At 73.3% G+C, this 56286-nt stretch carries 49 protein-coding genes and 1 pseudogene; 19 read left to right on the top strand and 31 right to left on the bottom strand.

The genetic code is table 11. The annotated features are described in order from the left end of the window. The first annotated feature begins 95 nt into the window (after positions 1-95). Positions 96-1766, top strand: coding sequence for a glycoside hydrolase family 13 protein (locus tag ACFV9M_RS09055; protein ID WP_385074019.1), 1671 nt, complete (start codon positions 96-98; stop codon positions 1764-1766). Positions 1767-1788: 22 nt separating this feature from the next. Here the strand turns inward: ACFV9M_RS09055 and ACFV9M_RS09060 are convergent, their stop codons facing one another. Continuing rightward, positions 1789-2568, bottom strand: a complete 780-nt coding sequence (locus tag ACFV9M_RS09060; RefSeq protein WP_385074017.1) for a DUF4142 domain-containing protein — start codon at positions 2566-2568, stop codon at positions 1789-1791. 144 nt (positions 2569-2712) lie between these two features. Between ACFV9M_RS09060 and ACFV9M_RS09065 the strand changes: the two genes are divergently transcribed. Further along, positions 2713-3450 (top strand): MOSC domain-containing protein, encoded by a 738-nt coding sequence (locus ACFV9M_RS09065; RefSeq protein ID WP_385074014.1) that lies wholly within the window; start codon positions 2713-2715, stop codon positions 3448-3450. 59 nt (positions 3451-3509) lie between these two features. On the opposite strand, the gene ACFV9M_RS09070 is transcribed toward ACFV9M_RS09065, so the two are convergent. The 3 genes and pseudogenes from ACFV9M_RS09070 to ACFV9M_RS09080 form a co-directional block, all read right to left on the bottom strand. Beyond that, complete coding sequence (locus ACFV9M_RS09070; protein ID WP_385074012.1) at positions 3510-3824, bottom strand: hypothetical protein; 315 nt, start codon at positions 3822-3824, stop codon at positions 3510-3512. An 8-nt stretch (positions 3825-3832) separates the two neighbouring features. Further along, positions 3833-4171, bottom strand: a pseudogene (locus tag ACFV9M_RS09075) (GNAT family N-acetyltransferase); the annotation flags it as partial. A 58-nt stretch (positions 4172-4229) separates the two neighbouring features. Continuing rightward, a complete protein-coding gene (locus tag ACFV9M_RS09080) occupies positions 4230-5453 on the bottom strand; it encodes an RNA-guided endonuclease InsQ/TnpB family protein (protein ID WP_385074009.1) in 1224 nt (407 codons plus the stop codon). Between the two features lie 25 nt (positions 5454-5478). Between ACFV9M_RS09080 and tnpA the strand changes: the two genes are divergently transcribed. Beyond that, positions 5479-5895, top strand: a complete 417-nt coding sequence (gene tnpA, locus ACFV9M_RS09085; RefSeq protein WP_385074045.1) for an IS200/IS605 family transposase — start codon at positions 5479-5481, stop codon at positions 5893-5895. 123 nt (positions 5896-6018) lie between these two features. Here tnpA and ACFV9M_RS09090 read toward each other — a convergent pair whose 3' ends face one another. From ACFV9M_RS09090 to ACFV9M_RS09105, 4 genes are read right to left on the bottom strand one after another with little or no spacing between them, the layout of a single operon-like run. Beyond that, positions 6019-6192 (bottom strand): hypothetical protein, encoded by a 174-nt coding sequence (locus tag ACFV9M_RS09090; protein WP_385074008.1) that lies wholly within the window; start codon positions 6190-6192, stop codon positions 6019-6021. Between the two features lie 29 nt (positions 6193-6221). Continuing rightward, entirely contained in the window at positions 6222-6422 is a 201-nt protein-coding gene (locus ACFV9M_RS09095; RefSeq protein ID WP_385074006.1) for a DUF397 domain-containing protein, read from the bottom strand. Further along, positions 6419-6619, bottom strand: a complete 201-nt coding sequence (locus ACFV9M_RS09100) for a DUF397 domain-containing protein (protein ID WP_385074003.1) — start codon at positions 6617-6619, stop codon at positions 6419-6421. The genes ACFV9M_RS09095 and ACFV9M_RS09100 overlap by 4 nt, the downstream gene beginning before the upstream one ends. An 8-nt stretch (positions 6620-6627) precedes the next feature. Continuing rightward, positions 6628-7479: a helix-turn-helix domain-containing protein gene (locus ACFV9M_RS09105; protein WP_385074001.1), complete on the bottom strand. Its 852-nt coding sequence runs from the start codon at positions 7477-7479 to the stop codon at positions 6628-6630. 204 nt (positions 7480-7683) lie between these two features. Between ACFV9M_RS09105 and ACFV9M_RS09110 the strand changes: the two genes are divergently transcribed. From ACFV9M_RS09110 to ACFV9M_RS09120, 3 genes are read left to right on the top strand one after another with little or no spacing between them, the layout of a single operon-like run. Then, on the top strand, positions 7684-8112 hold the full coding sequence (locus tag ACFV9M_RS09110; RefSeq protein WP_385073998.1) for an ATP-binding protein: 429 nt from the start codon (positions 7684-7686) through the stop codon (positions 8110-8112). A gap of 33 nt (positions 8113-8145) precedes the next feature. Further along, complete coding sequence (locus tag ACFV9M_RS09115) at positions 8146-9036, top strand: hypothetical protein (protein WP_385073995.1); 891 nt, start codon at positions 8146-8148, stop codon at positions 9034-9036. Further along, a complete protein-coding gene (locus ACFV9M_RS09120) occupies positions 9036-9341 on the top strand; it encodes a hypothetical protein (protein ID WP_385073993.1) in 306 nt (101 codons plus the stop codon). The genes ACFV9M_RS09115 and ACFV9M_RS09120 overlap by 1 nt, the downstream gene beginning before the upstream one ends. Here the strand turns inward: ACFV9M_RS09120 and ACFV9M_RS09125 are convergent. Continuing rightward, entirely contained in the window at positions 9335-9835 is a 501-nt protein-coding gene (locus ACFV9M_RS09125; RefSeq protein WP_385073992.1) for a hypothetical protein, read from the bottom strand. The genes ACFV9M_RS09120 and ACFV9M_RS09125 overlap by 7 nt on opposite strands. 207 nt (positions 9836-10042) lie before the next feature. On the opposite strand from ACFV9M_RS09125, the gene ACFV9M_RS09130 reads away from it, so the two are divergent. After that, on the top strand, positions 10043-10588 hold the full coding sequence (locus ACFV9M_RS09130) for a hypothetical protein (protein WP_385073990.1): 546 nt from the start codon (positions 10043-10045) through the stop codon (positions 10586-10588). Positions 10589-10604: 16 nt separating this feature from the next. Here ACFV9M_RS09130 and ACFV9M_RS09135 read toward each other — a convergent pair whose 3' ends face one another. The 3 genes from ACFV9M_RS09135 to ACFV9M_RS09145 form a co-directional block, all read right to left on the bottom strand. Further along, positions 10605-11486 (bottom strand): sulfotransferase family protein, encoded by an 882-nt coding sequence (locus ACFV9M_RS09135; protein WP_385073987.1) that lies wholly within the window; start codon positions 11484-11486, stop codon positions 10605-10607. 190 nt (positions 11487-11676) lie between these two features. Further along, positions 11677-12690, bottom strand: coding sequence for a M23 family metallopeptidase (locus tag ACFV9M_RS09140; RefSeq protein ID WP_385073984.1), 1014 nt, complete (start codon positions 12688-12690; stop codon positions 11677-11679). Positions 12691-12743: 53 nt separating this feature from the next. After that, a complete protein-coding gene (locus tag ACFV9M_RS09145) occupies positions 12744-13694 on the bottom strand; it encodes a glycoside hydrolase family 26 protein (RefSeq protein ID WP_385073981.1) in 951 nt (316 codons plus the stop codon). Positions 13695-13948: 254 nt separating this feature from the next. On the opposite strand from ACFV9M_RS09145, the gene ACFV9M_RS09150 reads away from it, so the two are divergent. From ACFV9M_RS09150 to ACFV9M_RS09160, 3 genes are all read left to right on the top strand, one after another. Beyond that, positions 13949-14626, top strand: a complete 678-nt coding sequence (locus tag ACFV9M_RS09150) for a flavin reductase family protein (RefSeq protein WP_385073980.1) — start codon at positions 13949-13951, stop codon at positions 14624-14626. Between the two features lie 95 nt (positions 14627-14721). After that, entirely contained in the window at positions 14722-15852 is a 1131-nt protein-coding gene (locus tag ACFV9M_RS09155) for a hypothetical protein (RefSeq protein ID WP_385073977.1), read from the top strand. Positions 15853-16243: 391 nt separating this feature from the next. After that, positions 16244-17542, top strand: a complete 1299-nt coding sequence (locus ACFV9M_RS09160) for an LCP family protein (RefSeq protein ID WP_385073974.1) — start codon at positions 16244-16246, stop codon at positions 17540-17542. A gap of 336 nt (positions 17543-17878) precedes the next feature. On the opposite strand, the gene ACFV9M_RS09165 is transcribed toward ACFV9M_RS09160, so the two are convergent. The 8 genes from ACFV9M_RS09165 to ACFV9M_RS09200 form a co-directional block, all read right to left on the bottom strand. Further along, positions 17879-19255, bottom strand: coding sequence for an NADase-type glycan-binding domain-containing protein (locus tag ACFV9M_RS09165; RefSeq protein ID WP_385073971.1), 1377 nt, complete (start codon positions 19253-19255; stop codon positions 17879-17881). Next, positions 19252-19821 (bottom strand): phage tail protein, encoded by a 570-nt coding sequence (locus tag ACFV9M_RS09170; RefSeq protein WP_385073968.1) that lies wholly within the window; start codon positions 19819-19821, stop codon positions 19252-19254. The genes ACFV9M_RS09165 and ACFV9M_RS09170 overlap by 4 nt, the downstream gene beginning before the upstream one ends. Next, positions 19818-21776 carry a putative baseplate assembly protein gene (locus ACFV9M_RS09175; RefSeq protein ID WP_385073965.1) on the bottom strand — a complete coding sequence of 653 codons (1959 nt, stop codon included), beginning with the start codon at positions 21774-21776 and terminating at the stop codon, positions 19818-19820. Before ACFV9M_RS09175 ends, ACFV9M_RS09170 begins: the two co-directional genes overlap by 4 nt. Then, positions 21776-22219 carry a GPW/gp25 family protein gene (locus ACFV9M_RS09180; RefSeq protein WP_385073963.1) on the bottom strand — a complete coding sequence of 148 codons (444 nt, stop codon included), beginning with the start codon at positions 22217-22219 and terminating at the stop codon, positions 21776-21778. Before ACFV9M_RS09180 ends, ACFV9M_RS09175 begins: the two co-directional genes overlap by 1 nt. A 40-nt stretch (positions 22220-22259) precedes the next feature. Then, complete coding sequence (locus ACFV9M_RS09185; RefSeq protein WP_385073961.1) at positions 22260-24167, bottom strand: VgrG-related protein; 1908 nt, start codon at positions 24165-24167, stop codon at positions 22260-22262. Next, a complete protein-coding gene (locus tag ACFV9M_RS09190; RefSeq protein ID WP_385073958.1) occupies positions 24167-24892 on the bottom strand; it encodes a LysM peptidoglycan-binding domain-containing protein in 726 nt (241 codons plus the stop codon). The genes ACFV9M_RS09185 and ACFV9M_RS09190 overlap by 1 nt, the downstream gene beginning before the upstream one ends. Positions 24893-24929: 37 nt before the next feature. Then, positions 24930-25352, bottom strand: coding sequence for a phage tail protein (locus ACFV9M_RS09195; RefSeq protein ID WP_385073955.1), 423 nt, complete (start codon positions 25350-25352; stop codon positions 24930-24932). Positions 25353-25424: 72 nt separating this feature from the next. Then, positions 25425-26816 (bottom strand): hypothetical protein, encoded by a 1392-nt coding sequence (locus ACFV9M_RS09200; protein ID WP_385073952.1) that lies wholly within the window; start codon positions 26814-26816, stop codon positions 25425-25427. A gap of 124 nt (positions 26817-26940) precedes the next feature. Between ACFV9M_RS09200 and ACFV9M_RS09205 the strand changes: the two genes are divergently transcribed. After that, positions 26941-27180 (top strand): hypothetical protein, encoded by a 240-nt coding sequence (locus ACFV9M_RS09205; protein WP_385073949.1) that lies wholly within the window; start codon positions 26941-26943, stop codon positions 27178-27180. Positions 27181-29228: 2048 nt separating this feature from the next. Here the strand turns inward: ACFV9M_RS09205 and ACFV9M_RS09210 are convergent. The 5 genes from ACFV9M_RS09210 to ACFV9M_RS09230 form a co-directional block, all read right to left on the bottom strand. Then, the gene (locus ACFV9M_RS09210; protein WP_385073947.1) at positions 29229-29387 is read right to left on the bottom strand and encodes a DUF6760 family protein; all 159 of its coding nucleotides are present in this window, start codon (positions 29385-29387) and stop codon (positions 29229-29231) included. Beyond that, positions 29384-29866 (bottom strand): hypothetical protein, encoded by a 483-nt coding sequence (locus ACFV9M_RS09215; protein ID WP_385073944.1) that lies wholly within the window; start codon positions 29864-29866, stop codon positions 29384-29386. The genes ACFV9M_RS09210 and ACFV9M_RS09215 overlap by 4 nt, the downstream gene beginning before the upstream one ends. Continuing rightward, positions 29866-30309, bottom strand: coding sequence for a phage tail protein (locus ACFV9M_RS09220; protein ID WP_385073941.1), 444 nt, complete (start codon positions 30307-30309; stop codon positions 29866-29868). The genes ACFV9M_RS09215 and ACFV9M_RS09220 overlap by 1 nt, the downstream gene beginning before the upstream one ends. 62 nt (positions 30310-30371) lie before the next feature. Continuing rightward, entirely contained in the window at positions 30372-31967 is a 1596-nt protein-coding gene (locus tag ACFV9M_RS09225) for a phage tail sheath subtilisin-like domain-containing protein (RefSeq protein ID WP_385073938.1), read from the bottom strand. Positions 31968-32108: 141 nt separating this feature from the next. Beyond that, the gene (locus tag ACFV9M_RS09230; protein WP_385073935.1) at positions 32109-33473 is read right to left on the bottom strand and encodes a DUF4157 domain-containing protein; all 1365 of its coding nucleotides are present in this window, start codon (positions 33471-33473) and stop codon (positions 32109-32111) included. Between the two features lie 245 nt (positions 33474-33718). Between ACFV9M_RS09230 and ACFV9M_RS09235 the strand changes: the two genes are divergently transcribed. The 4 genes from ACFV9M_RS09235 (at position 33719) to ACFV9M_RS09250 (ending at position 40010) form a co-directional block, all read left to right on the top strand. Beyond that, entirely contained in the window at positions 33719-35284 is a 1566-nt protein-coding gene (locus ACFV9M_RS09235; protein ID WP_385073933.1) for a peptidoglycan-binding protein, read from the top strand. A gap of 137 nt (positions 35285-35421) precedes the next feature. Beyond that, a complete protein-coding gene (locus tag ACFV9M_RS09240; RefSeq protein WP_385102362.1) occupies positions 35422-36834 on the top strand; it encodes a hydrolase in 1413 nt (470 codons plus the stop codon). Positions 36835-37052: 218 nt separating this feature from the next. Next, complete coding sequence (locus ACFV9M_RS09245) at positions 37053-38489, top strand: RICIN domain-containing protein (protein ID WP_385076772.1); 1437 nt, start codon at positions 37053-37055, stop codon at positions 38487-38489. Positions 38490-38624: 135 nt separating this feature from the next. Next, positions 38625-40010, top strand: a complete 1386-nt coding sequence (locus ACFV9M_RS09250) for a ricin-type beta-trefoil lectin domain protein (RefSeq protein WP_385076769.1) — start codon at positions 38625-38627, stop codon at positions 40008-40010. A 15-nt stretch (positions 40011-40025) separates the two neighbouring features. On the opposite strand, the gene ACFV9M_RS09255 is transcribed toward ACFV9M_RS09250, so the two are convergent. The 3 genes from ACFV9M_RS09255 to ACFV9M_RS09265 all read right to left on the bottom strand — a co-directional run bounded on the left by ACFV9M_RS09255 (position 40026) and on the right by ACFV9M_RS09265 (position 43486). Beyond that, positions 40026-42023, bottom strand: a complete 1998-nt coding sequence (locus ACFV9M_RS09255) for an ATP-binding protein (protein ID WP_385076767.1) — start codon at positions 42021-42023, stop codon at positions 40026-40028. Then, the gene (locus tag ACFV9M_RS09260) at positions 42020-42673 is read right to left on the bottom strand and encodes a DUF4255 domain-containing protein (RefSeq protein WP_385076764.1); all 654 of its coding nucleotides are present in this window, start codon (positions 42671-42673) and stop codon (positions 42020-42022) included. Before ACFV9M_RS09260 ends, ACFV9M_RS09255 begins: the two co-directional genes overlap by 4 nt. Before the next feature lie 150 nt (positions 42674-42823). After that, positions 42824-43486 carry a response regulator transcription factor gene (locus tag ACFV9M_RS09265; protein ID WP_385076781.1) on the bottom strand — a complete coding sequence of 221 codons (663 nt, stop codon included), beginning with the start codon at positions 43484-43486 and terminating at the stop codon, positions 42824-42826. Positions 43487-43873: 387 nt separating this feature from the next. Between ACFV9M_RS09265 and ACFV9M_RS09270 the strand changes: the two genes are divergently transcribed. From ACFV9M_RS09270 to ACFV9M_RS09285, 4 genes are all read left to right on the top strand, one after another. Beyond that, complete coding sequence (locus tag ACFV9M_RS09270) at positions 43874-47092, top strand: AAA family ATPase (protein ID WP_385076762.1); 3219 nt, start codon at positions 43874-43876, stop codon at positions 47090-47092. A 526-nt stretch (positions 47093-47618) separates the two neighbouring features. Further along, the gene (locus ACFV9M_RS09275) at positions 47619-47882 is read left to right on the top strand and encodes a hypothetical protein (RefSeq protein WP_385076760.1); all 264 of its coding nucleotides are present in this window, start codon (positions 47619-47621) and stop codon (positions 47880-47882) included. A gap of 2 nt (positions 47883-47884) precedes the next feature. Then, positions 47885-48226: a hypothetical protein gene (locus ACFV9M_RS09280; protein WP_385076757.1), complete on the top strand. Its 342-nt coding sequence runs from the start codon at positions 47885-47887 to the stop codon at positions 48224-48226. Positions 48227-48389: 163 nt separating this feature from the next. Next, positions 48390-49313 carry a M12 family metallopeptidase gene (locus tag ACFV9M_RS09285; protein ID WP_385076754.1) on the top strand — a complete coding sequence of 308 codons (924 nt, stop codon included), beginning with the start codon at positions 48390-48392 and terminating at the stop codon, positions 49311-49313. Positions 49314-49388: 75 nt separating this feature from the next. Here ACFV9M_RS09285 and ACFV9M_RS09290 read toward each other — a convergent pair whose 3' ends face one another. The 3 genes from ACFV9M_RS09290 to ACFV9M_RS09300 form a co-directional block, all read right to left on the bottom strand. Further along, positions 49389-54602: a hypothetical protein gene (locus ACFV9M_RS09290; RefSeq protein WP_385076751.1), complete on the bottom strand. Its 5214-nt coding sequence runs from the start codon at positions 54600-54602 to the stop codon at positions 49389-49391. A 102-nt stretch (positions 54603-54704) separates the two neighbouring features. Further along, positions 54705-55304 carry a Uma2 family endonuclease gene (locus ACFV9M_RS09295; protein ID WP_385076749.1) on the bottom strand — a complete coding sequence of 200 codons (600 nt, stop codon included), beginning with the start codon at positions 55302-55304 and terminating at the stop codon, positions 54705-54707. 47 nt (positions 55305-55351) lie between these two features. Further along, positions 55352-56227: a helix-turn-helix domain-containing protein gene (locus ACFV9M_RS09300; RefSeq protein WP_385076746.1), complete on the bottom strand. Its 876-nt coding sequence runs from the start codon at positions 56225-56227 to the stop codon at positions 55352-55354. Positions 56228-56286 lie beyond the last annotated feature (59 nt).

Here is a 56286-nt window from a genome sequence, read left to right on the forward strand (position 1 = left end):
CCCCCCGCGCAGGAGGGTGCGCACGGCAGCGCCGGGAGGGCGCGCACGGCGGCGCGGACGTTGTCTTCCCCCGCACAGTGGACAGGCTTCTGTGCGTGACCGACTACGACACCGCTCCCGTGGCCGACCTGTCCTCCCGCAACCCCGACTGGTGGCGCCAGTCCGTCGTCTACCAGGTGTACCCGCGCAGCTTCGCCGACGCCGACGGCGACGGGCTCGGGGACCTCAGGGGCGTCACCGAACGCCTCGCGCACCTGGGGGCGCTCGGCGTCGACGCGCTCTGGCTGAGCCCCTTCTACCCCTCCGAACTGGCCGACGGCGGCTACGACGTCATCGACTACCGGGACGTCGACCCGCGCCTGGGCACGCTCGACGACTTCGACGCGCTGGTCGCCGAGGCGCACCGGCTCGGCCTGAAGGTGATCGTCGACATCGTCCCCAACCACACCTCCCACCGGCACGTCTGGTTCCAGGAGGCGCTGGCGGCCGGCCCCGGCTCACCCGCCCGCGCCCGCTACGTCTTCCGCGACGGGCGGGGCGAGCACGGCGAACTCCCGCCCACCGACTGGCAGTCCGTCTTCGGCGGCAGCGCCTGGCAGCGCGTCCCCGACGGCCAGTGGTACCTGCACCTCTTCGCGCGCGAGCAGCCCGACCTCGACTGGAGCCACGAGGAGGTCCGCGAGGACTTCCGCACCACCCTGCGCTTCTGGTCCGACCGGGGCGTCGACGGCTTCCGCGTCGACGTGGCGCACGCCCTCGTCAAGGACCTGCGCGAGCCGCTGCGCGACCTGGGGGCGCCCGCGCTGAGCGCCGAGGACGCGCTGGAGGGGATGGAGCCGGGCACCCACCCCTTCTACGACCGCGACGAGGTCCACGACGTCTACCGGGACTGGCGGCGCCTCCTCGACGCCTACTCGCCGCCCCGCACGGCGGTCGCCGAGGCCTGGGTCCCGGGCGCCCGCCGCGCCCGGTACGCCCGCCCCGACGAACTGAACCAGGCCTTCAACTTCGAGTACCTGCAAGCGTCGTGGGACGCGGCGGCGGTCCGCGAGGTCATCACGTCCTCCCTCGCCACCGCCCGGGCCGTCGGTGCCTCCGCGACCTGGGTGCTCTCCAACCACGACGTCGTCCGCCACGCCTCCCGTCTGGCGCTCCCGCCGGGCACGGACACCAACGCCTGGCTGCTGTCCGCCGGCCACGCCCCGCCCGTCGACGAGGAGGCCGGCCTGCGCCGCGCCCGCGCGGCCACCCTGCTGATGCTGGCGCTGCCGGGATCGTCGTACCTCTACCAGGGCGAGGAACTCGGGCTGCCGGAGGTCGCCGGCCTGCCCGTGGAGGTCCTCCAGGACCCCCTGTGGGAGCAGTCGGGCCGGGTCCGCAAGGGCCGTGACGGCTGCCGGGTGCCGCTGCCGTGGACGACGTCCGGTCCGTCGTACGGCTTCGGCGCGGGCGGGGCGTGGCTGCCGCAGCCGCCGTCGTTCGCGCGGTACGCCGTCGCGGCGCAGGACGGCGCGGAGGGCTCCACCCTGGAGTTCTACCGCACGGCCCTGCGGCTGCGCCGCAAGCTGCTGGAGGGCGAGGAACTGGTCTGGGCGGACGGCACCCCGCCCGGTGTGCTCGCCTTCACCCGCTCCGACGGCTGGCGGTGCGTCGCCAACCTGTCGGACGCGCCGGTGCCGTTGCCGCCCGGGGAGGTGCTGCTGAGCAGCGTGCCCCTGGACGGCGACGGGCGGCTCGGCCCCGACACCACGGTCTGGCTGGCCTAGTGCGCTTCTGATGGAGGACCGGCTACCCCGCCGTCGGCGTCGGCGTCGGCGCCGGGGTGACTCCGCCCACCACGGACGCGGCGTCGATGTCCACGGGGGTGGACGTGGCGGTCGGCGGCGGCGTGAGGACGATGGTCGGCTGGCCGGCGGCCGGGGGCGGCGGGGTCAGGTCCGACGCGGGCAGCTTCGGCGGGCTGGTCTGCTGGAACAGCGACTGGTCGAAGTCGACCATGCCGGTCTTCTCCATCACCGTGATGTGGTCGAGGACGGTGTCGTTGGCCTGGTCGGCCAGCGCCCGCACCAGCGAGTTCTTGGTGGTGGAGCGGATCTTCGCGACGGTGTTGAAGATGGAGCCGTGCGTCTGGCGCAGGATGTTGGCGAACTCGTAGTCGAAGTCCTGGCCCGTCTTCGCGTTGATCTGGTTGACGAAGCCCACCTGCTGCGGGCTGGCCACGTTGGGCAGGGTGATGTTCAGCATGGGCGCGATCTTGCGGCAGGTCGTGTCGAGCGCCGCGTGCCCGTCGACCAGGTGCTCGCTGGCGGTCCTGACCGCCTCGCTCTGCCCCTTCTGTAACCCGATCACTCCGAGCGGGTACTCCCACAGCCCGGCCGCCCGCACCTTGACCACGAAGTCCCGGTCGCCCTCCGTCAGCGGACCCCACTGGGTGTTGGCGATGATCCGGTCGTTCGAGGTGGACACCGTCTCCAGCCCCAGCATCGACGGATAGGCGAGGGCCACGAGGGTCAGGCTCAGAGCGCCGCCCACGAAGGCGGTTCCCACCGTGTTCCGCGAAAAGCGCACCGTTCCTCCTGCCCGTTCGGGGATGCCCGCCGCGCGAACGCCGTGCTCGGCGGGGCCGTACACACAGGAGTACGGACGCGGAGCCCCGGGAATTCACCGGTCCGCGCGGGAATTTCGGCCGACGGGACCGAGGGGGCGTCGCCCATGACGACGGCGAGGGTCACGGAACTCACCTACTACCCGGTGAAGGGCTGCGCCGGCATACCGGTCCCCCGGGCCCGGCTCACCTCCGCCGGCCTCGCCCACGACCGCGCGTACGTGATCGTCGACGAGACCGGCCAGCCGCGCTGGCAGTGGGGCGACCCGGCGCTGGCCCTGATCACCCCCGGGCACGACCCGGCGACCGGGGCCCTGACCCTCCGGGCCCCCGGCCACGAGCCACTGCGGGTGCACGACTCGGAGGAGGCGGTCGGACAGGAGGCGGCGGCGCGCTGGCTGACCCAGCTCCTGGGCCGCCCCACCCGGCTCCGGCGCGACCGCCCCGACGCCGACGGCGCGACCGGCACCATGAACCGCCTGCACATCGTCTCCCGCGCCAGCCTCAACCACCTGAACCGGAAACTGGACGAGCGCGGCGCCCCGCCCCTCCCCATGAACCGCTTCCGCCCCAACCTCGTGATCGACGGCTGGACCGTCCCCCACACCGAGGACACCACCGCCCACCTGTCCATCGCGGGCACGGAACTGACCTTCACCGAACGCACGATCCGCTGCGCCGTCACCATGGTCGACCAGGAGACGGGCCGCCGGGCGGGCCCGGAACCCCTCCGCACCCTGTCCACCTACCGGCGCGAGCCGGAGGGCGTGGCGTTCGGGGCGTACTTCACGGTGGCGCGGGAGGGGGAGGTGGCGGTGGGGGACGTGGTGACGGAGCGGCGCTGACGGAGATGTGTTGACGGCCACCTCGTCGGCGTCACCCGATCGGTGGCCCCGCAGAAGGCTCAGTAATCGGTGAGATCCACGACCACGTCACAGTGCGGATCGTCGGAAGGCCGGTGCAGATGCTCGTTCGCCAGGAAGGCCGGGGACACCAGAGCGCCGAGCAGGCCGGGTCCGGTATTGCTGATTTTCACGTCCACACCGTACGTACGGTCCCGCTCGGGCGAACGGAAATAGAGGCGAATGCGCTCGCCGTCCGTGATGACCGCACCGATGAACAGCGGTTTCCACGACACGTGCGTGGTGACGAGTGAACGGACGAGACCGAGCAGACAGGCCGTGCCCGCCTCCTCGGCCTCAGCGTCAGGAGAGTTCACAGCCTGTCTCAGTTCAGGAGGAGGACGACCTCGTCGATCTCGCCGCCGCGAGCCTGGGCGAAGCCCCTGCCCCGCCCGGTGACGACGAAGCCGCACTTCTCCAGCACCCGGATCGAACCGGCGTTGTCGGCCGCCGCGCGGGCGTGCAGCGGCCGGGTGCCGACCAGACCGACCAGCGCGCTGAGCGCCGCCGTGGCGATGCCGCGTCCCCAGTGGGACCGGTCGATCCAGTACGTGACCGAGCGCTCGTCCGGCGGCCCGTACACCGAGGCGTGGCCGACCACTTCCCCGTCGGCGAGCACCGTGCGGATCACGATGTCAGGGTTGGCGCGGATCCTCGCCCATTGACTTGCTCCTCGGGCTGAAGCCCGAGGATTCTGGCCTTCTCGACTTGTTGCTGTGCCGCTACGCGGCACAGGGTTCGGTCGGGAATCCGTGGCTTCCTGTTTCTTCGCGCTGTGCCGGGATCGCTCCTGGTCTTACCGGCGCTCCGCAGGCCGATACCGCCAGTCCGGCGGCCGTCTTCACGTTGATCGCGGCATTGTGGTCCCGGTCGTGGACGCTGCCGCAGGCGGTACAGGTCCATTCCCGGACGTTGAGGGGTTTGGGTCCGTCCACGGCGCCGCAGGTGGAGCAGGTCTGGGAGGTCGGGGTGAACCGGCCGATCTTGACCAGGGTGCGGCCGTACCGAGCGGCTTTGTATTCCAGCATGCCGATGAACGATGACCATCCGGCGTCGTGCACGGACTTGGCCAGTCTGGTGCGGGCCAGTCCCGCCACCGACAGGTCCTCCACGGCGATCCCTTGGTTCTCGGAGATCAGTTTCGTGGAGAGCTGGTGGTGGAACTCGCGGCGTGCGTCGGTGACTTCGGCGTGGGCGCGGGCGACCTTGAGGCGGGCCTTGGCGCGGTTCTTCGATCCCTTCTGCTTGCGGGACAGTTCCTTCTGGGCCTTCTTCAGCTTCTTCTCCGCGCGCCGCAGGAAGCGCGGTGAGTCGATCTTCGTGCCGTCGGAGAGGACCGCGAAGTGGGTGAGGCCGAGGTCGATGCCGATGGTGCGGTCGGTTTCGGGCATCCGTGCCGCGTCAGCGGCGGGGTCGGTGTCGATGACGAAGGAGGCGAAAAATCTTCCGGCCGCATCCTTGATGACGGTGACGGAGGAGGGCGTGGTGGGCAGCGTGCGGGACCACTTCACTTTCACCGCGCCGATCTTCGGCAGGTTCAGGCGCCCCTTGTCGGTGATGGACCAGCGGGCGTTGGCGGTGAACCGGATCGACTGCCGCTTGTCCTTGCGGGACTTGAAATGGGGGGCACCCATCTTGGGCCCCTTGCGATCGCCCTTGAGGGAGGCGAAGAAGTTGCGGTACGCAGTCTCGACGTCCCGCAGGGACTGCTGGAGCACCACCGCGGAGACCTCGCCCAGCCAGGACCGCTCCACCGTCTGCTTCGCCTCGGTGATCAGCCTCTTCGACAGCTCTGCGGCCTTGGGGAACGGCTGCTTGGCCGCTCTGGCGTCCTCACGGGCGCGGACCGCGTCGTTGAACACGACACGGGCGCACCCGAACGCCCTTGCCAACGCCCGCTGTTGGCCGGTGTCCGGGTACAGCCTGAAGGAGTACCGGAGCTGCATGACCATCACGATACATACTTGGGTTATGGGCGACATGCAGAAGATCAGAACTGGTAGGCACTGCGCTTTCGTGATGCACGTCCACTTGGTCTTCGTGACCAAGTTCTGCCACAAGGTGTTCACCGATGCCCACTTGGGGCGTATGGAGGAGATCATGCGTTCGGTGTGTACGGACTTCGAGTGCGACCTGGTGGAGTTCAACGGTGAGGACAACCACGTCCACCTGCTGGTGAACTTCCCGCCCAAGGTCGCCGTGACCAAGCTGGTCAACTCCCTCAAGGGTGTCTCCTCCCGAAGGCTCCGCCAGGAGTTCCCCGACCTGGTGCGCCACTACTGGAGGGCCAACAAGCTGTGGTCCGGGTCTTACTTCGCCGGAACCGTCGGCGGCGCCCCGCTCAGCGTGGTCAGGCAGTACATCGAACAGCAGAACCGGCCGGTGTGAGCACCGCCCGGCTCCGCCGGGAGAAGCCCACGCGACGCTCCGCGCCAAAGGCGAGGAACTGCGGTGTCCGGCTCCGCCGGACCTGAATCCGCGACGCTCCGCGTCGCCACCATCAGATTCGCTTCACCACCGGCCTGAAGGCCGATGCACTGCGAATGAATTCCGGTAGCCGTCGAACTGCTCCCGGTCGTAGTGGTACTTCCTGGTCACGGCGGCCACGTGCTGCGCCGCGGGGTCGGACAGGTGCTCCCAGAAGACGGGCAGGTCACTGTCACGCACTTCGCGCAGGGAGATCATGTCGGCGGTCGCTCCTGGCGTACTGGTCCTCAAATGGCCCTGGAGCGTACCGCGTTGAGCAGGTGATCGAGCGGAGTGCGGGTGGTGGTGAGGACGGTGGCGGGGTCGTCGGACTCGCGGAGGTGGAGGGTGGTGGGGGTGGAGGCGAGTTCGAGGCAGTTGTTGCCGTCGTCCGGGCCGGAGTAGGACGACTTCTGCCAGTCGTCGGGCTCGGTCAGGGGGCGCCTCATGGCTTGGCACTCAGACGATTGGCGTGCAAGGAGCGGAGGAGGTGGGTGAAAGGCGTGGCGGTGGTGGTGAGGACGGTGGCGGGGTCGTCGCTCTCGCGGAGGTGGAGGGTGGTGGGGGTGGAGGCGAGTTCCAGGCAGTTGTTGCCGTCGCCACTTCCCGAAAATGACGACTTCTGCCAGTTGTCGGCAGTGATCACAGTGCGCCTCACAGTTCCTTCGCCAACCGGTGGATGAAGTCACGCGACCGTTCGGGGTCGAGTGATGCCGACTCCACCTTACGAAACAGTGTGCGAAACGCGGCCAGTTGAGCCTCGGAATCAATGCATGCCGCCCCCTGAGGCCCGTCACGCATTGCCGAGTCCAGCTTCGGTATGACGCCACCCACGTACATCATGGCGTTCGTGGCTCCGGCGAAGCCGTCGAGATCGAAAGGGATCGCCCGTACGGTGATGTGCTCCGCGTCGGACACTTCCAGGATGCGCAGCAGTTGGGCTCGCGTCGCGGCTCGGTCGCCGACTCTGATGCGCAGGGCGGCCTCATGGACCACCGCCTCGTACGGAATCGGAACCGGGCCTTCGATCACTGCCTTGCGCTGCATCCGGTGACCTACGCGCAGCTCGAGGTCCTCGACGGGAAGCGCCGGTACGCGGTACCCGAACACCGCGCGAGCGTATTCCTCCGTCTGAAGCAGTCCGGGAACATGGAGGAACTCCACATCCATCCTGTACGTGGCGTGATGTTCCAGCTCCGCGAGATCGAGAAACGACGAGGGCAACCGGCCGCGGTACTCCTCCCACCAGCCACGTGTCCGATCGGTCGCCATGGTTACCAGAGCGTCGACGAACTCCGCATCCATGCAGGCGTAATGAGCGGCCAGACTGCGCAACCGCTTCTCGCTCACGCCTGTGAGCCCGTACTCGATGTGGTTGATCTGGGCGGAGCTGACTCCCAGGAGCGCGGCCGCCTCGCGGCCTGTGAGGCCGGCTGCTTCGCGCAGCCTGCGTAGTTCGACCGCCAGCCGCACCTGACGTGCTGTCGGTTCACTCCTCAACCCCATGGGCTCGTCCTTCCAACGCACCCTCAAGTGCGACTCGTTCGGGGGCAAGGTTACGCGATCGGCTTGCTGTGCCTATAAGACTAGGTCTACCGTCAGTGACGCGCACATCACTCAGCGGAAGCGCGCTGCTCCGTCCTGCCATGACGGTTGCGGCAATGCCACCGCGCCCTCGATCCCTCCCGCCCCCCGGATTGGAGCTGACGCATGCCCGAAACCACCACTGTCACCACCTCTGCCCCCTGGGAGTACTCCCTGTACATCCCCAACGACCCCAGGGCCGTCCCCGTTTCGCGTCGCACCCTGCGCCTGATCCTCACCCTGCACGGCCTCGCCCACCTCACCGACACTGCCGAGCTGATCGCGAGCGAGTTGCTCGCGAACGCCGTGCGGCACACCAGTGGCCCCGCCGCCCTCCGCATCCGCTACGCCGACGGCGTCCTGCGCGTCGGGGCCTGGGACGCCGACCCCGAACCCCCGGACCCGCCCGCGAAGCTCGACGACCTCGCCGACGACGCCGAGGACGGCCGGGGCCTGGCCCTGGTCCGGGCCTGCGCGGACGTCTGGGGCTGGCAGCCGCTGTCCCGCCTCGGGCAGCGCGGCAAATACGTGTGGTGTGACCTGGCCACCGCGTAGCTCGTTGATCACGTCGGACAGAAAGGAGAGCCGATGGTCGGCTCGTCGCACGAGGCCATGCACCGCATCTTCCAGAAGGACCCCGCGCTGCTGACCCGTGCCCTCCAGAAGGTGTTGCAGGTCCCGTTCCCCGACCCGTACGACTTCGCGGCGATGAACGTGGACCTCACCGAGATCGAACCGGTCGAGCGCCGCGTGGACACGCTGCTGCGGGCTGAGACCGGCGAGGGCACGTACCTGCTGGTCGTGGAGTCGCAGGGGAAGCCGGACGAGAGGAAGCGCGGCAGTTGGCCGTACTACCTCAGCTACCTGTACGAGAAGTACCGCTGTGAGCCGGTGCTCATCGTCGTCACGCAGAACAGCGCGACGGCCCGCTGGGCGGCCGAGCCCATTCACCTCGGGGTGGCCGGGTGTCCGTCGCTGACGGTGCGGCCGTTCGTCCTCGGCCCGGACAACGTGCCGGTGATCAAGGACGAGCGGGAGGCCGGACAGGACGTACCACTCGCGGTGCTCTCGGCCATGACACACGGCCGGGGGCGGCAGGCCCCCGCCATACTGGATTCCTTGGCGGCAGCCCTGCGGACCATCGACCGCGACACCGCCGCGGTCTTCGTGCAGTTCGTCGACTCGTGCCTGGCGGACGACCAGGCCCGGCAGATGTGGAGGGACCTGATGACGGCGATCCAGTACTTCTGGCGGCACCCGCTCGCCGAACAGGTGCGCGAGGAAGGACGCGTGGAAGGCCGTGCTCGGGGGCAGGCGGATATGGTCATCCGCATGCTCGGCCGCCGTGCCATCCCCGTTTCCGACGCTGTCCGCGAGCGGGTGCATGCCTGCTCCGACCTCGACACGCTCGCCCTCTGGTTCGATCGGGCCACGCACGTGGAGAAGGCGGAGGACATCTTCATCGAGGACACCCTCTGATGGCCACGCAGTACTTCTGGCGGCACCCGTTCGCGGAGCAGGTGCGCGAGGAGGGGCGCGTGGAAGGCCGCAAGGAGGGCCGCGAAGCGGCCCTCAGGAAAGGCCGTCTTCAGGGACGGGCGGAGATGGTCGTCCTGATTCTCCTCCTCCGTGGGATTCAGGTCTCCGACGATGTCCGCGCACAGGTGCATGCCTGCTCCGACCTCGACGTGCTCGCCGCGTGGGCCAGCCGGGCTCTCCGGGCGGAGCGGGCGGAGGACCTCTTCAGCGCGCCCCTCCTGACCGCCCCGCCCCGCCCTCAGTAGCGCACCGCCCGCGGCACCTCCGCCCGCACGTTGCCCGGCAGCTGGTGGGTGCTGCGGGCCGTGGCCGTCTTCTTCTCGCCCGCCGGTACGTCCGCGACGGTGACGAGGACCGTGTCCCGCCAGGTGCCGTCGGGGTCCTTGAAGTCGACCTGGACGGAGAAGGACTTTGTCGAGTCGGCGGAGTTGGTGGCGGTGACCTTGACGGTGGTGCGGTCGCCGTCGGCGGTGGGGGCGCCGAGTTTCACCTCGTCCTTGGCCTCGACGCCGCCCTTGATGCTGTCCAGCTTGCGGCCGGCCTCCGCCGTGGCCGACGCGAGGCCGGACGCGGCCCGGCTGCCGACCGACTCGGCGGCGGAGGCGGCGCGGCTGGCCACGGACGACGGGTCGGTGTCGTCCGTGCAGCCGGACAGCGCGGCGGACAGCAGGACGGCGCACGCCACCGCCACCGCCGTCGGCGCGGCTCCGCTCGCCCCGCGCGTTCGGTGAGCTGCCATGGGGATCTACCTCCTGCGGCGTCCGGTCGGGTCCGGCCCTTACCGGGGACCGTCTCCAGTGAAAGACGCCACGCCGTCCCCCGCACCCTGGTTCACCCGGACGGCCCACCCCTCGTGGTGACGGACCGCCGTCGCGCGGATGGTCGAGGGAGAACCGCCCGCGACGGGACGGCCCGGCGCGGGGGCAGCGAGAAGAGCGGGGTAGCCATGAGCGAGCAGCCGTCGCAGTCCCACCCGAGCCGGCAGCCCGACGCCGACCCCCAGGAGTCGCCCGTGTGGGACCCGTCCCACCAGGGCACGGGCTACCACGTGACCGGCCGGGCCGGCGGCCACCCGGCGGGTGAGGCCGGCTGGGCGGCCGGCGGGGTCGTCTTCGCCGGTGTGCTGATGCTGGTGAACGGCGTCCTCGCCATCCTCCAGGGCATCGCCGCGATCGCCCAGGACGACGTGTACGCCCGGATCGGCGAGTACGTCTACGAGATGAACCTCACCGGGTGGGGCTGGCTCCTGCTGATCGTGGGCGTCGTGGCGGCCGTCACCGGCTGGGGCCTGCTCAAGGGCGCCGCCTGGGCCCGCGCCGCCGGCATCGTGCTGGCCTCGCTGAGCCTGGTCCTGCAGTTCCTGTTCCTGCCGTACGCACCGGTCTGGTCGATCATCCTGATCGCGATCGACGTGTTCGTGATCTGGGCGCTGGCCGTCTACCGGCCGACGGGCACGACGGGCACGACGGGGACGCGGGCTCGTCCCGTCTGAGCAGGCCGGGGCCTGCCTATGCCTCGTAGCCCCACGCGCGGGCGAACCCGGCCAGTCGTGGCGGGAGGTCGGCGTCCGGGGCGGCGGTGCGGGCCGGCTGGATGCGGCCCGACTTGATGGTGCTGCTCCAGTCGCCGAGCTGCGGACGGAACGTGCCGTGGTCGTTGCGCCCGTAGTCGAGCATCCCGCTCTCCCACGGCACGCCCAGGAAGCCGCACAGGCCCCGGGTGACGCGCTCCGGCTCCGCCGTGAGCTCCTCGTACGTGATCACATGGGCGCCGTCGAGGCGTTGCCGGGCCTCCTCCAGCTTCTCGCAGTAGCCGAGCACCTCGGCGAGGATGGCCTCCCGGTCCGGATCCGTACGGCGGCTGGTCAGGGACGCGACGATCGCGCCCGGGTGCCGCAGCAGCAGCACGAACCGCGCGTCCGGCCAACATCGGTGCAGCCGCGGCCAGATGAGACTGTTGGGCGGCGTCTTGTCGACGATGACGTCCTTGCCGCTGCGGTTCAGCTCCAGGTGCAGCACCCGGTCCCACAGCACATGCTCCAACTCCTCCTTGTCCAGCTCCAGTTCCTTCATGGCGGCAGCGGTGAACCCGCGCGTCAGCTGGACGTGCAGCGTCCGCAGGTGCATCTCGTGCGGGGCTCGGATACGGCTGTGGCTGTTGAGCAGCACCCGCAGCAGCGTCGACCCCGAGCGTACGGAGGACAGCACGAACACCGGCGACTCCACCAGCCGAGCGGCCCGCGGGGCCACGTAGCCGTCGCCGCCGTCCGTCACGGGCCGCTGCGCCGGTACGGTGCTCACCGCGCGCCTCGGCGGGCTCACCGCCTGCGCCACGAGCCTCCCCCGGCGCTTCAGCCCCTTGCTTATCGCGGTCAGACGCGGGTCTCGCACGATGACACCTTCCTCCCTGGCTCCGGCTCCGCATCCCAGGTGCCCCAAGCGGACAACATGTGTCCCGCAGGCGAACAACGGGAGCCGGAAATGCCGCCAGGGATGGCCTGACCAGCGCATTTGCTGCTTTCTTAGGTGTTTCTGTGACTTGCTGTCGGTTACCCGTCAACAGGGCCCCGGCAGTGTGGCCTCAGTCGACGCCCGGCTGCTCCGGCGTCACCCGCACCGCCTTCCTCCGCAGCCACGGCAACGGCGGCACCGCGGACCCCATGTACGGCGTGATCCGCACCTCGAAGTGCAGGTGGGGGCCGGTGACGTTGCCGGTGGCGCCGGCGAGTCCGAGGCGCCGGCCCGCCTCCACCCGCTCGCCCTTGCGGACGTCGATGCGGGAGAGGTGGGCGTACTGCGTGAAGTACCCGTCGGGGTGGCGGACCACGACCTGGTTCCCGAAGCCGTCGCCGCACGTCGTGACCCGGACGACACCCGGGCCGACGGCGTACACCGGAGTGCCGGCGGCCACCGCGAAGTCCTGACCGGTGTGCCGGTGGGCCCAGCGGGAGCCCTTGTCGGCGTAGCCGGCGGAGAGCCAGTAGTCGCGGGTCGGCACGGTCCACTTCACGCGCTCGCGCTCGTGCTTCTCGCCGTCGTCCGCCTTCGCCCGGTTCCGGTCCCGGTCGCCCTCGGACGGCCGGGCGGGGACGGCGCAGTGTCCGGCCCGTCCCGCCGGGTCGACGGCGACCGGGTCGCCGTTGTCGTGCGCCGCCGGTCCCAGCAGGTCCCACAGATCGTCGCGGAGGGTCCTGCGGCGGTTTTCGGCGGCCTTGACGTCCGGGGTGCGGGCGTCCGTCCGCCGGAGCCGGTCGACCCGTTCGCGGGCCTGCTCGTGGTCGCGCACGACCCGGGCGGCCCGCTCGCGGACGCCGTCGCTCCCGGCGTCGGCGGGCACCGCGGCGAGCGCGACCAGGGCGGCGGCCAGGAGGACGGCCAGGACGGCGGCCCCGGCGGGGAGGCCGACCGTCGTCCCGGCGGGGAGGCCGACCGTCGTCTCACCAGGGACGCCGGCCGTCGTCCCGCCGGGGCCGCCGGCTGTCGTGTCGGCAGGGGAACGGTCCGCGGACACGGCATCGGTGGTCGCCGCGCACCCGGAATCGGTCGTGGCGTCGAGGCACGGGTGGAGGGGGCGCGCGGGGTCTTCTCGTCGCATCTTGGGATCATCGGACCGAGGTTCGGCGACGGTCCGTCAGACGCGCCGCGCCCTCAGTCGAACGGCCCACCCACCAGGGCCCGGTACACCTCCGACGACCGGGGATTCTGCCGGCACTGCCACACCCCGTGCGGGCAGTAGTCGGTGATGCTCTGGTAGAGCGGCCGGTGCCGGGCGAACCAATTGAGCATCCCGCGCACGTAGTCGGGGTTGTCGCCGTTGCGGTACAGCCCCCACTCCGGGTACGCGAACGGCTTGCCGTGCTCGGCGGCGAACCGCACGTGCGCCGCGAGCCCGTACGGTTCGGTGACCTGCTCCGCGAAGGACATGCCCGCGGGCTGGTCGTAGGCGTCCATGCCGATGATGTCGACGTGCGCGTCACCGGGGTAGCACGCGGTCCACGGGACGGCGTCGCGCCCCCGGTTGGGCGCGAACTCGAACCGGAACCGCTCCCCGTCCACGGCCCGCATGGCCCGGACGATCCGCGCCCAGTAGCGCTTCCAGGCGGCCGGGTCGGGGCCGCAGCGGTGCGTGTACGACACGCCGTTCATCTCCCAGCCGAGGACGAGCACCGTGTCGGCCAGCCCGAGCGCGACGAGCCGCCGCCCCAGCACCCGGAAGTGCCCGTCGTAGGCGCCGCCCGCGCCCTTCGCCAGCTCGTTGCGCACGACGGAGTCGGGCAGACGCTCCTCGTTCCGCGCCAGCATCGGGACGTTCAGCACGAACATGCGCTCGGGACGCGCCCCGCGCCATCGCGCCCAGTGCTCCAGATGACCGGGCTCCCCCTCGATACGGCTCCACCGGTCCCCGGGCAGGTAGGCCCGGCCGACCACCGGCGTGGCCTTCCCCACCCACGCGTCGAGCCCCGCGATCCGCGGCACCGCGGCCGCGTCGTACCCGACGTACGCCCCGAAGGCGGTCCCGTCCCCCGCCGGCGCCCCCGCCCGCCCGTCCGACGCCCCGGCCCCGACGGGCACACAGGCCGGACCCGCGAGGAGGAGCACGAGGGCCGTCAGTACGAACGGGAGGACACGCGTGAGCGAGCGCGGCGAAGAGCGCGGGGAAGCGTGTGAGAGAACGCGAGGGACAGCGCGGGGAAGGACGCGTGGGAGCCGTAACACCGGCCCAGCATGCCGGTCGCCGCCCCACCCGGCGGCCGACTCGCCCCACGGGCCACCCGGACCGGGGACACGGTTCGGACGCGCGTGCGACCACGTTTCGGCGAACGGCGAAGCGTCGGGCGCCTAGCGTTCCCGGCATGAGCGCAGCAGCAGTCGGAGGGGCAGTCGGAGGGGCCGTCGCCGGCCGGCACGTGGTCCTTTCCCCGAGCATCCTGTACTTCGGTACGCCCGTGGCCCTGCTGGCCACCGAGAACGCCGACGGCACGCCCAACCTCGCGCCCGTCTCCTCGGCGTGGGCGCTCGGGTACACCGTGGTCCTCGGGGTGGGCCGGGAGAGCCGTACCGCCGAGAACCTGGCCGCGCGGCCGGAGGTGGTGATCAACCTGCCGGGGCCGGGACTGTGGCGGCAGGTCGAGGCGCTCGCCCCGCTCACCGGCGCGGACCCGGTGCCGGAGGCGAAGCGGGCGGTCTACCGCCACGAGGGCGACAAGTTCGCGGTCGCGGGACTCACCTCGCAGCCCGCCGAGACGGTACGGCCGCCGAGGGTCGCCGAGTGCCCGCTCCAACTGGAGGCGTCGGTGCGGTCGATGGCGCCGGGCGGGGCGGACGGGCACTTCTGGACGGTCGAGTGCGAGGTGCTGCGCGTGCACGCCGACGCCTCCGTCGTCGTCCCCGGCACCCAGTACATCGACCCGTCGGCGTGGAGCCCGCTCATCTACAACTTCCGCCACTACCACGGCCTCGCCCCCGAACTCGGCCACGGGTTCCGGTCCGAGACGCCGAGGGAAGGGGAGCGGGAAGGGGAACGGGACTGATCAACGCCGTTCAATACACGGGAGCGTTGGCGGCGGACATGTCAGGATGAGTGGTCCTGGACGTGATCCGTCGACCCGGGGGAGTCAACGACGTCATGAGCGCCACCGCCGACGGCTACGACCGGCCGCCCTACCGCACACCTCCCGTCGCCCCGGCCCTGCTGACCGGGCCCGCCGCCTGGCTGCTGGACGTGCTCCTGCCGTGGCGGCTGGCCCGGCGGATCTACGGCCCGTTCCACGCCTTCCGGTTCAACGCCGCCGAGGCCTTCGGTCTGGCCGCGCCGGGGCAGCCCGTCGTCACCTCCCTCGCCGGGCAGGCGGCCGACCCGCTCATCGAACGGCTGCTGCTGCCCAGGGCGCTGCTCGGGCTCGGCGTGCTCTTCTTCGTCATCCACCTGTTCACCGGCGGGGGCTTCTTCGACTCCCTCGGGCAGGCCATGACCGACAGCGTCCTGATGCTGGCCACCGGGCCGGTCGCCCTGCTCGTGGCCTGCGTCCCGCTCATCGCCCTGGCCCGCCCCGGCGCCCGCGCCACCGTGGCCCGGCTGTGCCTGCGCCCGCTGCTGACCGCCCTGATCACCGCCGCCTTCTGCGGCCTGTTCGTGGTCTGGATGCTGAACGGCTACGACTACGAACCCGAGCGGACGGCCTGGTTCGTCCTCCTGGTCGTCTTCCTCCCCTGGCTGACGGTGTTCTTCGGCTCGGTGCTCTTCCTCATCCACCGCAACTCCTTCAGCGTCGGCGGCCACCCCCTCGTCCGCCCCCTGGCCTCGGTCCCGCTGGTGTGGCTGACGGCCCTCGCGCACTCCGTCCTCGTCGACGCCGTGGAGGCCTACCCCGGGGCGCAGCCGACGCCGTCCTACTACGTGGCCCTGTTCGCCGGCCCGGCCGGCGTCACCGTGACCGCCGTGGTCGAGATCGTCCTGCTGCGCCGCCGCCACGGGGTCGGCTTCCGGGGCCCGCTGCCGCACTGGCGGCCCCCCGCGCCCCCGCCGCCCACCCTGCCCCCGGCCCTCGTCGAACGCCTGCGCACGGACGTCAACCTCGGCCACGCCCGGTTCTGGCAGCACTACACGGACCGCAACGGCGTCGTCTGGGGCGCCTCCCCGCTCTTCCACGACGGCCATCCGGTGCTGTGGCCCTACGTCCCCGTCTTCACCGAGCAGGCCCGGCCGGCGGTGTGGCCGGAGGTGCACCGGATGGCCGGGCCGCTGCGGCCCCGCTAGGGGAACCGGTTCCGCCGGGTGCCGCGGGGGTACCGGTCGCCGTGGACGAACCTCCGTGGCGGACGCAACGTTCGGGACGGATGAGTCGTCTGTGTTCTCGGGACGTATTTCTGTCTGCGTGCAGGGTCCCGTCGTCCGGCGGTGACCGACGCCGAACGATCCGAGCACGGTGTACGGGGTGGACGGCCGAGCGGAGGGGCGAGCGCCGGTGAGCGGTACGGGAAGGCGTCGGCGGATGCCGCCGGGAGGGTCCGGCGGGACGGGCACGGGTGCGGGCACGGGTGCGGGCACGGGCACGGGCGGGGGCAGGGGCGCGGGCAGGGGCGCGGGCAGGGGCAGGGGGAAGGCCCGGCTGACGCGGCGCGGCCGGGTCCTGGCGTGGGGCGCGGGGGTGACCTCGGTGGTCGTCCTCGCGGTCGGCGGGGTCGGCGCGTGGATATACCAGGACCTCAACGACAACATCAACGCCGCCGACGTGGACGACAAGCTGGGCGGCGACCGGCCCGAGAACCTCAGTCCGGGCTCCCAGAACATCCTCGTCGTCGGCTCCGACAGCCGGGACGGCGCGAACGCGAAGTACGGCAAGGACCTGACCACCATGCAGTCGGACACGCTGATGGTGCTGCACGTCCCCGCCGACCGGAAGTGGGCCGCGGTCGTGTCGTTCCCGCGCGACTCCTATGTGGAGATACCCGCCTGCGACATGGGCGACGGCCGGACGTCCACCCCGCACAAGGCCAAGATCAACGAGGCGTTCGCGATCGGCGGCACCAGCGGTGAGGTCGCCGAGGCCGCCGCGTGCAGCATCAAGACCGTCGAGGCCCACACGGGCCTGCGCATCGACCACTTCATGTCCGTCGACTTCTCCGGCTTCAAGGGCATGGTCGACGCCCTGGACGGCATCGAGGTCTGCCCCGAGCAGGCCATCAGGTCGGACAAGGCCCGCCTCGACCTGGACGCCGGCTGCCAGACCGTCGACGGCGAGACCGCCCTCGGCTACGTCCGGGTCCGCTACGGCGTCGGCGACGGCTCCGACATCGGACGCATCGGCCGCCAGCAGGAGTTCATGAACGCCCTGGTGAAGAAGGCCAAGTCCAAGCTGACCAGCCCCAACGCGCTGTACGGCTTCCTCCAGTCGGCGACCAAGTCGCTGACGACCGACCCGGACCTGGCCGGCATCCAGCCGATCTACGCCCTCGCCGACGAACTCAAGGGCATACCCACCGACCGGCTGTCCTTCCTCACCGTGCCCAACTACCCGCGTGAGGCGGACGTCCCGGCGGACAAGGCGAATGTCGTCTGGCAGTACCCCCAGGCCGCCGACCTGTTCACCTCCCTGGCCAAGGACGAGGAGACGACCAAGGCGCAGTTGCAGACGGCCGTGAAGGACCTCGTGTACGCCTCCGCCGTCCGCGTCCGGGTCCTCAACGGCACCGGCATCGGCGGACGCGCCGCCGCCGTCGCCGAGAAGCTGAGCGCGGCCGGCTTCACCGTCACCGGCACGGGCAACGCCCCCGAGTCGGCGAGCGAGACGGCCGTCAGCTACCCGGCGGGCCTGGAGAAGCAGGCCGCCGTCCTCTCCTCGCGCCTGCCGGTGTCGGGGGTGTCCTCGTCGGCGTCGGCGGAGGCGGCCGGGGGCGAGGTCACGCTCGTCGTGGGTCCCGACCTGGACGTCGACGAACTCGGCTGACCGGTGCGGGAGCTGATGGGGTGACTCGTGGTGCGGCTGTGGTTTGCGTGACGGCCGGGGTGCTGTAGAGTTGATCACGAGCTGGTCGCCACAACAACGGCGAAACGGTTCTGCGTTGGTGGTCCAAGGAAAGACGTCCCGCTTCCTGCGGGGAGATGCAGGTGCAAGGCCTGCCCGGCGCTCCAGTACGAGGCCCATTCCGTGTCACACGGAATGGGCCTCGTTCGTTTGTGCCGGCTCCCGGCTGACATCGGGGCCGTCCGGGCCGTCCCGTCCGGGCTGGGCCGTCCGGGCCGTGCGGCCCGGACGGTGACGCGTGTGGGTCGGTGGGGTCGGTCAGGTCGCGTTGGCGTTCGAGCGGCCGAAGAACTCGATCTCCGCGATGGAGACCTGCTTGCTATCCGAGGCGGCGTAGGCCGACTCGATGGTGAAGCGGACCTTGATCACCTCACCGACGCGGAACCCGCGGCGCTGGCCGCCGGCGCTCTGGTCGAGCGTGAGCTCCCTCGTCGTGGTCGTGCCGTCCTTCAGGGTGATCGTCGCCTTGATGCGGTGCGGCAGGGCCGACTCGCTCAGCTGCTCGGCGCGGGTCGAGACGCCCGGGGTGATGATCAGGTCCAGCAGGCGGGTCGGTTCGGAGAAGCGGGCCTCGATCCACTCGCCCTCGCCGGACTGGGCGACACCGGGGCCCCACCAACTGTTGTTGATCTTGTCGAAGGCCAGCTCCGGCTTGTGCCCTGGGTAGGAGCGGGAGGCGGCGATCGTGTCCGGGGCGACCGGGGCCCGCTTGGCGAAGTGGTCGCGGGTGGCCTGGATCCAGTCCGGTGTGTTGACCCCGACCCAGATCAGCAGGCTGAGGACGGCCGCGCCCACCACCCAGGTCACGATCCGGTCGAAGGTGCGGCGCAGCCGGGGGCGCTCGCCCGCCCACGGCGTCTCGCGGTTGCGCCAGTCCACCAGGCGGCGCCACCACGACCGGCGCTCGAACGAGTGGTCCTCCCGGGTCATCGGCATCGCGCAGCGGGTGCAGTAGTGCCGGTCGGGGCGGTTGGGCGTGGAGCACCAGGGGCACGGGAGCCCGTTCGCGTCGCCCAGCTCGGGGCCCACGGCGCGCACCTGCGGCCGCTCCGCGACCGGCCGGCCCGGCAGCACCGGCACGACGGTCGGCGGCGGGGTGGGCCGCGCCTCCGGGTCCGCCACCGGGACGAGGAGGGAACGCGCCCGGGCCGTCATGGTGTCGTCCGGGGCGGACGCGGAGCCCGACGCGGAGGCGGCCGTTGAGGTGGAGGCGGCAGCGCCGGCGGGGACCGGCTCGGTGGGGGCCGTGTCGTCGGCGGCCGGGGCGGCCGTCGACCCGGCCTCGCCGCGCGCCGGGGCGCGCTCGTCCGGAGGCACGGCCGGGAGCGGGGTCTCCGCGGTGTCGTCGTCGTCCGCCGCCGCGGAGGCGGCGGGCGCCGGGGAGGCGTCCGGCGTCCGGGACGGGCCGGCCGTCGAGGAGGCGTCCGGTGCGCCGGCGGTGGCCACGGTGGCCGCCGGGCGCGCCGCCGGCTCCGGCTCCGCCGGGGCCGACTGCCGGCGGGCCTCCGGTGCCGGCTCGGCCGCGGTGCGGGCGGGGGAACGCTCCGTCCAGCCCAGTACGGCTCCGCAGCCGTCGCAGAAGGACTGGCCCGGCTCCGCCCGGGTGCCGCACTCGGCGCAGTTCTGGGTGGTCATCTCTCCGGGATCCTTTCGGCGGCGGTCAGGGCAGGGGTCACCTTGACCGTGTAGGGCATGTGGGCGGGCCGGGCGGCGGCCACGAGGGCCTCCAGCCGGTGCTCGTCCGCCGGGCCGGGGTCGGACAGACGGAGCGTGACGTGCAGATGGGGGCGGGGTTCGCCGGGGAACGGGCCCAGCGGGCGGGCGTTCCAGGCGGCGCCGCCGCTCTCGGAGATCTCCGGCTCCACCCCGAAGGCCAGCCGGATCGCCTCCGCCAGGCCGCGCCGGGTGCCCCGGACCCGGTGCAGGTGGGCGGCGGCCGCGACCGCGGCCCGCAGCCTCGCCTCCGGCTCGGTGCCGTCGGTCTCGGCGCCGACCCAGCCGGCCAGCCACTGGGTGAAGTCGGCGGGGGCGAGGGCCGGGTCGAAGTAGGCGGGCAGGCAGTCGAGGACGTTGAGGATCGGCGCGATGACGTCGTCGAGGCCGCCGACGAACCGCTGCGCGAGGTCGTCGTCGGCGAAGACGGCCGGCAGCATCGCCCCGATGGGCGCGGAGGAGCCGAGTCCGTCGACCGAGCCCCTCACGCGCTGTCCCCGATCACGCGGACCCGGTGGTCGTAGGAGAACACCAGGGCGGGCGCCGACAGGTCGATGCGGTCGGTCGCGTCGCCCCGCTTGCCGGTCAGCGGGTCGGCGGGGTGCAGGATGACCTGGTCGACCAGTTCGACGCCGGGCACGCGCTGGAGGACCGCGAAGACCTCGCCGGACTGCACGGGACGGCCGAACGGCCAGCCCCGCCCGTCGGCGCCGCCGGTCAGCGGGTCGAGGTGGCGGTAGAGGGCGTCGTGGGCCTGGCGCCGCACCCGGTCGGTGTCGACGCCGCGGAAGGCGTGCACGGTGGCGACGACGGTGACGCCCTGGTAGTAGGGCGGGCCGACGGCCAGCCGGGTCCCGATCAGGCGGCGTTCGTCGAGGTGGCGGGTGATGCGGTCGAGCAGGGCGTCGCCGGGGACGAGCTGCTCGAAGCGGAGCCGGCCGCCGGGGTCGGGGACGGCCTGGGGGACCACCAGCACCCGCACGGCGTAGGAGCCGTACTCGTCCGGGCTGCCCTCCAGGCAGGTGATGCGCGCGGTCTCCGGGGCGGCGCGGCGGGCCAGCTCCTCGTAGTCGCGCAGGGTGACGGCCCGCTCCTGGGCGCGCAGTGTGATCGGGGCGCGGACCTTCGCCTCCTCGACCGTCTCGCCGTCGACGCCGCCGCGCGCGGCCTCCCGGTTGACGACCTCGGAGACGTACGGCACGGAGGTGCGCAGGACCTGGACGGAGCCCCGGGCGACGTTGCCGGCGCGGCCGCCGCCGGTGCGGTAGCGGCGGGCGCGGACGACGGCGCCCTTGGGGGCGACGGCGCCGTACTGGCGCAGGGTGCCGTCGGGTTCGCGGACGGCCGGCCCGAAGGCGATCTCGCCGGTGGCGGCGTCGAGGGTGACGTGCCGGTCGTGCGGCCCGGAGGCGGCGAAGTGGGGGACGACCCCCCAGTCCACCCAGCCGTCGTGCTCGGCGGTCTGGAGCAGGAGCGGCGGGTCGTCGCCGACGACGGGGGTGTGGGCGAGGCGCAGGCGCTGGCCGGGCAGGCCCGTCGACTCGCCGAGCGCCTCGTCGTACACCGTCTCGGCGTGGATGGCGGGGGCGGTGCCGCCGACCGTGAAGGCCTCCGCGGAGCGGACGGTGGGGGAGGTCGTGTAGAAGGGCTGGTTGGTGAGGGGTTCGGTGACGCGGCAGCGCAGCCAGCCGGCCTCCTGGCCGCCGGAGCGGGACAGCACGTGCCCGCCGGGGACGTGCAGGACGACCTCGCCGGGGCGGTTGAGGCCGCCGGTGCCGTCGCGGTCGACCTCGCACTCCTGCCAGCCGTCCTCCGTCCACGCCTCCCACACCAGGGGCGGCTGGCGCGGGTCGACGCCGACACCGTCCACGCGGCTGTCCAGCTCCAGCACCACCGCGCAGTGCGGTACGGCGGCGCTCAGGCCGAGCAGCATGCAGTCACCGGGGGTGGGGGACTCGGCGAAGCAGAAGACGTCCTTGCCCTCCGCGAGGTCGGTGGTGCGGTCGGTGACCGGGTCCCCCTTGTGCTGCACCACGAGGTGGCGCAACGAGCACGGCACCACGGTCAGTTCGCGCTCGGTGGCGAAGACCACGGCCTCCTCGCTCTCGGTGCGCACGGTGGCGACCTCGGTGCCCAGCGGCAGCAGCACGGGCTCCTCCTGCGGGGCGGAGAGCCAGAAGGTGACGTCCGTGCGGGCGGCCGAGGGCGGGAAGAGGGTGATGCCGACGAGGTCCAGGAAGGCCAGGTGGTTCTTGTCCGGCACGCGGTTGAGCCGGTAGACGATCTGGTCGGCCATGTGGGCCACCGTCTCGACGAGGGTCACGCCCGGGTCGGAGACGTTGTGGTCGGTCCACTCCGGGGCGCGCTGCTGGATGTAGCGCTTGGCGTCGTCGACGAACTGCTGGAAGCGGCGGTCGTCGAGGTTGGGGGAGGGCAGGGCCATCAGCGGTCGCTTTCGGAAGCCGTACCCGTGGAGCCCGGCAGGTCCGGCTCGTCGTGGGACGGGATGACGTAGAAGGGGAAGACGAGGCTGCGCGGGTTGTTCGTGCCGCGGATCGAGTAGCGGACGTCGATGAACAGCACGCCCTGCTCGGCGCCGGCGGTGACCTCGACGTCGTGCACCTCGATGCGCGGTTCCCAGCGGTCGAGGCTGACGTACACCTCGTGCTGGATGCGGCCGGCGGTGGCCTCGTTGACCGGCGCGAACACCAGGTCGTGGATGGCGCAGCCGAACTCCGGGCGCATCGGCCGCTCACCCGGCGCGGTGGACAGCACCAGCCGGACGGCCTCCTCGATCTCGCGTTCCCCGCTGACCAGGGCGATGCCTCCGGTGGGCCCGATCCGGAGGGGGAACGCCCACCCGGACCCGACGAACTGTTCGGCCATCAGAGGGCCACCTGCCTTCTCCTTCTGCGGACGGACGCGGTCATGCCGGAAGCGGATACTTGACGTTGTTGACGAACACCAGGCCCTGGAGCCCGATCCTGATGCCCGTGAGGTTCACGTTGGCCACGGAGTTGATCGCCACGGCCCCCGTGGCGGAGAGCGACGCGACACCGGCCGCCTTCATGTCCAGGGCGCCGAGCGCGTTCACGCTGACCGCGCCGCCCAGCGACCTGAGACTCACCAGGCCCTGACCCTGGAGGGTGAGCGGCCCGCCGCTCTTGATGGTCACCGACCGGCGCCCGTTCAGCGTGAGGTTCGTGCCCGCGTCCACCGACACCGACCGGCTGCCCTTGATGCTGACCGATCCCTTGCTGTCGACGGTGATCTCCGTCTGCACCCGGTCCAGGTTGATGACGAGTTTGCCGTCGCCGCTGGTCACCCGGACGCCCTGCTTGCCGCCGGTGCGCTGGCTGAGCAGGTCGACGCGGTTGCCGGTGCGGTCGGACAGGGTGTGTCGGGAGGCGCGTCCCCGCATGCCGTCGTGCAGGGGCACGTCCTTGACCGGGGTCGGGTCGTCCTTGCCGTTGTAGAGGCCGGCGATGACGTACGGGTGGTCCAGGGCGCCCCGGTCGAAGGCGACGAGCACCTCGTCCCCGACGTCCATCGGGAAGATCGAGCCGCCGCCCTTTCCGCCCCACTGCGCCACGCGCGTCCAGTCGCTGACGTAGGCGTCGTCCAGCCAGGGGAACTGGAGCTTGACCCTGCCCTTCTTGAGCGGGTCCTGCACGTCGGTGACGAGGGCGTTGACGACGCCGGGCAGCCGCAGGCCGTTGTCGCCCCCGTTGCCGCCGCCGGAGGTGAGGCCGTAGAGGGAGCGCCACTGGCGTCCGCTGACGGTCACCCAGGTCTCGTAGTGCTTGCCGTCGCCGAAGACGTGCCGCACGGACGTGGGCGTGTACTTGCCCTCGAAGGGGAAGCCGACGTCGGCCAGGGTGACGGGGACGCCGGGGCGGAGCTTGGGGCCGCCGTGGACGACGACCTCCATCTCGGCGAAGGAGGAGGTGACGTCGGCGGCGAGGGCGTCGGCGGCGAACTTCACCTCGGACTGCTGGTCGTAGGGGATCTGCGGGTCGACGAGTTTGGCGGCCTTGAACTTGCCGGCCGCCTCACCGGGCGTGGTGCCGATGGTGAAGCCGGGGTTGGTTTTGGCGGGCGCGGTGGCGGTCAGCGTCTTCTTGGTGGTGACGTTCCAGCCGCGGGTCTCGACGGTGCCGACCTGTTCGGCGGCGGTGACCGCGCTGCGCAGCCGCAGGATGTCGATGCCGGCCTTCAGCTCGAACGGGTTCTTCCCGGAGGAGCTGACGGGCGGGGCGCCGGACGCCGGGTCGGGCTTGACGAACTGGAACTTGCCCTTGTTGTCGATGGACATCACCATCTCGTTCTCGTCGGCGAGACGCGCGAGGAAGTCCCAGTCGGTGACGTTGGCCTGGCTGATGAACTCGTACACCGTCTTCGTCGACTCGACCCGGCCGATGGGGACGCCGTCCAGGGCGGCCAGCTTGCGGGCGATGTCGGCGGCGGACTGGTTGCGGTAGGCGGCGACACGGCGCTGGCGCATCAGGCGGTGGCCGTGGTCGTAGCCGCGGATGATGGTGAAGGTGCCGGTGCCCTCGTAGTCGCTCTCCAGACCGCACACCTCGCCCGTCAGCAGGGGATCGCCGGCCCCCTTGCCGTCGGCGATGGGCGTGATCACCACCTCGGTGCCGAACTTCGCGTTGAGCTTGCCCAGGAGCAGCCGGCCCGGGTCGCGGAAGGTGAGCCGGAACGCGGCCGGGACGCCGAGGCCCTGGTCGACCCAGCCGTCCACGAGCATCGGTTCGAGGTCGGGGGGCAGGGGGCTGCCGCCGATGGTGACCTTGATGACGCTGGAGAAGGCGATCTGCACCATCAGTGCCGCACCTCCTCGGCCGCGGGGAGGACGAGTTCGGTGCCGGTCGGCAGGTGGCGGGGGTCGTCGATGCCGTTGGTCTCGGCGATCGCCCGCCAGACATTGGCGTCGCCGTACTCGCGCCAGGCCAGGGACTGGAGGGAGTCGCCGGCCACGACCCGGTGCACGCGCCGCGCGGTCAGGGCGCCCGACGTCGGGTTCTGGCCCTTGGTCTTGCTGGGGATCTCGTGCAGGCTGACCTGGCAGGTGGCCCGGATGGGCATGCCCGTCGTCCCGAAGAGGGAGTAGCTCACCTCGACACTGCGCACGTAGGCGGTGAAGCGCGCGGTGGAGAAGGAACCCCACTGGAAGATCACCCAGGGCGGGGAGGGCTGCTTGGCGGCGATGGACTTGGTGGTGACCTCGCAGCATTCGAGCAGCGACTCGACCTGCTTCATCACGTCGTTGCTGTCCGGGTCGTCCGAGCGGTCGAGGAAGATCTCCACGCTCATCTCGCGGGGCTCGGGGCCCATGAACTCCGGGACGACGCCGTCCCGGACCGCCGGTGTCGGCGTCGACTTCCACTGGGACTGGCGGGACAGCGTCAGCTGCGAGGGGTTGAACTCGAGCTCGAACTGTTTGATCAGCCCGCCCGGGGTCGTGCTGGTGCCCAGCGGCGGTTCGTGAATGGCGAGGGTGGCGTGGACCAGGCTCTTCCCGGCGCCGCCCCTGCTCGACTTGGCCATGCTGCTTCCGTCCTCTCCCGCGGTCCGCTGGGGGCCGTCAGTCCGTGAATCCGTGGTGGGTGATCTCCAGGACCTCCGTGGCGACGGCCGGGTTGGCCGGGTCCAGGGTCGGGCCCTGCCAGCTCACCGGCAGGACGTCGATCAGCCCCCACCGGGCGACCTCCGAGCCGTCCGCGCGCAGCGCGGCGATCTGCGCGGTGGGCCGGGTGACACCCGTGGTGATCGAGGAGATCCACGCGGCGACCTTGCTGGTGTCCGGGGTGAGCGGGCGGGTCAGCCTGATGTTGGAGAAGGTGACGCGGGAGGGGAGCTGCCAGACGAAGCCGTTGTTGCCGCCTTCCTGGCGCTGCTCGATCTCCACCGAGGACGACAGTCCCTCGCACCCGTTGAAGTACCCGAGGCTCTCGCCGTCGATGGTCAGGGTGAAGTAGATGGCGGAGCCCGGATCGAGATCGGACATCGAAGGGGCCTTTCTGGGCGGCCAGTAGGGACGTGCGGAACGGTGGCCCGCGCGGGGCGCGGCTGCGGGTGCTCAGCCGCGGGGGTCGCGGAGTCTGCCGATCCGCTCCCGGTCGAGCCGTAGTTCGGTACGGAGCAGCCGGGTGATCCGGCCGGTCAGCCGGTGGGTCAGCTCGTCGAGCTGGAAGTCGGTGAGGGCCCTGGGATCGAAGGCGCCCCTGGGCACCTCGGTGTAGGCGGGCGGCGCCGCCGACGCGCCGCCGGAACGCTGGTTGCCGGCGGGGGGCTCGTAGGGCGGCGGTGACCCGGTGGACGTGGCCGCGGGCGCGTTGCGTCGCTGGACCGCGGGAGGCGCGGAAGCCCGGGGGGCCGAGGGCGGCGGCACGGCCATGGACCGCTGGAGGGCCGGGGGCGCCGCGACGGTGGGGAACCGCTGGGCGGCGGGAGCGGCGGGAGCGGTGGGAGGCGTCGTGGAGGCGGGGAACGGCTGCGGGCCGGCGGTGCCGGGGTGCGCCGTGGAGGGGTACGGCTGGGGGGCGACGTCGACGGGGTGCCCCGTGGAGGGGAACGGCTGGGGGGCGGCGGTGACGGGGGGCAGCGACCGGCGCTGCACGACGGGCGGCAAGGCGCTCGCGGGCAGGGGCCGGGCGACGGGCTGCGGCTCCGCACCGGGCGGGGTACGGCGCAGCGGTACGGCGGCCGGAACCGCTCGGCGCTGCACCAGGGGCACGGACGCCGGTCGGTACGCGGCCGGTTCCGCCGGCGGTGGCGTGGGGGCGACGGCGCGCTGAACGGGGGCGGCGGGCCGGGGCGGCAGGGCGGTGGCGCGCTGAACCGGGGCGGCGGGCCGGGGCGGGAGGGCGGTGGCGTGTCGTACCGCCGGGGCCGGTCCGGGTGCCGGGGCGGCGGTGGGCCGCTCGGCGGGGGACGGCGCGACCGGTGACGGTGCGGGGGCGGCGACCTGCCGGCCGGGGGGAGTCGGCCGGGGTGCGTACGTGGCGGCCGGTGCGGCGGTGCGCTGAACGGCGGGCGCCGTGCCGGGGCTCGGGACGGCGGGCGCCGCCCGGTGCGTGTGCGGCGGGTTCACGCCGGGGCGGGCCGCGGCCTCGGCCGGCCGGGTCGTGTCCTGCGTGGGGGCGGGAGCCGGCCGGGTCGCGCTCGGCGGGTGCGGGGTGGCGCGCTGCACGACGGGGGCACCGAGCGGCTTCGCGTCGGCCGGGCGGGCGGTGAGCGGGGCACCGAGCGCGGGGCGTTGCCGCAGCGGCGAGGGGTCGGCGGTGTCCGTCCGGTCGGGGGCGGGCACGTCGCGGGACCGGGGGGCACCGAGCGCGGAGGCGCGCTGGACGGCGGGGCGCGGTCCGTCGGCCCGTGAGCCGGCCTGCGCGGGCGGTCGGCCGACGGGCGTCGCGGTGGCCGGGGCGGTCGGTGCGGCGGGAGGAACGGCTGGTCCGGGGTTGCTGTTCACGGGCGTCCCTGGGGTGGATGCCGGCGGCGGCACGGAGGCCGGTGCGGTGCGCTGTACGGCGGGCGTGCCGGAGTCGGCGTGCGGACGTACGGGAGCGGGGGCCGGGGCGGCGGGGTGCTTCGGCGTGCCCGGGGAGGGCGTGGCACGGGCGGGCGTGGAGGCCGGAACCGGTGCGGTGGCGGGGGTGGCGCGCTGTACGGGGGCCGGGCTCGTCGCGGCGGGGCTCGCCGGTGGTGCGGCGGGGGTGGCGCGCTGTACGGGCGTGGACACCGGTGAGGGCGCGGACGCCGGAACCGGTCGCCGCACGGGGGCCTGCTCCGCCGTGGCCGGCCTCGCGGACGGCGGCACCGCGACGGGAGCGTGAACCGGGGAGGACGGGGTGCGCTGGACGGGGGCCGCGGGCGGTGCGGCGGCAGGCGCTGAGGCGGGAGACGTGACGGGCGTGGCGGGGGCCGGAGCAGGGGTGGTCCGCCCGGTGCGCTGGACCGTGGCCGGGGCTGGTGCACCGGCGGAGCCCGCCGGAGAGGGCGTGGAAGGCGGGGTGGCCCGCTCGGCGCGCTGCGGGGGAGGGGCGGGCGCGGCCGGGGCGCCAGGGGTGGCCGGGGCCGGGGTGGCCGGGGCCGGGGTGGTGCGCTGGAGGGGAGCGGCGGATGGTGTCGTGGCGCGCTGGAGGGGAGTCGCGGGGGGTGTGGTCGCGCGCGGGGCGGGGGCGGGCGGAGCCGGGTGCCGGGCCGGCGTGTCCGTGGTGGGCGGCACCGGACGCGGCGTGGACCGCTGGGCGGGGGCCGGGCGCGGTGCGGCGGGGGCGGGCTCGGATACCGGGGAGTGTGAGGTGGGGGCACCCAGTCCGGGCCGACGCGGCGGGGTCGCCGTGGGGGAGACGGCCCGCTGGACGGCGGGCGCGGAACCGGGCGCCGGAGCAGCCGGGGGCGTGATGCGCTGCGGGGCCGCCGGTGCTGCCGGGGCGGCGGGCGGAGTGCCGGTGGCGGAGCGGTGCGGCGGGGCGCTGGACGGCACGGGTGCGTTCACCGGGCCGCGGGGCGGCGTGCTGCCGCCGTCGAGCGCGGCGCGCTGCACGTTCGGCCGGGAGGCGGCCGGCGGCGTGGTACCGCCGGGTGCCGCAGCCGGGGGACGGGCGGTCGTAGCGGCACCGCCGGATGCTCCCGAGCCCGTGCCCGTGCCCGAGCCCGACTCGGTCGCCGAAGACGCCGAAGACGCCGAAGACGCCGAGGTCGCCGAAGCCGCCGAAGACGCCGAGGTCGCCGAAGCCGCCGGAGTCACCGGAGTTGACGAAGGCACCGCGGTCCCCCCGCTCGTCCGGGGCTGCGGAGCCGGGGTGTCCTGTCGTGCCGCCGTCCGCTGGACCGGGGGCCGGTCGGGAACGCCGGGGCGTCGGGGGGGCTCGGCCGCCGGGGCCGTTGCGGCGGCCGGGTTCGTGGTGGTGTCCGGGTTCGTGGCGGCGGCCGGGGCCTGCCTGGCCTGCCGTGCTGCCGTCCGCTGCACCGGGGTTCGGTGCGGGGTGTCGGCCGGGACGGAAGCGGGGGCCGGACCGGACCGCGCGGGACGGGTGTCTCCCTGCTGCGGCCGGGTCGTCGGCCGTGCCGTCGGGTGCTCGCCCTCCGGTCGCGTCACGGCTCGCTGCACCGGGGGCGTCGTGGGACGCGCGTCCGGAACGGCCCCGCGCTCGGGGGTGGTCGGCCGCGTACCGGAGACGACGGGCCGCGGGCCCGCGGCCGGTCCCGGACCCGGTTCGTCACCGCTGTCGCCGCCGCCACCGCTGCCGTTCTCCACCGCGGCCGCACCGGTACCCGAGCCGGTCGGAGCCGTCGAGGTGGTCGGAGCCGTCGAGGTAGTCGGGGCAGGGGGTATCCGGGCAGGCAGCGTCCGGCGTTGCACCGCCGCCGGCGCGGACTTCGTCAGGGGCGTCGGCGCCGCCGCCGTCGTCGTAGGCACCGGGTAGGCGCGGATGCCGTGTGCCGGGGGCGACGGTGCGGCCGACCGCGGGGCGGGCTCCGCCGGGGGCGGCGGTGCGACCGCCGGCAGGGTGCGCGGGGGCTGTTCGACGGCGGCCGGGGCGGAGAGCAGGCCGCCGCGGGTGCCGTCCAGCACCGCGTGCGAACGCGTGCCCGCGAAGGTGGGGTTCTGCCAGGTGGCCAGTCGGCCTCCGAAGCCCCGGTCCGCGACACCGGCCGCTCCCGTGGCCGTGCGCTGGATGGGCGGCAGCGCGGGCCAGGCCGCCGGGCGGGGACGTGCCGCGGCGCCCGGCGCGGGCGTACCCGCGCCCGCCGGTCCCGGTGTACCCGCGCCCGGCGTACCCGCGTCCGACGCGCTCGTCCCCGCACCCGCCGTGCCGTCCTCGCCCGTCGCCGGAACTCCTCGTCCCGTCCGGAACCGGTCCAGGAACGCCATGTCTCAGCCCTCCGCCCCGCTCCGTGTGACCAGGGTCGTGATCTGGTCCGCGTAACGGCGCCGGTCGTGGTGTTCCAGGTCCAGGATGTCGTCCAGGTCCCAGTGGAAGTGGTAGGCGACGTACGCGATCTCCTCGTGCATGCGGTCGGTCGCGTACGTCACGATTCCCCCAGGCGGCTCCCGCCGAGTTCCACCTCGAAGGGCTCCGAGCAGTGCGGGCACTGAACCGAGGCGCGGGTGTGCCCCTCGGCGTTGACCTGGCGGTAGAAGTCCTGGAGGAACGCCAGGTCGGAGGCGAACATGTTCTCCACGATCCCGTCGTGGACCAGGGGGAGCGTGCCCAGGCGGGTGATGACCCGGCCCAGGAGCACCACCGACAGGTACGCGGGGTTCTCCTGGACGCGCATGTCCCGCAGGGGCACCAGTTCGTCCCGGGCCGTGGCCAGGCGCATCACACCGTCGCGGTGGACGACGCCCGCCTCGTCGACGTAGCCGCGCGGCAGTTCGAAGGGGAACTCCGTCTGCAGGCGGTACGCCTCCGGGGCCGGCGCGGCGGCGGGAGCGGGGGCGGGGGCGGGAGCGGGGGAATCCGGGCTGGTCCCCACTCCCGCGTCGGCCGCCCGGACAGCCGTACGGCGCATTACTCGATGACCAGTTCTTCGAAAGTGATGGTCACGGTCTCGGTCAGGGCCGACGCCTCGCCCGCCTTCACCGTGCTGGTGTCGATCTTGCTGCACCAGGCGTTGCGCATGTTGTACCGCTTGACCGGGTTGTTCTGGTAGTCCATCACCATGATCGTGGCGTTCTTGCGGGCGGTGCCCATGTCGCCGCGGATGGAGCTGCTGATCCACTCGTTGAACGCCGCGGACTGCGTCATACCGCGCACGACCGTACAGGTACCGGCCTTCTGCACGCCCGGCATCTTCTTGGTGACCGGCTTGCCCTGCGCGGAGACCTGCTGGTACTCGATGACGTCCTGCTCCATGCTGAGGCCGCTGACCTCGGCGAGGTACTCGACCAGCACGCCGTCGATCTGGAGCCCGAAATTGTGTGATGTGAGGGCGTCACCCGGCTGGAGACTCATCTGGCTGTCCTTCTAGGGGGTTCTGGGGGTTGGCGACGGGCTGCGGGAGGCGGAGGCGGTGCCTACTCCTCCAGCTCCCCGTTGCCGCTGGAGAACTGGGCCAGCCGGAAGATCACGAACTCGGCGGGCTTGACCGGCGCGATACCGATCTCGCACACGACCCGGCCGACGTCGACCGACTCCGGCGGGTTGGTCTCCTCGTCGCACTTGACGTAGTACGCGTCCTCGGGCTTGGCGCCGAAGAGGGCGCCGGCACGCCACTCGTTGACCAGGAACGCCGAGACGTTGCGCCGGATGCGGGCCCACAGCGCGTGGTCGTTCGGCTCGAACACCACCCACTGGGTGCCGATCAGGATCGACTCCTCCAGGTAGTTGAAGTACCGGCGGACGTTCAGGTAGCGCCACGCCGGGTCGGAGGAGAGGGTGCGGGCGCCCCACACGCGGATGCCGCGGCCGGGGAACGCGCGGATGCAGTTCACGCCGATCGGGTTCAGCAGGTCCTGCTCGCCGCGGGTGATCTGGATCTCCAGGTCCACCGCGCCCCGGACGACCTCGTTGGCCGGGGCCTTGTGGACGCCGCGCTCGGAGTCGTTGCGGGCCCACACGCCGGCCACGTGGCCGCTCGGCGGGACCAGGCGGGCCTGGCCGGTCGCCGGGTCGAAGGACTTGATCCACGGGTAGTACAGCGCCGCGTACTTGGAGTCGTAGCCGGCGGTCTCCTGGCGCCAGACGCGGATCTGGCGGGCGTTCAGGCCGGGCGGCGGGTCGATGATCGCGACGCGGTCGCCCATCAGCTCGCAGTGCGCGATCAGGCCGAGCTGGACGGCCTTGACGGCCTCCAGGTCGATCGCGCCGCGCTGGTAGGCGGCCATCAGGTCGGGGACGGCGACCATGGAGATCTCGTCGACGGCCTCCAGGCCGCCGAAGCCGGTGCGGTCGGCGCTGTCGCCGAGGTACTGCGCGGGCCCGGCGGTCTGCGCGGGCTCCTCCGCGGCGGCCGGGGCGGCGGGGGCGCCGGCGGCCGGCGCGGCCAGGGCCACCGTCTGGTTCTCGGGGCGGGCCAGCTGCGCCGACGGCGCGGCCTCCGCCACGGTGATGAGCTTGGAGCGCTCCTTGACCTGGGTGACGACGTAGGAGCGGTTGCCCTTCTTGGCGGTCACGTCGAAGGTCTCGACCGGCTTGTCGCCGTCCTTGACGATCAGCTTGAACCGCTCGGCGGGGCCCTCGCCCTCCGCGTCGGCGACCTCCACGCTCAGCGGGCCGTTCTGCCCGGGCGCGGTGGCGGTGACGGTGAAGGTGCCGAGCTGCCGGGGCTCGGCGGCGGGCAGCGCGGCCGGGGCGGCCGAGCCGGTCAGGGCTCCGGGGGAGGCGGCCTCACCGGAGGCGCCGGCGGACGAGCCGCCGACCCGGACGACGTACGCCGCCGAACCGCCGTTGTTGAAGAAGCCGTAGACGGAATGCGCCAGGTAGTACCCGTCGGTGAAGTCACCGAACGCCGCCACGTACTGGCTCCAGTTGGTCACCAGCGTCGGCTCGTTCAGCGGGCCGGTCGGGGCGAGCCCGACGAAGGCCGCCACCGAGGTGCCCACTCCCTCGATCGGGCGCGAGCCGCTGGCCACCTCCTCGACGTATACGCCGGGCGACAGGTAGGACGGCATGCTGTGCTCTCCTCGGGGTACGCGTCAGGTCGGTTCCCACCCTCACGCGCGAAGCGCGTCACCTGAAACGTCCTCCGGTACCGAAGTGGGGGCACCGTCGTTGCCCTCAGGGGCAAACGCGGCCTGCCCTGCGGGAGCCGGTCAGGAGGTCCGGAAGGCGACCAGCCGCCATGTGTACTGGCCGTTGCGCATCGCCTGGTTGAAGGCCCGCACGGCGTCGCCCTTGGCGGGGTGCTTGCTGCCGTTGGACAGGGCGTCGATCTTCTTGTTCTTGTCGGCGACCCGCTTGGCGGCCTTGTCACGGTGCTTGTTGCCGGGGTTGGCGGCGTCCGCCTCGTCCTTCTGCAGCTCCGTGCGCAGCTTCGCGATCTGCTGCTCCAGCTTGTCGTTGTGCCGGGTGTTGGCGTGCACCTCCTGGCTGTAGGAGGCGGTCATGCCGACGGCCGTGGACATGACCCCGGCCTCGGCCTTCTCGCCGGCGCCGGAGGTCTTGAGGAAGGTGTCCAGGTCCGGGACCGCATTGCCGAGGGCGTCCACGAGGCTGGTCCGGTAGAACTCGACCAGGTGGGTGGGCGACTGGGCGCCGCCGGTGATGTAGTCCTCGGAGTACTTCCGCCGCGGGGAGAACCCCTGGTACGCCTCCCCCTGGGGGAGGGCACCGGCGCGCAGTCCCTGGAACTCGGTGGAACTCATCGCCCGGAAGAGGGGGAGCGGGTCGCCGGCCGGGTTCGGGTTCTGGACGGTGTACTTCGTGTAGCCGCTGCCCATGTCGCGCGCGTCCGCGCCGGGCATCAGGGCGAGCTCGGCGGGTCCGGTCGTGGTGCCGCCGTTGTTCATGCGCTGCACGACGTGCCCGGCGGCGTCACCCGCCGCCGGTGCCGGGGTGTCCGCGACCGCGCGCTGGACGGCCGGCGCCGGCTCCGACATCACCCGCCGGGCGTTCTCCTCGGCGGCCCGCTCGAACCGGTCCGACGGGTCGCTGACCCGCAGCCCGCTGCCGTTGTCCGTGCCCGCCACCGGGCCCTGGCGCTGCTGGATCACGTGGGTGAGCTCGTGGGCGAGGGTGTGGGGGTCGCCGCCGCCGTCGCCGATGACGACGTGGCTGCCGGAGGTGTAGGCGCGTGCGCCGACATCGGCGGCCGAGCGCCGGGCGGCCGCGTCCGTGTGCAGGCGCACGTCGGAGAAGTCCGCGCCGAGGCGGGCCTCCATGTCCTGCCGGACCGGGGCGGCCAGGGGCGTGCCCGCCGAGCGCAGGACCTGGTCGACGCCGGTGCGCTGGACGGGGGTACCGTGCCCGCAGCCGGCACCGTGCACGTGTGTCTCCCGCTCCTCGGCCAGCCCGGCCACCGCCGCGTTCCCGGCGGCCCGCTGGAGGGCCAGGACGGCCTGCGGGGAGCGGCTGGCGAGGGCGTGCTGCGGGGGGATGCGGCTCGCGGGCGCGGCGTGCCGCGCGGCGGCGGCCGGCCTGCGGGCGCTCTTGTCCGACGACTGGTCCTGACTGCGCATACGAATCCCTGGGACGGCACGGAGACGGTAAATCCCCACTTCTATCCGCGCGGCGCCCTGTCCGGGAGGGCCTGGAGGGCAGACTCCGGGGCACATCCCGCCGCACGTCGTGAGCGGCCGGCCGGGGGACGCCGGCCGTGCGGGGGCGCGGGCGCCGGCCAGAGCGGCCCGGAGGGGCCGTCCGGCCGACCGGCGCTGCCCAGGAGGCTCCTGACGCAAGATCAACATCTTCGTAGTGTCTTCGTGTGAGCCTTTGGACATCCCTGGAGCCCGCCTCCGTCACGGTCGATCCCGGCAGCAGCGCGACCGTGCGCCTGCGGGTGCGCAACACCGGCGACGTGGTGGACGAGTACCGTTTCGAGCCGGTGGGCGCGGTGGCGCCCTGGACGACCGTGGAGCCGCCGACGCTGCGGCTCTACCCGGGGACGACGGGCACGGTGGAGCTGACGTTCGCCCCGCCCCGCACCCCGGACGCCACGGCCGGCCCGAACCCGTACGCGGTGCGCATCACCCCGACCGAGCAGTCCGACGCGGTCACCGTGCCCGAGGGCACCCTCACCGTCACGCCCTTCAGCGAGCTGCGGGCCGAGCTCGTCCCGCCCACCGTGAAGGGCCGCCTGCGGGGCCGCCCCCGGCTCGCCGTCGACAACCTCGGCAACACCCCGCTGACCGCGTCGCTCAGCGGCAGCGACACCGGCGACCACCTGTCGTACGACCTCACCCCAGGCTCGGTCCAGGTGCGGCCCGGCCGGGCCGTGTTCGTGGACGCCACGCTGCGGCCCCGGCAGATCATCTGGTTCGGCTCCGCGGAACAGCGGCCGTACGCGCTGGCCGTGCACCGCTCCGGGGAGAGCCCCGTCACCGTCGACGGGACGTACGTGCAGCGCGGTTTCCTGCCCCGCGGGCTGGCCACGGCGCTCGGGATCGCTTTGGCGCTGGCCATCACGTTCGTGACGCTGTGGCTCGGCTACACGCCGCGGGTGAACAGCGCGGCCGTGGAGCACGTCGAGGAGGTCGCCGCCGCCGAACTGCCCGCCGTGCCCTCCTCCCAGGCGCCGCTGCCCTCGTCGCAGGCCTCCCAGGCGGCGGCCGGGCAGGACACCGGCGGCGACGGCGACAGTGGCGGTGACGGCGGCGAGGAGGACTCCGGAGGGGCCGCCGCGCAGGAGACGGAGCAGGCAGAACCCGCCGGTCCGCTGCCGTTCTCCGCGGGCGACGGACCCAACCTCTTCGTGCAGTTCGCCCAGGCCAGAATGGCCACCTTCAAATCGACGGACCCCTGCCGGCTGACCGCGAAGCACACCACGGGCGTGATGGACGCGGCGACGGTCGAGGCGCTGAAGTGCTCCCAGCAGAGACTCGACGAGCACTACGGCGGGGTCATGGTGGAGACGGACGGCCTGGGCAACCTGGGCCGCGCCACCATGACGGGCCTGCTGATGGCCCACTTCGGCACGGACACCTCCAGCGTCCAGCCCGGCGACGACAACCCGGACGTGGTGTGGATCGACAGCGTGCTGCTGTGGGCCGGTCACGACACCTACACCGACGACGTCGTCGCCGCCCAGATCCTGACCGTGGGGCAGGACATCCACTACCTGCGCAACGTCGGAGACCGCGCCCACGCCGCCGCGGACGACGCCCTGCGCACCCGGGTGATCCTCTACCAGCAGGCGATGGGCCTCTCCGCCACCGGCACCATCGACGCGGACACCTTCGCGCTGCTGCACGCCGGGAAGGTGGTGTCGCAGGACGACCCGGGGACGGTCACCGCCGATCCGTACCCGCCTGCCACGTCCTCGGACGAGTAGCCCGCGGTGCGCCGGCGGGGCCCCGGACCGTCCGGGGCCCCGCCGGCCCTCATGGGACGGGGCGGAAGCCCTTCGGGCAGCGGTCGTGCCCCGCGGGCTCCTGACGCCGTCACCGCCGGGGCCGTAGCGTCGAACGGGTGACTCTGTGGACTTCTCTGGAACCGGCTTCCACGACGGTGGACCCTGGCGGCAGTACGACCGTGCGGCTGCGGGTGCGCAACACCGGTGACGTGGTGGACGAGTACCGCTTCGAGCCGGTGGGGGCGGTGGCGCCGTGGACGACGGTGGAGCCGCCGACGCTGCGGCTGTATCCGGGGACGACGGGGACGGTGGAGCTGACGTTCGCCCCGCCCCGCACCCCGGACGCGACCGCCGGGCCGAACGCGTACGCCGTGCGGATCACCCCGACCGAGCATCCGGACGCGGTGACCGTGCCGGAGGGGAACCTGACGGTCACGCCGTTCACGGAGGTGCGGGCCGAGCTGGTGCCGCCGGTGGTGAAGGGCCGGTTCCGGGGGCGTCCCCGGCTCGCGATCGACAACCTGGGCAACACGCGCCTGACCGCCTCCCTCAGTGGTTCGGACAACGGTGACCGGCTCGGGTACGACCTCCAGCCGGCGAACGTGCAGATCGAGCCCGGTCGTGCCGTGTTCGTCGACACGACGCTGAAGCCTCGGGAGATCATCTGGTTCGGGTCGAAGGAGGAGCATCCGTACAGCCTGTCTCTGCGGCGGTCGGGGGCTCAGCCGCTGGACGTGGACGGGACGTTCGTGCAGCGGGGGTTCCTGCCGCGCTGGCTGGCGACCGCGCTCAGCCTGACCGTCGCGCTCGCCCTCGCGTTCGTGATGATCTGGCTCACCTACAAGCCGCAGGTGCGCAGCCTCGCGGCGGAGAAGCTGGCCGAGGCGGGGGTGAGCACGCTCGCGCCGCCCAGCCCGTCGGCCACGATCGAGGCACCGAAGGCCGCCGAGGAGACACCCGTCGAGGCCGCCGCACCGGCCACCAGCGCGCCCGCCGACGACGACGGCGGCAGCGGAGGCGGCGGCGGGTCGGGCGAGGAGGAAGAGGCGGAGGAGGAGCCGGAGGTGACCGCCGCCACGGCCGTGCAGGAGCTGGCCGCCCGCAGCGACGGCCGGCACATCTGCTACCGCGCCTACGTGGCCGACCAGGGCTGGCAGGACCCGGTGTGCGACGGCGCCGAGGCCGGTACGACGGGCAAGGACCTGCCCATCAAGGCGCTCAACATCGCCGTGGCCGGGACCGGTGGTGTGTCGGGCAACGGCGCCCACATGGTCGAGGGCTGGAAGACGGGCGACAAGTGGTCGTCGGCGGCCGACGGGATCGACATGTACATCGGGTCCACCAAGGAGGCGGACTCCGCGATGATGGGCTACACCATCATGGTGAAGGACGGCTCCGTCTGCCAGAACGCCCACGTCGCGGACAAGGGCTGGCTGGGGCTGGGCTGCACCGAGGCCGGCAAGTGGGTCTACGGCGGCGCCCCGTTCGAGGACAGGAAGCAGCTGGAGGCGGTGCGCTTCACCGTGTGAGGCGGTGCGCTTCACCGTGTGAGGCGGTGCGCTTCACCGTGTGAGGCGGTGGGCTTCGCCGTGTGAGGTGGTGCGCTTCGCCGTGTGAGGTGGTGCGCTTCACCGTGGGGCGGTGCGCTCCCTCGTGTGGGAGGGGCAGGCCCGGTCGTCCCTTTCGGGCACCGGTCCTGCCCCGCAGCTTCCTTACCGGGCGCCGCTCCTCGCCATAGCGTCGACAGGTGACTCTGTGGACTTCCCTGGAACCGGCTTCCACGACGGTGGACCCTGGTGGCAGCGCGCGGGTGCGGCTGCGGGTGCGCAATACCGGTGACGTGGTGGACGAGTACCGCTTCGAGCCGGTGGGGGCGGTGGCGCCGTGGACGACGGTGGAGCCGCCGACGCTGCGGCTGTATCCGGGGACGACGGGGACGGTGGAGCTGACGTTCGCCCCGCCGCGCACGCCGGACGCGACCGCCGGGCCGAACGCGTACGCGATACGGATCACGCCGACGGAACATCCGGACGCGGTCACGGTCCCCGAGGGAAACCTGACGGTCACGCCGTTCACCGAGCTGCGGGCCGAGCTCGTCCCGCCGACGGTGAAGGGCCGGTTCCGGGGCCGTCCCCGGCTCGCGATCGACAACCTCGGCAACACCCGTCTCACCGCCTCCCTCAGCGGTTCGGACAACGGCGACCGGCTCGCGTACGACCTCCAGCCGGCGAACGTGCAGATCGAGCCCGGTCGTGCCGTGTTCGTGGATGCCACGCTGCGGCCCCGGGAGATCATCTGGTTCGGGTCCAAGGAGGAGCAGCCGTACAGTCTGGCCGTCCGGCGGTCGGGGGCCCAGCCGCTGGACGTGGAGGGAACGTTCGTGCAGCGCGGGTTCCTGCCGCGTTGGCTGGCGACCGCGCTCAGCCTGACCATCGCGCTCGCCCTCGCGTTCGTCATGATCTGGCTCACCTACAAGCCGCAGGTGCGCAGCCTCGCGGCGGAGAAGCTCGCCGAGGCGGGGGTGAGCACCCTCGCACCGCCCAGCCCGTCGGCCACGATCGAGGCACCCGCACCCACCACGGAGGAACCCGTCGAGGCCGCCGCGCCGGCCGTCACCGAGGCACAGGAGGACGGGAGCGGCGGCGGGGGCGGTGCGGCGTCGCCGTCCCCGGAGGCGACGAAGAAGACGACCCCGAGCGTGCTGCCCGCCACGAAGATCCTGCTGCGCAACACCACCACCAAGAAGTGCGCCGACCTCCCCGGCGAGGGCGACGGCAGCCTGGACGGCACGGTCCAGCAGTTCACCTGCGACGAGTCCGAGGCCGACAACATGCTGTGGAACCTGGAGGTGAAGTACCCGAAGCTCGGCCCGGGCGGCCGGCCGCTCTTCCAGATCCGCAACGTCAAGGACGAGCTGTGCATGGACCTGCCGAACTACGGGGCGCAGCCGGTCAGGACCCCCATCACCGAGTTCACCTGTGACGGCACCACCGCCGACAACCAGCTGTGGTGGCTCGAGAAGCAGAAGAGCGGCGCCTACTGGATCCGCAACTACGCCTCCAACAACAAGTGCCTGGACGTGGCCGGTTTCAGCACCGGCGGCGACAACACCAACCTCACCCTGTACGACTGCTCCAACAGCGACGACCAGGAGTGGCTGATCATCCGGCCCACCTCCGAGTAGGAGCGGGGGGTGCGGGGGCGAGGCCGCTCCCGCACCGCGGCGGTGTGAACGGGCAGGGAGGTACGTCCCCTTCGGGCAGTGGTCCTGCCCCGGGAACTCCTGACGGGGAGGCGGCCACCGCCTTAGCGTCGACAGGTGACTCTGTGGACTTCCCTGGAACCGGCTGCCGCGACGGTGGACCCGGGCGGCAGTACGACCGTGCGGCTGCGGGTGCGCAACACCGGTGACGTCGTCGACGAGTACCGCTTCGAGCCGGTCGGCGCGGTGGCGCCCTGGACGACCGTGGAGCCGCCGACGCTGCGGCTCTACCCCGGGACGACGGGGACGGTGGAGCTGACGTTCGCCCCGCCCCGCACCCCGGACGCGACCGCCGGCCCGAACCCGTACGCGATACGGATCACGCCGACGGAACACCCGGACGCGGTCACGGTCCCCGAGGGGAACCTGACGGTCACGCCGTTCACCGAGCTGCGGGCCGAGCTCGTCCCGCCGACGGTGAAGGGCCGGTTCCGGGGCCGTCCCCGGCTCGCGATCGACAACCTCGGCAACACGCGCCTCACCGCGTCCGTCGCGGGCTCCGACACCGGGGACCACCTGTCGTACGAGATCCGGCCGGGCAGTGTGCAGATCGAGCCGGGGCGGGCGGTGTTCGTCGACGCCGCACTGCGGCCCCGGGAGATCATCTGGTTCGGCGCCAAGGAGCAGCGGCCGTACGCCCTGACCGTGCAGCGGTCGGGTGAGCTGCCGCTGGCGGTGGACGGGACGTTCGTGCAGCGCGGGTTCCTGCCGCGCTGGCTGGCCACCGCGCTGAGCATGAGCGTGGCACTGGCCATCGCGTTCGTCATGATCTGGCTGGCGTACAAGCCGCAGGTCAACAGCCGTGCCACCGAGCAGCTCGCCGAGGCGGGCAGCACCTCGCTGCCCAGTCCCGCCGTCTCCTCGCCGTCCGCGCCGAAGACGGACTCCTCCGCCGAGGCGGTGCCCGAGGCCGCGGTGCCGTCCGAGGCCGAGCAGGAGCAGGACACCGGCTCCGGCACGAGCGGTTCCTCGTCCTCCTCCGGCGGCGGTTCGAGCAGTTCGGGCGGCGGCGGATCGGACACGGAGTCCACCCCGCAGGCCGCCGTCCCCGGCACGCAGATCATCGGGCAGGCATCCAACCGCTGCATCGACGTCACCGACTCCCAGGACGGCGAGGGCCGCGACGGCACCCCGCTCCAGATCTACGACTGCGGCGGCACCGCCAACCAGAAGTGGGACTTCCGGGGCGACGGCACCGTCCGCTCGCTGGGCATGTGCATGGACGTCGCCTGGGGGTCGAGCGAGGACGGGGCCGTCATCCAGCTGGCCCGGTGCAGCGGCAACCCCGCCCAGCAGTTCGTGCTGAGCCAGGCCGGCGACCTGGTCAACCCGCAGGCCGACAAGTGCGTCGACGCCAAGGACAACGGCACCGGCAACAACACCAAGCTCCAGCTGTGGACGTGCTCGGGGACCCCCAACCAGAAGTGGCGGGTCGAGGACTGACGGGGCCCGGCGGGGCTACCAGGTGGCCTCTCCGGGGACCAGGCGGCCCGCCTTGCGGTACTCGCGGCGGGCACCCTCCAGCAGGTCCCCGTCGCCGACCGGCTCGTCGCGCGCCGCGGCCAGGTAGGCGGCGGTGACCACCGCGCTGCGGATCGAGCCGCCGGCCAGCTCGAACTCCTTGGCCAGCGGCGACGGGTCGATGCCGGGAGCGCACGGCACGTGGGAGAGCCCGTGCCGCCACAGGGCCAGGCGCTGCTCGGGGTCCGGGAACGGGAAGTCGACCACCAGGTCCAGCCGGCGGGTGAACGCCTCGTCGATGTTGGCGCGCAGGTTGGTGGTGAGCAGCGCGATGCCGTCGAAGGACTCCAGCCGCTGGAGCAGGTAGGCGCTCTCCATGTTGGCGTAGCGGTCGTGCGAGTCCTTGACCTCGGAGCGCTTGCCGAAGACCGCGTCGGCCTCGTCGAAGAGGAGCACGGCGTCGGTGCGGTCGGCCTCGGTGAAGATCCGTTCCAGGTTCTTCTCCGTCTCGCCGACGTACTTGTCGACGACCGAGGAGAGCTGCACGACGTACAGGTCCAGCCCGAGTTCGGCGGCCACGACCTCCGCGGACAGGGTCTTGCCGGTGCCGGACTCGCCGGCGAACAGGCCCAGCACCCCCCGGCCCCGTCCGCCGCCCGCGCTCAGCCGCCAGTCGCCCAGGACGCGGTCGCGGTGGCGGGCGCGCAGGGCGAGCTCGCGGAGCTGGGTGAGGGGGCGGTCGGGCAGGACGAGGTCGTCCCAGGTGACGTCGGGGCGGATGCGGCGGGCGTGCCGTTCCAGGCCGGACGCCGACTGCTGGCGGGCGGCCAGGCGGATGTGGGCGGCGGTGACCGGCCCGCCCTCGAGGGCGGCGAGCCCGAGGGCGGCGAGCGCGGCCCGCGCCACCCGTTCCCCGCCGAGCCGGTACGGCGCCACGGCGGTCGCCAGGTCGAACGTGTCGGCGTCCGGGCCGAGCGCCGCGGCCCAGGCGGCCGTGCCGCCCGCGCGGCGGCGGGGGGCGTCCAGGACCAGCGGGTCGCGGGCGCTCCAGTGCGGGTCGTAGGGGCGCGGGTCCGTCAGCAGCACGGTCACGTCCGTCGCCGCCGTCAGCGCGCCGACCAGCGGGCCGGGCTTCTCGGGCAGACCGGACAGGACGATCGCCCGGCCGCCGAGCCGGGCCTCGCGCAGCAGCTCGGGGATGCGGTCCTCGGGGCCGGTGTAGCGCAGCGCGCCCAGACCGGCGGCGGCCAGGGCGGCGCCGACGCAGGCCAGACCGTCGCCCTCGCGGTGCTCGCGCAGGTGGACGGTGAGCGGGCCGCGCCGCAGCCGGGCGGCGAGCCGGGCCACGAAGTCCTCGTCGTCGGCGGGCAGCACCTCCGGCAGGGGCAGGAGGTGGCCGTGCAGGGCGGCGTCCGGGGTGTCGTCGCCGAGCAGGTGGGCGAGGACCCGGTCGGGGACGCGCAACGACCGCGACAGGAAGGGGCGTTCGGCCTCCTCCACGTCCAGCAGGCCGAGGGCGCGCAGGGGCGCCGCGGAGTGGAACCGGGCCCGGGCCGCCGCGAGGTGCGCGGGCGCCCCGCACAGGTCCAGCGCGAGCCCGACGGTCGCCCGCCGCCGGCTCACGTCGTCGTTGAGGTAGCCGTAGAGCGGTTCGAAGCCGCGGTCGAGGTCGGGGGCGAGCGCGACCAGCAGGATCGCCGTGTCGAGGGGGGTGAGGGAGAGGCGGGCGGCGAGCCGGTCGAGGGGGTCGTGAGGGGCGTGGGGGTCGTCAGGGGCGTGGAGGTCGGCTCCCCCCTGCGCCTCCCCGGACGGGTCGGCCGCCGCCGTGCTCAGCAGGTGGCGTACCGCCTCCTCCGACAGGTACAGGCCGCGCAGCGGGTCGTCGGCGGTGGGGTCGCCGGCGGCGCGGTGGTCGACCAGGGCGGCGACCCGGTCGCGCAGGCCGGCCAGACGGGAGAGCAGGGCGGGGCCGTACCCCGGGTGGACGTCCGTCATCGCCGCTCCCGCGCCTTACGGGCCGCCGCCACCTGGTGCGGGCGGTGGGCGCGTTCCCCGGAGGAGGGCGGGTCGCCGTCCAGGCCGCGGACGCGGACGGCCGCGCCCTCGGTGACCGGCGGTCCGGCGTCGTACTCGGGGTACGCCGGGAAGGGCGCGGTCACCACCAGGTCCAGGGACGGCTTGAGCTCACCGCCGAGCGCGGACCAGATCTCGGCGAGGGAACGCGACTCGGTGTGCAGACCGGCCACCGACATCGGCACGGCGAGCCCCAGGGCGCCCAGCGCGCCGGGGAGTTCGTCGGCGGGGAGCAGCTCGCGCGGCAGCAGCGTCGCCAGCACGGCCGACAGCAGCCGGTGTTCGTCCTGGGGGGTGCGGGTCCAGGCGGTCACCAGGTACGACAGGCGGAACCAGCGCGGGGGTTGGCGGCGGCGTACGACGATGTCCCGCTCGTCCCGCACCGACACCTGGCCGCGCTGCCGGCGGGACACGTCCTCGCGGATGTCGTACAAGTAGGTGTTGATGGTGGGGGCGTTGCGGCGGGCCGCCCAGTCGCGGGTCGGCGCCTCGAAGGAGACGTCGATGCCGGAGCCCGCCAGCGCGCCGCCGCCGAGGAGGCCTTTGAGAACCTCGTCCACCTCGTGGATCACCGTCGTGCGCTCCTCAACCGCCCTGCCCGCCGGGCCTTTTCACCCACCGTGCCGATCGTGCCGTCCGGGCCGCGCCGACCGCAGGCGCGCCGGGGTCGGCGAGCGGGCAGGGGGCGTTGCCCGCGTGTCCTCCTTCGATTGCCCGTTCGGTCAGATGTAGCCTTCCCGGAGGGCATATGCCACGGCGTGCGCCCGGTTCCGCAGATGCAGTCGTGTAGTGAGCCCGTGCATCACGTTCTTGACGGTCCGTTCGGAGTAGGACAGCTTGCTGGCGATCTCTCCGGTGTCGAAGCCCTCGGCGACCAGCCGCAGGACGTCCACCTCTCGGGGCGCGAGTCCCAGCGAGGGGGCGCCCGGCCGGTTCGCCGCACCCCGGTGCAGGGTGCCCACCTGGCTGATGAGCCGGCCCAGCAGGTCGGCCGGCAGGTCGCCGTCGCCGCGCGCGGCGGCCGTCACCGCCTGCACCAGCCGGTGCGCGGTGGCCTCGCGGCGCCAGACGATCGCGCCGACCCCGCACTCGATGACGTCCAGCAGTTCGGTCTCCCGGATCGTGCCCACGACCAGCACGGCCCGCGCGCCCTCGCTGCGCACGACCCGGCGCAGCCGGGCCAGGGCGGCCTCGTCGAGGGTGTCCTCGATCAGCAGGGCCACCGTGCCGGCGCCGTACTCCTCGCGGAGCTCGATCTCCGGGCGGGACCGCAGCTGGCTGACGGCTCCCTCGCGGGAGATCGGGTCGGAGGCCCGCACGGCCACGGGCGTGCGGCGCGACGTGCCATGGCCGGCACCTGTGCCGGTACCTGTGCCGGTATTGATGCCGGTACCGATACCGAGTCCCGTTCCGGTGCCGGTTCCGGTTCCGGTGCCGGTCTCTGGTGTCCGGGATGCGCTGGGCAACCGTTTCCCCCCTGTTCACGAACCCGTCGACCGGCAGCGGCCAGTGACGGGAGGGCGTGTTCCACCCTTCTGGGGCCGCAGGGGCGGGCGCAATCGTGGAGCACCACGAGGCGGACCACGAGAGCAGTGCGACGGCCACCACGAGGAGCGTCGTCGACAGGAGTCATCGCAGGTGAACCGGGGTGCGACGGAAGCCGTGGTGCAGGTGTGGCACCCTCCCGGGCCCGCCGTGAGCATCGCCACAACGACCGTACGCCCCCGTCGGAACCCGCGCACGGGATATTCCGTCCACCCCTGGAGGCAGGCATGACCGGACCGCTGCGGGAACGTGCGGACGCGTACGCGCTGTTCGCGGCCGAGACCGAGCGCGCCCGCGCCGGTGCCGGCCGGCTCGTCCTGCTGCGCGGAGCCACCGGGACCGGCCGGTCAGCCCTGCTGGAGGCGGCCGTCGCCCACGCGGCCGGGCGCGGCCTGCGCGTGCTGCGCGCCCGCTGCTCCCCCGAGGACACCGCCGTACCGTTCTCCTCCGTCCTCCATCTCCTCGGTCCCGTCCCGGAGTTCGCCGACGTGGCGCCGGGCCTCGACGACCGGGGCAGCGCGGCCCGGCTGTGGCGGGTGCTGCGCGCGTACGCGGCCGAGTCGCCGCTGCTGGTCGCGGTGGACGACGTCCACCTCGCCGACGGGGCCTCCCGCCGCTGGCTCGCCGAGGCGGCCCGCCGCGTCGACCGATTAGCGGTCCTGGTGGTGGCCACCGAACGCAGCCAGTACGACGTCGACCCGCAGCCCGCGGGCCTCACCCATGCCCTCTCCCCGTCCCTCGTCCGCACCCACACCCTCGCCCCGCTCACCGACACCGCCGCCGCCGGGCTGGTCCGGGACGCCTTCCCCGCCGCCCCCGACCGGTGGACGGCGGACTGCGTCCGCGCGGGCGCCGGCAGCCCGCTGCTGCTGCGCGCCCTCCTGGAGGACCTGCACGGCACCCCGCCCCCGACCGCCGTACCGGAGACCTGCGCCGCCCTGTACCCCGGCGCCTACCCGGCGGCCGTCTCCTGGTGGCTGGACAGCGCGGGCCCGGCAACGGCGGACGTGGCCCGCACACTGGCGGCACTGGAGCAGCCCCCGGAACTCCCGCCCCCGGCAGGCCCCGCCACCCCGGCCCCCGCCACCCCGGCCCCCGCCACCCCGGCCCCCGCGCCCCCGCCCGTCACCCCGCCCGCCACCCCGCTCGGCACCGGGCCCGCCGCCGACGCGGCTGCCGAGCGGTCCGTTTCGTGGGCGTCCGCCGACGCGGCCTCTGCGTCGGGTGGCGGTCGGGCGGGCGTCGACGCGGCTGCCGAGCGGTCCGTTTCGTGGGCGTCCGCCGACGCGGCCTCTGCGCCGGGCGGTGACCGGCCGTGCGCCGACGCGCGGACCGGCTCTCCGGCCTGCGCCGGTGCGGCCGCCACCACGGCCGTAGGCCCTCCGGTCCCCTTCCACGGGGCCGCCACTTCCGTCGGAGAGCCTGCGGGTTTCCCCGGCGGGACGATCGCCGGCGACGGCGCGTGGGATGCCGCGCACGGCGCCACCCCGACCTCCGCTTCTTCCGCTTCTTCCGCTGCTTCCGCCTTTTCTGCTTCTTCCGCTGCTTCCGCCCTGGCCGCTCTCCTGGCCGATGCCACCGGTGCCGACCCCGCCCGGGTGGCCGGTTGGCTGACCGCGATGACGCGGCTGGGGGTGTTGCGGCCGGACGCGGGCGGGCGGCCCCGCTTCGCGCATCCCCTGCTGCGGGACGCGGTGCTCGCGGGCTGGCCGACCGCCCGTCGCCGGGCCGCCCGTCTCGCGGTGGCCGAGGCGATGCTGCGGCGCGGGGACCGGGCCGAGCCGGTGGCGCGGCAGTTGCTGGGCACCGGCGCGGTGGGCCTGCCCTGGGTGCTGCGGGTGCTGCGGTACGCCACCGCCGTCGCCGTCCGCGAGGGCCGTCCCGGCGACGCCGTCGCCTATCTCCGCCGCGCCCTGGCCGAACCGCTCTCCGACGAGCTGCGGCAACGGCTGCTGACCGAGCTCGGTTCGCTGGAGTACGCCTCGGCGGGCGCGCCGGACGGGATCCCGCGTCTCGCCGAGGCGCTGAGCCTGCCGGCGGATCCCCGCGACCGGGTGCGGACGGCGATCGCGCTGGGCACCGCGCTCGCGGCCCACGGCGAGGTCCGTACGGCGGTGGACGCGCTGAACGGACTGGAGGACCGGCTGGCCGGCCACTCGGAGCTGGTGCGGACCGTGCGGACGGCGTCCGTGCTGCTGTCCGACCGGGACCGGACGGTCCGCCGCGAGGCCTACCGGTGGCTGGCCGACGCGGCCGGGCGTTCCCCGGAACTCGTCGGCGCCACCGGCCAGGCCCTGCTCGTGCGGTACGCGGCGACCGCCGGGTCCTGTTCGGCCCGGTCGGCGATGGCCCGGCTGCGGACGCTGCTGACCGAGCCGGCGGACCCGCTGGACGAGCCGTTCCTGCTGGGTACGGCCGCCGCCGTCGCCCAGTGGGCCGACGAGCTCGACGAGGCGGAGCGGCTCGCCGAGCGCGGTCTGGCCGGGCAGCTTCCCTCCCTGCTGCACCCGATGCAGCGGGCCCTGCACGACGTCCGCCTGGACATCGCCGCCGCCCGCGGCCGGTACGACGCGCTCCTCACCGGCCGCGCACGCGAGGACGCCGGTCCCGCCAACGCCGACGCGCACGCCCTGCTCGCCCTCGTCGAGGCCGGCCGCGGGGCGGAGGCACGGCGTCTCGCGGACGGCTTCGACCTGCGGGCGGCCCCCGATTCCTGGGAGCTGAACCGTTTCCTGTACGCGCGGGGCGTCCTGCGCCTCACGGAGGGCGACGCCACCGGTGCCCTGCACGACTTCCTGGAGTGCGGCCGCCGCCAGTCGGGCCGTGACGTGCTCAGCCCCGTCGTCACCCCGTGGCGTACGGCCGCCGCGGAGTGCCGGATCGCCCTCGGCACCGTCGGGGAGGCGCGGGCGCTCGCGGAGGAGGAGCTGCGGCTGGCCAGGGTCTGGGACACCCCCCGCACGGTGGGCAGGGCGCTGCGCGTCCTGGCCCGCGCGACCGGCGGGCGACGCGGCCTGGAGCTCGCCGAGGAGGCGGTCGCCCTGCTGCGGATGTCACCGGCGGCCGACGAACTCATCGCCGCCCTGCTCACCCAGGGCCGGCTGCTGACCGCCGCCGGGGAGCGCGCCCGGGGCCGGGAGTGCCTGCGCGAGGCCGCCGAACGCGCCGAACGCGCCGGCTCGGTCCGCCTGCGCACACGGGCCGAGCACGCCCTGCGCGCGGGCGGCGCCCGCCGCGGCGGCACCCCCCGCACCGGCTCCGCCGCCCTCACCACCAGCGAGCGCCGGATCGTCGAACTCGCCGCCGAGGGCCGTACGAACACGGAGATCGCCGATTCCCTGCACGTGGCCCGCCGCACCGTCGAGACCCATCTGACCAGCGCCTACCGCAAGTTGGGGATACGGCGGCGGGGTGAGCTGCGGGAGGCCCTGGCCAGGCCGCGGTGACGCGGCCGCGGTCGCCGGTGGACGGTTCGGACAAACGCAGCAAGGGCGCCGAGTCAGGAAGCCATGGGGCACGACGCGTGCCCGAAGGGACGGGACCGGCTGCCCCCGCTCGGCCGCCGTGCGGCGGCGGTGCACCGGCACCTCCGGGAGGATCGGCGACCGCCGGCCGCCGCCGAGGCCGTACCAGGCGTGACCGGCGATCACGATCTCGGGGCCCGGGAGACGACTGCTCGAGAACCGGACGAATTCAAAAAGGCGACGGTGTCTCCTCCGTGGTGCCTGGAATTAACGCGACGAACGCGGGTGCCGGGATGCGGAACGGTTGCACCTGGAGCAGGATCGAATGTAGGGGAATCAGTTCGACGGGGATTGCGGGGATTCGGCGACAGACGACGGTAATCACCCGTTGAACATTTCGAGATCGCACGACAGGCCGGGCCGGGCCGGGCCCTTCAAAGGTCAATCATTTCTGCTCCGGGAGGGCCCGGGATACCCGCGCCAGGAGAAAGCGACGGGGTGTTTCGCCATGTCCAACAATCAACCGACCGGTTTCCCGGCGCCGCTCCAGAATTTCGAGCCGGGCGTCGAACTCCTCCATGAGGCACCGGAGGAGGACGCCCGGGGCGGGCTCGACTCGACGGTCCACGACGACGAGGCCACGGCGGCCGGTGCCGACGCGGCCACGGCGGTGCGGCGGCCTCCTGTCGTGGCGGTGGAGGACGTGCCGCAGACCACGCTCGCGGATCGGTGGCGCGAGCACGTGGAGGCCTCCCGACAGCAAGGAGCATGATCATGCCGTACTTCCGCAACAGTCATTCCTCGACGATCCAGGTCGTCGGGATGTACTGGGACTCGCAGGCCTGTGGGGCCTACGGCAACTACCGGACCATGGGCTGGTGGCGCATCAAGCCCTATGAGCGGATCCTCATCGCGCCCAACAACAACCAGTTCTTCTACTGGTACGCCGAATCCGACGACGGGAACAAGTGGGAGGGCCGCTACGGGCCCGTCTACACCTACCTCTACCCGTTCGACTCCTGCATCGGTATCGGTTCTACCGCCGCGTGGAAGACGGTGACGATGCGCGAGCACGACTCGTACGCCTATCCCGGCGGCGTGAACATGGATCTGTGATCCCCGGACACGAGCAGGAGACCCAGGAGCAATCGCCATGGTCGCTCAAAAAGACGACGACACTCCGCAGTATTGCGCCCAGCCCCCGCAGAGAATTCCCGCGCTGCGTCCGGATCTCAGCATTCCGCGGACCAGAGCGATACTGCAGAACCACTCGAAATGGGTGAACGGTACGCCGCTGCGGTACTGCTTCCTCGACGGCGCCGACAACGGTGTGGAGAAGGCGTGGCTGGCCGAGGTCCACAACGGTTTCCAGGAGTGGGAGGACATCGGGATCGGATTGCGGTTCCGCCCCGAGGACAATCCCGCGGAATCCGAGATCCGGATCACCTTCGCCGATGACGGATCCTGGTCGTACGTCGGCACCGACTGTCTCGGTATCGGTGTCGACGAGGCCACGATGAACTTCGGATGGGATCCGACCTCGCCCTACGGAAAGACCACGGTCAGGCATGAGATAGGGCACGCGCTCGGTTACTGCCACGAACACCAGAATCCGTTCGCGGGTATCGAGTGGGACGAGCCGAAACTGTACGCGTACATGGGCGGCCCGCCCAATTTCTGGCCACCGGAGACGACCTACCACAACATCGTCCGGAAACTCTCCACGGACCAGGTGAGCGGTTCGGACTGGGACCCGAAGTCGATCATGCATTACGGATTCGGGCCAGGTCTGATCAAGCGGCCGGAAGCGTACCAAAACGGTGTTCCCTCCCCGCGGGGGCTGTCCGACCGGGACAAGGAGTACGTGCGCACGTGGTATCCGCCGCTGGCTCCGCACCTGGACGTGCTGGCGCCGTTCCAGTCGGCGGTCCTCGGTCTCGCCTCCGGGGAGCAGACCGATTTCGAGGTCGTCCCGGAGAAGAGCCAGAAGTACCGGTTCAGCACCTTCGGGGACGCCGATGTGCGGATGGTCCTCTTCGAGGGCGCGGACGAGGACCTGCGCTTCGTCACCGGTGAGGACGACAGCGGTGAGGACCGCAACGGCCGCTTCGAGGTCAAACTCTTCGCGGGCCGCCGGTACGTCCTCCGGCTCCGGATGTACTCCACGTGGGGCGCGGGGAACGCGTCGGTCATGTACTGGTGACCGGCGCCGGCCGGCCCGGCACCGGGCCGGCCGTCCATCCGGACCGCAGTGAACCTCAGGCCCCCTCAGGCCCCCTCAGGTCCCCTCGGGCGGTGCCGCCCGTGCCGCCGCGCGCAGGCCCAGCCGGTCGTCCGGGTCGCTCAGCCGTCCCGCGTTCGCCGGGTCGGCGAGCAGCCGGCGGACCGCCGGGTCCGGCATGCGGATCACCACGGGGGCCGGGAGGGTGACCTCCTGCACGGCCACCGACGGGCGGCCGCCGCGCACCCGGTCGGTCACCCGCGCCACCACCCGCATGTCCAGCGTGAACTGCACCAGCACGGACGCGAACTTCGGCTTGTGCATCGGCATCGAGCCGGCCGCGTTCGCGGCGGTCGACGTGCCGCTGCCGGAGCCGTCGACCGTGCCGAGGAGCTGGTTCATGCGGAACTCGTCCGCGTTGAGCACGCCCGCGCCGAACAGGCCGCGCGCCGACGAGCCGTGCTCGTTGGCCTGCTGCCCGTCCGCGCCCGTCGGGCGCGGCGCGTCCAGGCCGCTCTGCGCGACCGTCTCGAAGGTCATGTTGTCGCCGACGCCCAGCACCCGGCCGTCGCGCAGCCGCGCGTGCAGCGAGGCGCTCAGGTCCTGGCCGGACGCGCCGGTGGCGTGCACCGGCGGCAGGTCCACGCCCGCGGAGGTCAGCAGGGGCAGCGCCGCGATCAGCCACTCGGTGGAGACCGCCTCGCGCAGGAGGTGGAAGGCCGCCTCGCCGCCGGTACGGAAGCGGTCGCCGCCGCCGGCCCGCTGGACGGCCTCGTCGACCGCCTGCTGCACCCTGGGCGCGCCCTGGAAGCCGTTGACCTGTGCCTCCATCGGCAGGCGCACACCGGCGGCCCGCCAGGACCCGAGCCGGTTCGCGCGCGCGTCGTCGGCTCCGGCGGCCCGCCGCCCGGCCTGCCGGGGCGGTACCGGCGTGATCCGGGACAGGGCGTGGAGGTCGGCGTCGAGGACGCGGTGGGTCAGGGACAGCCCGGTCAGCCCGGTGAGGGCGATCCGGCGGTTGCCGTTCCACAGTTCCAGGGTGGCGTCGATCGGCACGCTCATCCGGGACGAGGACGCGGAGGACGCCTCGGCGACCGTCTTGACGCCGAGCTGGGCCCGTCCAGTGGACGCGGTGCGCCGCGCGTCGCTCCGCCCGAGGCCCAGGCCGCCCGCCCCGCCGACGTTCTTCAGCTGTCCGGCGCCGCCGTCGGGTTTCCCGGCGCCCGCGAGGACGGCCTCGACGCCCCGGGAGTCGCTCTCGTCGTGGGCGGAGGACCGCTGCGCCGCGGCGGAGGTGATGTACTCCATGTCCCGTCCGTCGGACGCCGTCTCCGCGTACTTGCCCCGCCCGGTCCGCCGGACGTGGAACACCGCCCGGTAGGGCCGCTTGCGCCCGTCGAACAGCTCGACGCCCACGCCGCCGTCCATCGCGCTCGACAGCAGGCCCGCCGAGCCGTCCCGGTCGAGGACCCGCAGCAGCCGCTGCACGTTGTCGTTGCGGTCCGTCGACTGGGTGCGCGGCAGCAGGTCCTCGGCGAGGGAGCGGTCGAGCCGGCCGCGCAGCCGCTCCAGGAGCGGCACGAAGTCGGGCAGGTCCTCGATCATCCCGAAGCCCAGCGGCAGCCCCTGGGCGAGGTCGGGAACGGGAGAGTGCGGGACGAGGGAGGCCGATGTCGGGGCGCCCCCGGCCGTCGCATCCCGCGCGGTGCCGGCGTCCTGGGCGCGTTCCTTGCCCTTGGCCGACTTCCCGCCCGTCTCCGCGGGCGCGGCGCCCTTGGCCGTCCCCGTGGTCCCGGCCGTCTCCCCCGGCAGCCGCAGCCCCGCCGCCCGCACCTGCGCCTCCGTCATCCACACGGCCACCGCGCCCGGCGCCGTGCGCCCGCCCCGGGCGACGTACGGGCCGCCGCCGGTGACCGCCACCTCGGCGACCATGCGCAGCACGAGGTCGCACTGGACGAGGTAGAGGGGGCTCTTGCGGGAGGTGTGGGCGTTGCGTTCCACGGTGCCGGAGAGGGTGAGGGCGGAGGTGTCGCCCGAGCCCAGGCTGCGGCCGGCGGACACGCCCTGGCCGAGGCGCCACTCGGGGCCGTTCTCCGAGCCCATGAGGCCGCCCTGCGCGGACGTGCCGTGGTTCTTGCCCTCCTGGCCGGTGACCTGGTGGCCGCCCAGCACGAACGTCTCGGTGCCGGGGCCCGTCCCCTGGTGCACGATCCGCGCTCCGGTGAGCGCGAACCGGGTGCCGACCGCGCCGGACAGCCCGTTCAGACGGCGCGGGTGGCGCAGGTTCTTCACCACCCATCCGGCGGAGACGCCCTGCCGCAGCGCGGCGGTGAGGGCCTGCGGGCTGAAGCGGTCCTCCAGGGTGATGCGGGGCGCCAGTCCCTCCGTCTGGAGGGCGCGGTCCTCGCGGGCCTCCTTGTTGCGGGCGGCGGCCTTCGCCAGCAGCTCGAACGCCAGGTCCCGTACGGGCTGCCCGTCGCCGACGGTCTCCACCAGCGTCCAGTCCCGCACCCCCTTGCCGCCCATCTGGCGGGGCGCGAGCCCGGCGAGGTCGCCGATGCCGGCCGCCGCGAAGTCCGTGCGGACGTCCCGGTGGGCGGCGGTGCGCGCGGCGGTCGCGTCGTCCAGCCGCTGCTTGCCGTCGTCGTCGAGGGTGAACGCGGTCGGGGTGAGCAGCCGTACGTCCTGCTCGTCCAGCCGCAGCCCGGCGAGGGTCGCGGCCTCCGGCACGTCGTGGCCGGGGGCGCCGGGGGTGAGGGCGCGGGCCGCCTTGCGCTGCCGGCTCGTCATGGTGACGTCGACGTTCAGCCCGAGCGCCGCGCCGAACGCGCTCGCGTCCTCGGAGCCGTTGGTGAGGATGTCGGTGCGGGTGGTCGGCCCGGCCTGCCCGCGCCGGGTCGTCGTACGGGTCTTGTCGGCGCGGACCGACGCGGTGAGGGCGCCGGGGATCAGCCGGAACTGGCCGAGCGCCATGCCGCCGATGGTGCGGGAACTGGCCCGCCCGCTCTGCGCGCTGGTGGCGACGCCGGTGTGGCTGCGCACGAGCCAGTCCTTGGCGTCGCCGAGGTAGCCGGTCTCCCGGAGCGAGCCGGTGACGCGCAGTTGCACGTCGTGCGCGTGGAAGGTGCTCTTGCGGCGCAGCCGCACCCGTACGCCGGTGGACAGCAGCTGGTCCTTGTGGACGCGGAGGTTGGTCTCCGACAGGACGGTCACCAGCTCGCGGTAGTTGCGCCGCTGGACCTCCGCCTCCTCGGCGCTGACCTTCCCCGCCTGCCGCTGGGCGCCGAAGGCGGGCAGGTAGCCGGCGAGGCGCGGGTCGGTGGCGAAGAGGTCCAGCACCGCCTTCGTCATCGGCGCGGTGTCCAGCTGGCTGATCGCCACACTGGATCCCATGGCGCCGAAGGGGAGGTGCCGCACGATGTGCTCGGGCGCCTCCTCCAGGGCGTCGACGGTGTCGACCGCCTCCTCGGTCTCCTGCCCCGCGAGGGTGCCCGGACCGGTGGAACTCCCGGCCTCCCCCTGCCGGACGGTGACCGGCGTCCGGCCCTTCCCGTTGGCCTTCGCCTTGCCCTTCCCCTTGGGGTCGTCGGGGTCGTCGGCGGGCCGTTTCGGCCGGGTGAGGAAGTCCCCGGCGGTGATCCCGTCCGGCAGCGGCAGCCCCAGCTCCTGTGCCTCGTCGGCGCGCAGGGTGATCCACACCTTCATCGCGTGGTGGGCCGTACGGTCGCCCTTGACCAGGGGTGACTCCGGTCCGCTGCCCTCGACGGTGAACCGGACGGTGCCCAGGTAGAGGACCTTGTCGCCGCGGACCTCCGCGCCCTGCCGGCTGGAGACGGTCTGGTCGGCGACCGTGAACCGGGCCTTGCGCGCGCCCCCGATCGGCATGACGGTGCCGCGCACGGCGGCGGCGTTGCCGAGGACGCCCACGCCCAGCGCGGGACCGGCGCCGAAGGTGCCGCCCCGGCCCTTGCCCGCCGTGTCCGTCACCGACTGCTGGGTCTGCTGGTGGGTGCGCAGCTGGGTCTTGCCGGTGCCCCAGCCGGGGGCCAGCGCGGTGATCGCGGCGCGCATCCGGTAGGTGCCGGTGGTGGAGCCGTCCCGGCTGGTGAGGTCCTCGCCGACGACGCCGTCGCGCAGCAGCCGGGGCATGTCCTCCAGCACGGTCGAGGCGGCCGTCGCCTCGTACAGCCGGGCCCGGCCGGGGGCGCCGGGCCAGGTCAGGGACGGGGGCAGCACGGAGGCGACCGCGTCGAACAGCCCGCCGCCGCCCCCGTGCGGCGCGGCCCGGTCGGCGACGGCGAGCGGGGCCATGGAGTCGGCCAGCGACACCCGCCGGGAGGTCGCGGCGCTCACCCGGCGCGGCCGGGGCGGGGCGCCCATGGACACCGGCACCAGGTGCTCGGTCGGCACCCGCATGGTGAGCCCGCCGGTCGCGGCGAAGGTCTGGGCTCCCGGGGTGCCGTCCTTGGCGATCCGTACGCCGTAGCGCACCTTGCGCGGCACCTCCACCGTGCCCTTGTCGCTGCGCAGGACGCGCGGTTCGGCGACGTTGCGCTGGCTGCGGGAGTCGCGGGAGGACTGCCAGGGCTGGGCGGACGCGGTCACCGCCCCGCCCACCCACACGGCGGGGGCGACGGGCGCCAGCCCGAACGCGGTGAAGGCGGCGCCCTTGGCGGCGGAGGAGCCGGTGGACTGGGCGACGGTGGCGGAGGTGTTGTGGTGCACGTCCACCTTGGTCGCCGCGCCCTCGGCGTCCGGGTTCTTGGGGGCGAAGGTCGGGGGCCGGTCGTCGTCGGCGGGCGTCACGGTGACCGTGACGTCGTAGCGGTCCTGGCCGCGCGGCCCGGTGACGGCGAAGGCGCGGCCCTGCCCGTAGAAGCTCTCGGGGCGTCCGGCGAGTTCGGCGGCGATGTCGTCGATCGTCTCGTCGCGGTGGCCGACGACGGTGACGAGGGTGGTGGTGACGAACTCGTGCCCGGTCAGCCCGTACGCCGAGGACAGTCCGGGCGCGTCCATGTCCTTGAGGTACGGCGGGAGTTCGAGGGAGTCGTCGGCGACCTCGCTGATGGCGCCGAGGGGTGCTCCGTCGCGGGCGGTGGAGGGGCCGCCGGCGCTCAGGGCGCGTGCGGTGGCCGCGTTGCCCGCCGTCTGCTGGAGCCCGAGCAGGGGAGGCGCTGCCGAGCGCGGTGCCCGGGACGTCCGGGGCGCCCAGGGTGCCCGCTCGGGGGCGCTGCCGTGACGGTCGTCCGTCGTCTGCCGCTGTCCTCGCACCGCGTCAGCGTAGGAACGGCCGGCCGCCTGCGGGGCGTGAGCGTCAAGTGTTCAACTCACGTACGGCAAAAGGTCATCGGTGCGGGTCAGAGCTGGTGCGGGTCAGCGCGGGTCCGGGTACAGCGGCAGCCCCTCCGTGGAGATCGTCCACTCGGCGACGGTGACGTCCTCGCCGTAGACGAAGTCCTTGCGGGTCGCGTAGCGGGGGCCGTCGGGGGTGGGGTGGATGTCGGAGAGGACGGCGCCGGTGCCGGTGCGGGGGTCGAAGACCGCGTGGACGGGGACGCCCATCAGGGGGTAGTCGCGCATCTTGGTGACCCAGTCGTTGTCCGGGTTGGAGCGGGAGACGACCTCGATGGCGGCGATGAGGGTGCGGGCATCGAAGCTGCCCGGGACCTCCGTGTCGGCCATGGCGATCACCATGACGTCGGGGCGGCGCATGATGCCCTCGGACTCGTCCTCGACATCCGGTTCACCCGTGTGCGCCACGATCTCGTCCGGCATCACCTTTTCGAGGCGTTTGCGCAGGCGCAGGGTGGTCAGCTCGTGCGGACCGACGGGCGCCCTCATGTCGTGGACGATTCCTTCCTTGGTGACCTCGAACGTGCCGGGGAGGGAGTCGTCCATGGACTGGACGAAATCTCGCATGGCCCGGTACCGGTGGGAGGCGCCCTGCCGCGCGTCGTCCGGGGCGATGGTCATGGCGCTCGCTCCTCGTCGTCCGTGCCCAGGGGCAAGGATCGTCGCTTTCATGCTAGGTGGCCTCCGGGGTGATCGGATCGGCAGTCGCGGCAGCGGCCCGGTTCGGGGGCGCGGAAGGCGCGGTCGCAGGAGTCGCAGGTCTGGAGGGGGTGCCGGACGGGCGAGGGCGGTCCGGACGCCCGGACGGGCGGTGGCGGGGGGAGCAGGGCGGCGAGGCGGTGGGCCAGGAGGGCCGCGGGGCGGTGCAGGGGCTCGTCGGGGAGGCCGGTGGTGAGGGCGTGGCGTACGGCCGTGGGGGCGACCTCGCGTTCCAGCCAGGCGGCGACGCCGGGCGCCAGGTGGGCCGTGTCGTCGGCCGAGAAGAGGAGGCGGGAGTCGAGCCGGCGGAGGGAGGCGAGGAGGTCCGTCGCCATCTGGAGCAGGGCGGCGGCGGGGAAGGACGGCCGGGGGACGTCCGGGAGGGCCTTCTTGCGGGCAGCGGCGGGCGGGCGCTGCCGCGCGGGCGCCGGGCGGCGGTCGTCGGCCGCCGTCGCCTCACGGTGGTGTCCGGGCCGGTTGCAGGAGATCGTGCGGGTGACGATCCGGCCGCCGGGCCCACGGGTGCGTTCGCGCCGCAGGTAGCCGTGCGCCTCCAGCTCCCGCAGGGCGGCGGCGATCCGGGTCGCGCCCTCGGGGAAGCGGGCGGCGAGGGACTTGATGTCCACGTGGGCGCCCTTGGGCAGCGACTGGATGTGCACGCCGAGCCCGATCGCGAGCAGCGAGAGCTCGGTGTGCTGGGCGAGGTGGTTGCCGACCACCGTGAAGTGGGTGGCATGGCGGGCGTTCTCGTGCAGCAATCCGCCTGAATGCCGCCGGTTCGGGTGGTTGTCCGCGGCGAACCGGGACTGGGCGCGCACGGGCGCGCTAGGGTTTTCGGTACCCATCGACGAAGTTCTTGCCTTCCTCGGTGGTCAGGCCCTCGCACTGGGATGGCAGTCCCGGC

It is taken from the genome of Streptomyces sp. NPDC059895, assembly GCF_042731035.1.
In the GTDB taxonomy this organism is placed as follows: Bacteria; Actinomycetota; Actinomycetes; order Streptomycetales; family Streptomycetaceae; genus Streptomyces.

What these genes read in the sequence shown, in the direction of transcription:
- ACFV9M_RS09125 (WP_385073992.1), bottom strand. Translation starts at nt 9,835, where the DNA reads ATGGCAGCTCACCGAACGCGCGGGGCGAGCGGAGCCGCGCCGACGGCG.
- ACFV9M_RS09195 (WP_385073955.1), bottom strand. Translation starts at nt 25,352, where the DNA reads ATGTCCGATCTCGATCCGGGCTCCGCCATCTACTTCACCCTGACCATC.
- ACFV9M_RS09190 (WP_385073958.1), bottom strand. Translation starts at nt 24,892, where the DNA reads ATGGCCAAGTCGAGCAGGGGCGGCGCCGGGAAGAGCCTGGTCCACGCC.
- ACFV9M_RS09255 (WP_385076767.1), bottom strand. Translation starts at nt 42,023, where the DNA reads ATGACGGACGTCCACCCGGGGTACGGCCCCGCCCTGCTCTCCCGTCTG.
- ACFV9M_RS09230 (WP_385073935.1), bottom strand. Translation starts at nt 33,473, where the DNA reads ATGCGCAGTCAGGACCAGTCGTCGGACAAGAGCGCCCGCAGGCCGGCC.
- ACFV9M_RS09115 (WP_385073995.1), top strand. Translation starts at nt 8,146, where the DNA reads ATGGTCGGCTCGTCGCACGAGGCCATGCACCGCATCTTCCAGAAGGAC.
- ACFV9M_RS09300 (WP_385076746.1), bottom strand. Translation starts at nt 56,227, where the DNA reads ATGGGTACCGAAAACCCTAGCGCGCCCGTGCGCGCCCAGTCCCGGTTC.
- ACFV9M_RS09275 (WP_385076760.1), top strand. Translation starts at nt 47,619, where the DNA reads ATGTCCAACAATCAACCGACCGGTTTCCCGGCGCCGCTCCAGAATTTC.
- ACFV9M_RS09175 (WP_385073965.1), bottom strand. Translation starts at nt 21,776, where the DNA reads ATGGCCCTGCCCTCCCCCAACCTCGACGACCGCCGCTTCCAGCAGTTC.
- ACFV9M_RS09185 (WP_385073961.1), bottom strand. Translation starts at nt 24,167, where the DNA reads ATGGTGCAGATCGCCTTCTCCAGCGTCATCAAGGTCACCATCGGCGGC.
- ACFV9M_RS09280 (WP_385076757.1), top strand. Translation starts at nt 47,885, where the DNA reads ATGCCGTACTTCCGCAACAGTCATTCCTCGACGATCCAGGTCGTCGGG.
- ACFV9M_RS09220 (WP_385073941.1), bottom strand. Translation starts at nt 30,309, where the DNA reads ATGAGTCTCCAGCCGGGTGACGCCCTCACATCACACAATTTCGGGCTC.
- ACFV9M_RS09140 (WP_385073984.1), bottom strand. Translation starts at nt 12,690, where the DNA reads ATGCGACGAGAAGACCCCGCGCGCCCCCTCCACCCGTGCCTCGACGCC.
- ACFV9M_RS09270 (WP_385076762.1), top strand. Translation starts at nt 43,874, where the DNA reads ATGACCGGACCGCTGCGGGAACGTGCGGACGCGTACGCGCTGTTCGCG.
- ACFV9M_RS09215 (WP_385073944.1), bottom strand. Translation starts at nt 29,866, where the DNA reads ATGCGCCGTACGGCTGTCCGGGCGGCCGACGCGGGAGTGGGGACCAGC.
- ACFV9M_RS09090 (WP_385074008.1), bottom strand. Translation starts at nt 6,192, where the DNA reads ATGATCTCCCTGCGCGAAGTGCGTGACAGTGACCTGCCCGTCTTCTGG.
- ACFV9M_RS09120 (WP_385073993.1), top strand. Translation starts at nt 9,036, where the DNA reads ATGGCCACGCAGTACTTCTGGCGGCACCCGTTCGCGGAGCAGGTGCGC.
- ACFV9M_RS09180 (WP_385073963.1), bottom strand. Translation starts at nt 22,219, where the DNA reads ATGGCCGAACAGTTCGTCGGGTCCGGGTGGGCGTTCCCCCTCCGGATC.
- ACFV9M_RS09165 (WP_385073971.1), bottom strand. Translation starts at nt 19,255, where the DNA reads ATGACCACCCAGAACTGCGCCGAGTGCGGCACCCGGGCGGAGCCGGGC.
- ACFV9M_RS09130 (WP_385073990.1), top strand. Translation starts at nt 10,043, where the DNA reads ATGAGCGAGCAGCCGTCGCAGTCCCACCCGAGCCGGCAGCCCGACGCC.
- tnpA (WP_385074045.1), top strand. Translation starts at nt 5,479, where the DNA reads ATGGGCGACATGCAGAAGATCAGAACTGGTAGGCACTGCGCTTTCGTG.
- ACFV9M_RS09225 (WP_385073938.1), bottom strand. Translation starts at nt 31,967, where the DNA reads ATGCCGTCCTACCTGTCGCCCGGCGTATACGTCGAGGAGGTGGCCAGC.
- ACFV9M_RS09295 (WP_385076749.1), bottom strand. Translation starts at nt 55,304, where the DNA reads ATGACCATCGCCCCGGACGACGCGCGGCAGGGCGCCTCCCACCGGTAC.
- ACFV9M_RS09150 (WP_385073980.1), top strand. Translation starts at nt 13,949, where the DNA reads ATGAGCGCAGCAGCAGTCGGAGGGGCAGTCGGAGGGGCCGTCGCCGGC.
- ACFV9M_RS09110 (WP_385073998.1), top strand. Translation starts at nt 7,684, where the DNA reads ATGCCCGAAACCACCACTGTCACCACCTCTGCCCCCTGGGAGTACTCC.
- ACFV9M_RS09095 (WP_385074006.1), bottom strand. Translation starts at nt 6,422, where the DNA reads ATGAGGCGCCCCCTGACCGAGCCCGACGACTGGCAGAAGTCGTCCTAC.
- ACFV9M_RS09065 (WP_385074014.1), top strand. Translation starts at nt 2,713, where the DNA reads ATGACGACGGCGAGGGTCACGGAACTCACCTACTACCCGGTGAAGGGC.
- ACFV9M_RS09080 (WP_385074009.1), bottom strand. Translation starts at nt 5,453, where the DNA reads ATGCAGCTCCGGTACTCCTTCAGGCTGTACCCGGACACCGGCCAACAG.
- ACFV9M_RS09105 (WP_385074001.1), bottom strand. Translation starts at nt 7,479, where the DNA reads ATGGGGTTGAGGAGTGAACCGACAGCACGTCAGGTGCGGCTGGCGGTC.
- ACFV9M_RS09155 (WP_385073977.1), top strand. Translation starts at nt 14,722, where the DNA reads ATGAGCGCCACCGCCGACGGCTACGACCGGCCGCCCTACCGCACACCT.